Source organism: Vogesella sp. EB, from assembly GCF_001037925.1.
GTDB lineage: Bacteria > Pseudomonadota > Gammaproteobacteria > Burkholderiales > Chromobacteriaceae > Vogesella > Vogesella indigofera.
On the sequence record NZ_LFDT01000009.1, the window covers coordinates 1 to 54,700 of the forward strand.

Here is a 54,700-nt window from a genome sequence, read left to right on the forward strand (position 1 = left end):
TACCGGGCTGTCCTGATAGGTCTTCAGCCGCAGCTCGCGGTGCTGGCGCAAGTGTGCCGCCGTCACCGTGTCCTGCCGCGCCAGCGCATGGCCGGCCGCGACATACAGCGCGGTGTCGGCCGGGCGCGGCAGGCTGCAGCTGGCGATGTCCGCCGGGTAGCCGGCCAGCGCGGTGAGCAGGCCCAGCTGCGCGCGGCCGCTCTGCAGCAGCGCCAGCACGTCCTCCTGCTCGCCGACCAGGCACTCCAGCTCCAGCGTCGGAAAGCGCTCGGCAAACTCGGACAGCATCGCCTCGAAGTCGCCGGTGTGAAAGGTGTCCGACAGCACCAGCGTCAGCCGCGGTTCCAGCCCGCCGGCCAGCAGCTGCGCCTCCAGCTGCAAGCTGTCCTGCGCCGCCAGCGTCTGCCGCGCCGCCGGCAACAGCCGCTGCCCGGCGGCGGTGAGCTGCGGCTGGCGCCCGCCACGCTCGAACAGCGTGATGCCGAGGTCGATCTCCAGGTTGGCGATGGTCTCGCTGATGGTGGACTGGCGCTTGCCCAGCCGCCGCGCCGCCGCCGAGAACGAGCCCAGCTCCGCGGCCAGCACGAACGCGGCGATGGCGTCGGCAGAAATGAACATATCGGTTTCTCCGATGGATGCTAGCTGTTATCAGGCAGAAAAACCTATCACACTGGCCGTCAATCCGATAGCACAAGAAAGGTTGGCCGCAATGATGACCCCCGACAAGACACTGCGTGAACGGCTGTTGCATGCCGTGCTGTACGAGGTGTGCGCGATGGCGCTGCTGGTGCCGCTGGGCAGCTGGCTGCTCGATGCCGGACTCGGCCACGTCGGCGTGCTGGCGCTGCTGATGTCCAGCATCGCGATGAGCTGGAACATGCTGTTCAATGCGCTGTTCGAACGGCTGGAGCGGCGCGCCGGCTGGCAGCGCACGCCGCTGGTGCGCAGCGTGCACGCCATCGCCTTCGAGGGCGGGCTGGTGTTCCTGTGCGTGCCGGTGGCAGCGTGGTGGATGGCGATCAGCTACTGGCAGGCGTTCCTGCTCGATGTCGGCATCCTGCTGTTCTTCCTGCCCTACACCTATGTCTTCAACTGGTGCTACGACCATGCCCGCGCGCGGCTCTTGGCACGCCGGCTGAGTCCGCAGGGCTGAAAATGCACCCACTCTGTATCACGCGCTTTTCGCCACAATGCGGCCAACCTTGATCTCGTTTATCGTCGGAGATAAGCACTACGGGCCAACTTGTCATGTGGAATTCCGCTTGGCCCAAAGATCAGGTTCTAACAACGCGGACATCGTGTTGCCACCCTTTCAGCTCGCACCATTGATTTGCAAAAGCCACCACGTCTTCAAGACGGTCATCAATATGCGCCGTGGTGATACAGAAAGCCTCAGTATTTTCGCGCACCTCCAGCTTCACACACAGCCAATCCACCCCATCTTCCCAACTCCCCGCGTAAGGACCGACAACAGATAACAGGTCAGGCGCTTCCTCCAAAAGTGAACGCAAAAACGCTTCACTCTCGTCAGAGTAAGGTGCACTCGGAACTAAAACGATGCATTTAGACATAGGGACTCCTAACGTTTCATCGGCAACAACCCACAATGCCAGCCCACCCCGTGGTGGCGACGCTCAAGACCCGGCGTAGTTGAGTAAAGCGATAAGGTAAAGCTAACGCTCCGGCAGCAGGTGGATGCCGTCAAAGCCGAGATGGTGGCTCAGCTCGCGCAGGATCAACAGCCGGGCGGCAAACTCGCCGTCCGTCGGCAGCCCCTCCAGCGCCGCCGGACGCCCCTGCACCACCTCGGCAAAGCGGCCGAAGGTGAACTCCAGCTGCGCGGTGGACAGCCACAGCGTGCCGCTGCCGTGCACGCCGGCCTGGGCGGCCAGTGCACGCAGCGCGCCATCCTGGCTGTACAGCCGCGACGCCGCTGCCAGCTGCGCCCGTGCCGGCGCCAGCGCATCCTCCACCGTCATGATCGCCAGCTCGATTTCCGCCGCCGTCGGTGGCTGGTGGCGGAAGTGTTGCTGCGCGGTGCGACGGTAGCCCAGCGGCAGGCTCAGCAGCCGTGGCGGCGCGCTACCGCTGCCGCTGGCCAGCCGGGTTTCGTCGCCATCCAGCTGCAACAGGGTAAGGGCGCTGCCCGCCGGCAACTGCTGCTGCAGCCGGGCATAGAGCGGAAGAAGGGACATGTGGCACACCGGCAAACGCGTGACGATGCGGCGATGTTACGCCGCCGGCGCCGGCACTGGCTAGCCGCTGCCACCACGCCGAGTCACAGGCCGACAACGCCGCCGCCATGGGCTATGGTAAGGGAGGCTCTTGCCACACTTCCGGAAAGGAATCGACGATGAACTCCCCCCTACTCCTCGCCGCCATGGCGCTGTCGCTGCTGGCAGGCTGCGGCGGCTACGGTCATGGCGCCCGCCACGCACAGGGCGGCATGCCCATGCCGCAGGATGGCGCGATGATGCAACACGATGGCATGCACAGCGGCATGGCGATGATGCCGCCGGCGATGTTCCGCGGCGGCATACTGATGGCGCACGGCGGCAAGACGCTGTACAGCTTTGACAGGGATCAGGCCGGCAGCAGCGTGTGCTACGGCGACTGCGCGATGAAATGGCCGCCCTACCTCGCCCCGGCCGGCGCCAGCGCGAGCGGCGACTACGGCCTCAGCAACCGCAACGACGGCAGCCGGCAATGGACCTATCGCGGCAAGCCGCTGTACTTCTGGTCCGGCGACCAGAAGCCGGGCGACATGATGGGCGACAATATCGGCAATGTCTGGCACGTGGTGCGCCCGTGACGCGAGCGTGATGTGAACCGGTACGCAAGCCTGGCCGCAGCGCTGTCCGGCCGCGGCCGGCGCCAGCCGCTGGCTAGCTGTGCGCCGGGAACAGCGGAATCAGCTTGCGCTGCTCCAGGCAATCCGGCTCGCCTTCCTGATAGTCGGCGCAGATCCATGGCCGCACCGCGTAGATGGTGCACAGCATGGTCTGCCGGTCCAGCGCCGCACACCAGCCGTCGTCCAGCCGCAGCATCACGTGGCCGCCCCACTGGTCCTGGGTGACAAAGCGGTCCGGCACGTCGTCGTCGCCGGCAATCAGCATCACCTCCAGCCGGCAACAGCAGGCGCGGCAGCTGTCGCAACTGATCTGCTGCGCCATCAGTAGCCGCGCTCGCGCAGCACCTGCCCCTGCGCCGCGTCCCCCGCCGCCAGCCGCTCAAGGTTGGCCGCAATCTGGCGCACGGCTTCCTCGCGCAGGGTGATGGCGGCGATGTGCGGCGTCACCGTCACCGCCGGGTGTTGCCACAGCCGATGGCCGTGCGGCAGCGGCTCGCTGGCGAACACGTCCAGCTGCGCACAGCGCAGATGGCCGGCATCCAGCAGCGCCAGCAGCGCGTCCTCGTCCAGCAGGTCGCCACGGCCGGCGTTGATCAGCATCGCGCCTGGCGGCAGTGCGGCCAACCTTTGCGCGTTCAGCAGGCCCTGCGTCTGCGGCGTGGACGGCAACACACAGGCCAGCACCTCGCTGCCGGCCAGCAGCGCGGCCAGACCGTCATCGCCGTGCAGGCAGCAAATGCCGGCCACCTGCTTGGCGCTGCGGCTCCAGCCGCTGACCCGGTAACCGTCGGCGGCCAGCGCCTGCGCCACCGCGCTGCCGATCTCGCCCAGCCCCAGCACGCCGACGCGCACCTCGGCCGGCAGCTTCGGCGCCAGCATCTTCCACACCCCCGCCGCCTGCTGGCGGCGATAGACATCCATGTGCCGCTGGTAGGACAGCACGCCGAAGCGGATGTACTCGCTCATCTGCTGCGCCATGCCACCATCGAGCAGGCGGTAGATCGGCGTCTGCGGCGACAGATCGTCGCGCACCAGCAGCTTGTCGACGCCGGCGCCGAGCGCGAACACCGCCTCAAGCTTCGGCAGCCGGGCAAACAGCGCCGGTGGCGGCCCCCAGGTGATCACGTACTGCACCGCCTCCGGCTGCGTCATCTCATCCAGACTGATGAACTGATGCTGCGGCAGCGCGGCGCGGAACAGCTCGAGGTAGGCGGCAACTTCTTTGGCACTGGGGGTGTGGATCAGGATCATGGCGGGCCTGGCGATAACGGTGAGGCAGACATCTTACTGCGAATCGCCGCCAGCGGCGCGATGCGGCCAGGCGCGACAGCGGCGCTTGGCCACTGCCGCGGCGCCGGCAACACACGGCTCAGGCGACGGGTGGCACGGCAACCGCCGGCAGCGGCTTTTTCAGGTACAGCCGCTGGTGCCCCGGCGGGCAGTCTTCCAGCCCCCCCATCAGCTGGTAGCCCAGCTTGTGGTAGAAGTCCGGCGCCTGGAAGCTATAGGTGTACAGGAACACGCCGACGCAGCCACGACGGCGCGCCTCGACTTCCACTTGCGCCATCAGTTGCGCACCCAGGCCGGCGCCGCGCTGCGCGGCGTCCAGCCACAGGTAGTCGACGTACAGCCAGCCCATGCCGGAGTGGCCGAACAGGCCGCCGACCACCGCGCCGGCCTCGTCCCGCGCGTACAGTTCGACATCCTGATAAGCGTAATCGCCGATCTGCCCGACGTTGAAGGCCTTGAGGCCCAGCTGGACGACTTCGCGCGCCTGCGGATCGGCGCCAAGACTGAACTGGAAACTGTGCTGCGACATGGCCGGACTCCCAGAGTGATAAGGCAGCCAGTCTAGCGATAATCCGCCACCGGGCGCGAGGCAGCGTGCCCGCATCGATACGGCACTGTCCCAAACAGGCGGCCAACGTTGGCCAGACAGCAAGCGGCACACACCGGCATCCGGCAAAGCCATCCTGAACTTGCTGGTGGGTAAGGTGGCACAGGGCGCCGACACCCGGCTTGTGTTGTGGGTGCTGACCATGCAAGGCATCAACCAGGATCAAACGGCAAAGTGCCGCTTTGTTGCCGAAAAGCGGCGCTTTGCCATTCTGCTGCTGGCATAATCCAGCCTCATCGCATAACCGTTGCCGCGCATCCCATCATGGCCTCATTCCTTCGCCTGCTTGTCCTTAGCCTGCTGTTCAGTCTTGCCCTCCCCGCCGCTGCCAACGAAAAGTTCGGTCAGGTTGAGCTCGATGCGCAAAAGGAACTGCTGCAACTGAAGATCGACAGCAGCCGCGAGCTGACCCAGAAGGATGTCGACAGCCTGAAGAACCGTATCGAGGCGCTCGATGAACGGCTGGACGATCAGAACAACCGCGTCGGCGATATTGGGCAGGCGGTAGACCGGTTTGCGGTAATCACCGGGATTGCGGGGCTGGTAGTGACGCTGCTGCTCGCCCTTGTCGGCTTGATTGGCTATCTTTCCGTCACCCGACAAGCCAAAGAAGAGGCCAAGACGGCCAGCCGGCAATGGTTCGATAGCAACCATGAAGACTTGCTCGCACAAATTGATGAACTGAAGAAAAAAGCGGTGCAGGGTCATCAGGCTATTGAGCACTCGGTAAACGAGGTGGTGCAAAAGCGCGATGCTGCCATCACGCAAATGCAGGAAAGGATGAAGACGTCTGTTGAAGACGGCGCGCCCATCAACCGAGACGAGGAAGCCGCACTGCGTCAAAGCGCAGAAGACATCAGGGCCAAACCGGAAGCCAGTTATTCTTTTGATGACTGGAATACCCGGGCCTTCGACGCTTACCACGCCAAACAATACGAAGATGCCGCGCTGTACTGGAAACACGCGAGCAGCATCCCCAATGCAGGTGCGGCCAACTCGGCGCAGGCCCTTCTTAATCGCGCGCTCACTTTGCATCAGCTGAAACGCCATGCCGAAGCAGGCACGGCCTACCAGCAGCTGATCGACACCTATTCGTCCGACAACACACCTGCCATCCGCGAACAGGTCGCCAAGGCTATGGTCAATACGGGGGTTAGCTTAGGAGAAATGCAGAAGCCGACTGAGGCCATCGCCACCTACAAGCAGCTAATCGCCACTTACTCGTCCGACACCACCCCCGCTATCCGCACACAAGTGGCTGGGAGCATGCTCAATATGGGAATTGCCCTCGGAGAAATACAGCAGCCGGACGAAGCCATCGCCACCTACCAGCAGCTGATTGACTCTTATTCGTCCGACAATATTCCCCTCATCCGCGAGCAAGTCGCCAAGGCCATGCTCAGCATGGGGATCACCCACGGACAAATGCAGCAGCTGGGCGAAGCCATCGCTAGCTACCAGCAGCTGATTGACTCTTATTCGTCCGACAATACTCCCGCCATCCGCGAACAGGCCGCCAAGGCCATGCTCAATATGGGAATCACCTTCGGACAAGTGCAGAAGCCGAACGAAGCCATCGCCACCTACCAGCAGCTGATCGCCACTTACTCGTCCGACAATACCCCTGCCATCCGCGAGCTGGTCGCCAAGGCCATGCTCAATATGGGAATCGTTCTCGGACAAATGCAGCAGCCCGCCGAGAAAATAGCCATCTACCGGCAGCTGATCACCACTTACTCGTCCGACACTACCCCAGCCATCCGCGAGCAGGTCGCCATTGCCCTTAACAGCAAAGGCTTTGCTGCTCTAATGAAAGCCAAGAACGCGTGGCAGAACAGGGAGCAAGCCCTATCCCTGCTGAGCGAAGCGCACAACGATCTGCTTGCAAGCCTCGAACGACGTACGGATTGCGGCATGACCCGCGGCAATCTTGCCTATGTACAGTGGCTGCTCGGCGAAACACTGGCAGCCGAAAACAGTTTCCGTAGCGCATTGGCCGCCCCCCAGGATAGTGGCGAGGAGCTATACCACGGCACAGTGGCTGACATTGAGCAGCATACGATTGCGGAAGACGAAGGCTTCCGGGCCATGATCGAGCGGCTGTGGGCCGAGCATCAAGCCGCGAAGTCCAGCGGGGACTGACCACGCCGTAACACGCGGTTGGCAACTGACTGAAAATCCTGGCAACGGATCACCGGAATCAGCAGCGGACTCCGATCAGCACCACAAAAGCCCAAGCAAACCACCGCAGCACCCGCCCAATAACAAGGTTGGCCGCAAACCATGACGGTTTGCGGCCAACCTTCATTCATTGATCAGATCAATCAGTGTTATCCGGCCAAGGTCACGTCCCGCAGAAAGTACGATAGCCGGCCACCAGCTCCGCCGCCGCCGGCAGCGCGTAGCGTTCCAGTCCGTCACGCTCGGTGAACGGGTCGGCCAGCACGTCCAGCAGCCGCAGTGTCAGGCTCATGTCGCCGTGCTCGCTGGCGGCGGCCAGTGCTTCTTCCACCAGATGATTGCGCGCGATGTACAGCGGATTGAGCGCGCGCATCGCGCTAGCGCGTGTGGCGGCCGGCTGCGGCTCGGCGGCGAGGCGTTGCTGCCAGCGCGCGAGCCACGGCTGCAACGCGGCCGGATCGGCGAACTGTGCGGCCAACCTGGCGCCGTCGCCGTCCACCGCGTCGGCGAGGTAGCGCCAGCAAAGGGTGAAGTCCGCCTGCTGCGCCTTGAGCAGCACCAGCCAGTCGTCGGCCAGCTGCTGGTCGTCGTCCTCTGCCGTGTAGAGGCCGAGCTTGCGCCGCGCCTGCGCCAGCCACTGTTCGCGGTAATGATCGACAAAGCGGTGGATGACCTCGGTGGCCTGCGCCACGGCCTGTTGCTGCGATTCGGCCTCCAGCAGCGGCAGCAGCGTTTCCGCCAGCCGCGCCAGGTTCCACTGCGCGATGGCGGGCTGGTTGCCGTAGGCGTAGCGGCCGCGCTCGTCGATGGAGCTGAACACGGTGGCCGGGTCATAGGCGTCCATGAACGCGCACGGGCCGTAGTCGATGGTTTCGCCGCTGATGGTCATGTTGTCGGTGTTCATCACGCCGTGGATGAAACCGGCGTGCATCCACTGCGCGATCAGCCGCGCCTGGCGCCGGCACACCGCGTCGAGAAAGGCGAGGTAGGGGTTGGCCGCATCCAGCAGCGCCGGATCGTGGCGGCGGATGGCGTAGTCGGCCAGCTGCCGCAGCGCGTCCTCGTCCTCGCCGTTGGCGAAGTACTCGAAGGTGCCGACGCGCAGGTGGCTGGCGGCGACGCGGGTCAGCACCGCGCCGGGCAGCGGCCGTTCACGGGACACGGTCTCGCCGGTGGCCACCACCGCCAGCGCGCGGGTGGTGGGAATGGCCAGCGCCTGCATCGCCTCGCCGATGATCAGCTCGCGCAGCATCGGCCCCACCGCCGCCTTGCCGTCGCCGCGACGCGAGAACGGGGTGCGCCCGCTGCCCTTGAAGGCGAGGTCGCGACGTTGGCCGCAGCGGTCGATCACCTCGCCCAGCAGCAGCGCGCGGCCGTCGCCCAGCGTCGGCGAATAGCCGCCGAACTGGTGGCCGGCGTAGGCCTGCGCCACCGGCTGTGCGCCATCCGGCAGCACCGCGCCGGAGAACTGGGCAGCCAGCGTTTCCGTGGCGATATCCGCGCTGTCCAGCCCCAGTTCCTGTGCCAGCGCGGCGTTCCAGAACAGCAGCCGCGGCTGCGGCGGGATGGCCGGTTGCCACGGCACCGCGTGTTGCGGCAGGTCACGGGCGTAGCTGTTATCGAAGGCGATGAGAGGCATGATCTGGCTTTCTGGCGATAAAAACCTGTTTACGATCTCGCGAGCTCACGCGAGACAAGGCAAAACGGCGGAGGAAGCGGTGTTTATCCGGAGATAAACCAGCATGCCGAAGGCGTTTTTAACGCCGTATCGCCCCATTGATATCAGTGGCAGCAGATCGTAAACAGATTTCAAGACTGATGGGAGTTCGACCGCGCCGCGGCAGCAAGGTGCGCCGTGCGCGGCAGCAAAAAGCCGCCCCGGGGGGCGGCTGTGGTGATGCGGGTTAACGACTGCGGCCAACCTTGCTGCCCGGTTTGGCGCCGCCACCACCACGACCGGTGTTGGGCTTGGCCGCGGCGGGCTTGCCGGCCGGCACCTTGGCGGCGGCCGGTTTGGCGCTGGCGGTGAAGGTCTTGCCGCTGCCACGCGGACTGCCGGCCGGGGCGCGCTGGCCCTGCGGCTTGCCACGGCCCAGCGGCTGCTGGCCGAAACGATGGCGCGCGGCGGCGGCCTTGTCGCCCGGCGGCGTCGGCGGGATCAGGCACTGCTTGCTGTGGCCGATCAGGTCACCGCGCCCCATGTCGATCAGCGCGTCGTAAATGATCTGCCAGTTGTCCGGGTGGTGGTAGCGCAGCAGCGCCTTGTGCAGCTTGCGGCGGTAGCCGTCGCGCACCACGTCCACCTTTTCCGAGCTGCGGGAGAGGCGCTTCAGCGGGTTGCGACGGGTGTGCCACATGGTGGTGGCCATCGCCATCGGCGTCGGGGTGAAGGTCTGCACCTGGTCGAGGCGGAAGTTGTTCTTCTTCAGCCACAGCGCCAGGTTGACCATGTCTTCGTCGCTGGTGCCCGGGTGGGCGGCGATGAAGTACGGGATCAGGTACTGCTCCTTGCCGGCCTGGCGACTGAAGCGCTCGAACAGCTCCTTGAACTTGTCGTAGGCGCCCATGCCCGGCTTCATCATCTTGGACAGCGGGCCGTCCTCGGTGTGTTCCGGCGCGATCTTCAGGTAGCCGCCGACGTGGTGCTGCACCAGCTCCTTGATGTACTCAGGCGATTTCACCGCCAGGTCGTAGCGCAGGCCGGACTGGATGTTGATCTTCTTGATGCCCGGCAGCGCGCGCGCCTTGCGATACAGCTGGATCAGCGGGCCGTGGTCGGTGCCCAGGTTTTCGCACACGTCCGGATAGACACAGGACAGCTTGCGACAGGAACGCTCGATCTTCGGGTCCTTGCAGCTCAGGCGGTACATGTTGGCGGTCGGGCCGCCCAGATCGGAGATGTGGCCGGTGAAGCCCGGCGTCTTGTCGCGGATTTCCTCGATCTCTTTCAGGATCGATTCTTCCGAACGGCTCTGGATGATGCGGCCCTCGTGCTCGGTGATCGAGCAGAAGGTACAGCCGCCGAAACAGCCGCGCATGATGTTGACCGAGTACTTGATCATCTCCCACGCCGGGATGTGCGCGTCGCCGTAGCTCGGGTGCGGATTGCGGGCGTAGGGCTGACCAAATACGAAGTCCATTTCCTCGGTGGTCAGCGGGATCGGTGGCGGCGTCAGCCACACGTCGCGCGTGCCGTGGCCCTGCACCAGCGCGCGGGCGTTGCCGGGGTTGGATTCCAGATGCAGCGTACGGCTGGCGTGTGCGTACAGCACCGGGTCGTGCGCCACCGCCTCGTAGGACGGGATGCGGATCACGGTCTTGGCGCGTTCGGCGCGGCGCTTGGCCAGGCGCTCCTCGCGCGATTCGATGCGGATCACCTGTGGCTTGGCCGCATCGTTGCCGGCGGTAGCCTTGGCCGCCTGTTCCGGAATCTCTTCGTACGGGTTGAGGTGGACATCGACCTTGCCCGGCACGTCGACCACGCTGGAGTCCATCTCCTGCCATTCTTCGTCCGGGCGCCAGCCGTGCGGCACCACGAAGGCGGTACCGCGGATGTCGCGCATCTCGGACAGTTTCTCGCCGCGCGAGGCGCGGTGGGCGATTTCCACCAGCGCGCGCTCGGCGTTGCCGTACAGCAGGATGTCGGCCTTGGAGTTCACCAGCACCGACGGGCGCACCTTCTCGCTCCAGTAGTCGTAGTGGGCGATGCGGCGCAGCGATGCCTCGATGCTGCCGATCATCACGCCGACGCCGGGATAGGCCTCGCGGCAGCGCTGCGCGTACACCGTCACCGCGCGGTCCGGGCGCTTGTTGGCCTCGGCGTGCGGGGTGTAGGCGTCGTCGGAGCGCGGGCGGCGATCGGCGGTGTAGCGGTTGATCATCGAGTCCATGTTGCCGGCGGTGACGCCGAAGAACAGGTTGGGCTTGCCCAGCTCGCGGAAGGCGTCGGCGCTGTTCCAGTCCGGCTGCGCGATGATGCCGACGCGGAAACCCTGCGCCTCCAGCAGCCGTCCGATCAGCGCCATGCCGAAGCTCGGATGGTCGATGTAGCAGTCGCCGCTGACAATGATGATGTCGCATGAATCCCAGCCCAGCTCGTCCATCTCGGCGCGGCTCATCGGCAGGAACGGCGCGGTGCCGAAGCGCTGCGCCCAGTATTTGCGGTAACTGTTGATCGGTTGTGGTGCGGCAGGAAGCGTCATCGTGGCAGGTATTCCGTGTAAGACCGCGCATTGTGCCAGAAAGCGGCGCGGCTTTCACCTGAAAAAGGCTTTTTTTTCATTGACATAGCGTTGCAATACCCATAAAAAAGTTACGGCTTTTGCCACGCCCGGGTGGTGGCAGAACAGGCTGTTCTGCCGGCGGCGACCAGCGCCGACCATTCATCTGGCTGGCGGAAGGTGTAGCATGAAAGTGGCGGCGGCAATTGACGCGGCCAATCACTCAGGCAAATGTCATTACCTAGTCCAGGATGCACCCCATGAGCCGTCATTACCGTCTGCTGCCCGCCGTGCTGTTGAGCCTGTATCCAACGTTGGCCGCAGCGCAGGTGCTGAACGTCGCCTTCGGCGAATCGCTGGAGCCGTACGTGATGCCGCAGCAGGCATCCGGCATCGAGGTGGAGATCATCCGCGAGGCATTGCGCGCCGAGGGGCTGGGCATGCAGCCGGTGTTCATGGCGCAGAAGCGGCTGCCGCTGGCACTGAAAAACCCGCGCATCGACGCCATCGCCACCATCCGCCCGGATTCCGGGCTGAAGGCGGCCTATTCCGAGCCCTACGTCTACTACGAGGATGTCGCCGTCACCCTGCGCAGCCGCAACCTGCAGCTGCGCGAGGTGGCCGAGCTGGGCAAGTACAGCATCTCCGCCTTTCCGCTGGCGACGCAGTACCTGGGCGCCGAGTTCGCGCGCATGGCGGCGAACAATCCACGCTACGGCGAGACCGGCAACCAGGTCGACCAGAACCGGCTGCTGTACCGCCACCTGATCGACGTGGTGGTCGCCGACCAGCGCATCTTCAAGTACATGAACCAGCGCGTGGTCAGCGATTTCCGCGAGGTGGTGCAGCCGGTCAGCTACCACCTGCTGTTCGAGAAGCTGCCCTACCGCGTCGCCTTCCGCTCTACCGCGCTGCGCGACCGCTTCAACCGCGGGCTGGCCACGCTCAACGGCAACGGCCTGTACCAGCAGATCCTCAACCGCTTCCAGTACGCCGACAGCGTCGACTGAACGGCGGGCAGTTACGCTAGAATCTGCCCTTTGCCGATTAGCGGAACACCGTGCCATGAGATCGCTGTTTTTCCCTGTTGTCCTGCTGTCGCTGCTGGGCGGCTGCGCCAGCCACACCCCGACCCCGGTGGCCACGCCGTTCCCGCTGGCCAGCCAGCAGGACGGTCTGGCCGAGCCGGCCTCGGCGCCGGTCGCCACCACGCCGGTGATCACCCCGAGCATCCCGCCCAGCGTGGCGCCACCGAAAAAGGCGACCCTGCCGCCGGCGCAGCTGCTGGACAAGCTGCTGCCGATCTACGTCAAGCCGCGCAGCGGCTGGCGTGACGACATCGTCAACGCCATCGGCGCGCTGCAGCTGCCGCCGACGGCGGAGAACTTCTGCGCGGTGATCGCGGTGATCGAGCAGGAATCGACCTTCCAGGCCGACCCGGTGGTGCCGGGCCTGCCGGCCATCGTGTGGAACAAGATCGAGGAAAAGGTCGCCGGTTATCACATCCCGCTGCCACTGGTGAAGGCGGCGCTGCTGAAACCGTCGCCGACCGGCGAGAGCTACAAGTCGCGCATCGACAGCCTGCGCACCGAGCGGCAGATGAACGACCTGTTCGAGGACATGGCGGCCGAGGCCGGCAAGCTCGGCCTGCCGGTGGGCATGAAGAACCCGATCCGCACCGCCGGCACCATGCAGGTCAGCGTCGACTTCGCCCAGGGCCACATCCGCGCCTGGCCCTATCCCTACCGCTATCAGGGCAGCCTGCGTGACGAGGTGTTCAGCCGCCGCGGCGGCATCTACTTCGGCACCGCCAACCTGCTGCACTACCCGGCCGGCTACCGCGACATGGTGTACCGCTTCGCCGATTTCAACGCCGGCCGCTACTCCAGCCGCAATGCCGCCTTCCAGCTCGCGGTAGCGCAGCTGAGCGGGCGCCAGCTGGCACCGGACGGCGACCTGCTGCGCTACCGCGACGGCCTGCCCTCCGGCGAGGCCAGCAGCACCGAACGCGCGCTGTACCAGATGAGCCAGCGCCTGGGGCTGAGCGACAGCGCCATCCTGCGCGACCTGAAACAGGAAAAGAACAGCAGCTTCAGCCAGAGCGCGCTGTACCAGAAGGTGATGGCGCTGGCCGACCAGCAGCTGGGCCGCAAGGTGGCGCGCGAGGCGTTTCCGCAGATCCGGCTGAACAGCCCGAAGATCACGCGCAAGCTGACCACCGAGTGGTTTGCCAAACGCGTCGGCTGGCGCTACGACAACTGCCTGAAGCGCAGCCCGCTGTAAACGGCAAAAGCCCACCGCAACACGGTGGGCTTTTTTACCGACCAGCACACGCCGGCTGTGCAGACAAAACAAAAACACCACCCGAAGGTGGTGTTTTTGCTTGAATCCTGGCGTCCCCACGGGGAATCGAACCCCGGCCGCCGCCGTGAAAGGGCAGTGTTCTAACCGCTAAACTATAGGGACTGTGGTGCACCCGGAGCGATTCGAACGCCCGACCCTTTGGTTCGTAGCCAAATACTCTATCCAACTGAGCTACGGGTGCAGTGCTGGCGGAGAAAGAGGGATTCGAACCCTCGATACAGGTTTAAGCCCGTATGCTTCCTTAGCAGGGAAGTGCCTTCGACCTCTCGGCCATTTCTCCGTCAAGCGAGGCGCCATAATACTAACGAAGGCGCCTGCTGTCAAGCTCTAGTGCCAATTAATTGGCAATTGCCTGGTCCAGACCGAAGGCCTTGTGCAACACGCGCACCGCCAGCTCCAGATACTTCTCGTCGATCAGCACCGATACCTTGATCTCGGAAGTGGAGATCATCTGGATGTTGATGCCCTCTTCCGCCAGGGTGCGGAACATGGTGGAGGCGATGCCGCAGTGCGAGCGCATGCCGACACCGACGATGGACACCTTGGCCACCTTGTCGTCGGCGTCGATCTTGGCGGCGCCGATGTGGGTCTGCACGTCGCGCAGCACGCCCATGGTGCGCGGGAACTCGCCGCGCGGCACGGTGAAGGAGAAATCGGTGGTGCCGTTTTCGCCGACGTTCTGGATGATCATGTCGACTTCAACGTTGGCATCGGCGATCGGGCCCAGGATCTGGTAGGCAATGCCCGGCTTGTCCGGCACGCCCTTGACGTTGATGCGTGCTTCGTTACGGTCGAACGCGATACCGGCAACTACGGCCTTTTCCATATTCTCATCTTCCTCAAACGTAATCAGTGTGCCCTCGCCCTCGTCTTCAAAGCTGGAGAGCACGCGCAGGCGTACCTTGTACTTGCCGGCGAACTCCACCGAGCGGATCTGCAGGATCTTGGAGCCCAGCGACGCCATCTCGATCATCTCTTCGAAGGTGATGGTCTTCAGGCGGCGCGCTTCCGGCACCACGCGCGGGTCGGTGGTGTAGACCCCGTCCACGTCGGTGTAGATCTGGCATTCGTCGGCCTTCAGTGCCGCCGCCAGTGCCACCGCGGAGGTGTCGGAGCCGCCACGGCCCAGCGTGGTGAGGTTGCCCTGCTCGTCGATGCCCTGGAAGCCGGCCACAACGACCACGCGGCCTTCGCCCAGGTCGCCACGCATCGCGGCTTCGTCAATCGACTGGATGCGGGCCTTGTTGAAGGCGCTGTCGGTAACGACACGCACCTGCCAGCCGCAGTAACTCTTGGCCTCGACGCCGATTTCCTTCAGCGCCATGGACAAGAGGCCGATGGTGACCTGTTCGCCGGTAGAGATGATTACATCGAGTTCGCGCGGATCGGGCTGATCCTGGATTTCCTTGGCCAATGCGATCAGGCGGTTGGTTTCCCCGCTCATGGCGGATACGACAACCACCACATCATGTCCCTGGGCTTTCCATTTGGCGACACGGCGGGCCACGTTCTTGATGCGCTCCGGGGAGCCCATCGAGGTACCGCCGTACTTTTGTACGATAAGTGCCATGTTATGTTTTCTTGATAGGGTTTTGGATGTCGAACGATGATTCTTGCCTGATCTGCTACAGAAATGCAAGCCGCCGCGCCGCAAAAAACACGCCCTGTCCCGCAGTGCAGCAAGCCGTGCCGCAACCGTGCGCGACCACAGCCATTCCGGAGTCAAAAAAACCCGCCGGAGGGCGGGTTCAGAACGTGCTAACGATCTCGCGCGCTCCCGCAAGACAAGCTGAAAACAGCTGAGGAAGCGGCGCCTGGCTGGAGATAAACAAGCCTACCAAAGCCGTACTCACCGCGTAACGTTTCACGACGCGCAGCAGATCGTGAACAGGTTCTCAGACGCAGAGCGGCGCCTCGCGCATCGCCTCCAGCTGCTGTTGCAGTTCGACAATGCGCTCCTGCCAGTACTGCGCGGTATCGAACCACGGAAAGGCGACGACAAAGGCCGGATCCTCGCGCCGCCGCGTCAGCCACGCGCTGTAGTGCAGCAGGCGCAGCGTGCGCAGCGCCTCCAGCAGGTGCAGCTCGCGACGGTCGAAATCGCAGAAGTCCTCGTAGCCGACGATCAGCTCCAGCAGCTGCGCCTGCTGTTGCGCGCGGTTGCCGCTGAGCAGCATCCACAGGTCCTGCAGCGCCGGTGCCATGCAGCTGTCGTCGAGATCGACGAAGTGCGGCCCCTCCTGCGTCCACAGGATGTTGCCGACGTGACAGTCGCCGTGCACGCGGCGCCAGCTGATATCGCCGGCGCGATCGAAGGCGCGGCGCACCTCGTCCAACGCCTGCCGTGCCGCCTGTTCGTAGGGGGTGGCCAGGTCGTAGGGCAGCTGCGCCTGTTCCTGCACGCAGCGCAGCGAGGCCTCGCCATAGCTGTCGAGGTCCAGGGTTGGCCGCAAGTGGTAGGGCGCCACCGCGCCGTGCGCGTGCAGGCGGCCGAGGAAGCGCCCAAGCCAGGCGAGGGTGTTCGCGTCGTCCAGCTCCGGCGCGTGGCCGCCGCGGCGCGGGAACAGTGCGAGGCGGAAATCCTGGTAGTGGTGCAGCGTGCGGCCGCCGAAGGCCAGCGCCGTCACCACCGGGATGTCACGTTCGGCCAGCTCGGCGGCGAAATCGTGCTCTTCCTGGATCTGCGCGTCGCTCCAGCGCTCCGGGCGGTAGAACTTGGCCACCAGCGGCGTGCCGTCCTCGATGCCGATCTGGTAGACGCGATTTTCGTAGCTGTTCAGCGCCAGCAGGCGGCCGTCGCAGCGCAGGCCGAGGCTTTCCACCGCATCGAGCAGGAAATCCGGGGTCAGGCGCGAAAAGGGGTGCAGGGAGTTGGCTGTCATGACCGGCATTATAAGGCGCATGGCGTGATGCTTTGCGATTTGTCGGCCAGCCTTTACCATCCGCGGATGAGTTCAACTTCCTTTAGCTATTTCCAGTCCGAAGACCGCCTGCTGGTGGTGGTGCAGCCGGGCGACCACAAGCTGTGGCTGACCCGGCGCCTGACGCGCTCCATCGTCGACGACATCGCGCGCCTGTTCGCCAGCCAGGTGCCCGGCGACGGCATTCCCGGCGCCGGCAACGAGGACGAGCGCATCGCGCTGGAGCACCGCATGGCGATGAACGAGGAAGACCTCGACGGCCGCGACCAGCATCACCGCCCGCTGCAGTTCAGCGACAGCGCGCCGGCGCGGCCGGGCGACAGCGACATCCTGCTGTGCACCGGGCTGGATGCGCAGCTGGGCCGCGACTATGCCAGCCTCAGCTTTGTCTGCGGCGACAAGACGCTGAACCTGCGCCAGAGCCGTCCCGGTTTTCACCGTTTCCTGCGCACGCTGCTGCTGTGCGCCGACAAGGCCGAGTGGCAGCTGCCGGCCATCCCGGCGTGGCTGACGCAGAGCCTGCTCGGCGAGCTGCTGGCCAACCTGCCGCCGCTGGACGAAAACGACGAGCAGGATCTGCCATGAGCCACCGGCGCGCGTTAAGGCTTGCTTCAGCCGCCGCTGCCAGCATTCCCCCTTTTTTCCGGAGCCCGGTATGAACCCGCATCCGTCGCCCTCCCTGCAGCAGGCCGCGCAGCGCAGCCTGTGGCTCAGCGTCGCCGTCAACGTCGTGCTCACCGTGCTGCAGATCGTCACCGGGCTGTGGGCCGGCTCGCAGGCGCTGGTCGCCGACGCGCTGCACTCGCTGTCCGACCTGATCGCCGACTTCGTCGCGCTGCTGGCGCGCCGCCACAGCCACAAGGCGCCGGACGACGACCACCACTACGGCCACCAGCGCTACGAGACCGCCGCCTCGCTGGCGCTGGGCCTGTTGCTGCTGGGCGCCGGTGCCAGCATGCTGCTGGGTGCAGGCAACAAGATCACCAGCGCCACGCCGCTGGCGCCGGTGCACCAGGCGGCGCTGTGGGTCGCGCTGCTGACGCTGCTGGCCAAGGAGTTGCTGTTCCGCTACATGCTGAAGATCGCCAGCGAGGTCAAATCCAGCATGCTGGTGGCCAACGCCTGGCATGCGCGCGCCGACGCCGCCTCGTCGCTGGTGGTGGCGCTGGGCATCGCCGGCAACCTCGCCGGCTACACCTGGCTCGATCCGCTGGCGGCGGCGCTGGTCGGCTTCATGGTCGGCAAGACCGGCTGGGGCTTCGCCTGGGACGCGCTGCACGACCTGATGGACCGCGCCGCCGACGCGGACACCGTGGCCGCCATCCGCGCCACGCTGCTGGCAACGCCGGGGGTGCAGGGCGTGCACGACCTGCGCACGCGGCGCATGGCCGACCAGATCCAGGTCGACGTCCACCTCGAGATCGACGGCAACCTGACCGTGCACCAGGGCCACGACATCGCCGCCGCGGCGCGGCTGCGGGTGATGAGCAGCCAGCCGGTGCTGGACGTGATGACCCACATCGACCCGGTGTGAACGCCTGCGGCCAACCTTGGTACCTGTTCACGATCTAAACCGCACACAGGAAAACACCGTGACGCCGCCATGGCGTCACGGTGTCTTGGTACGGTGCCGTTCACCCCGCCGCCCCGGCCGCCGCCAGGCCGGCGCGACACCGTCACGCACACCGCCTCAGGCGGCGTCGTGTTCTGCCGCCAGCGGCGCCCCGCCCAGCGCCTGATACAGCGTGACCGTGGCCGCCAGCTGCTCCTGTCGCGCCGCCAGCCATGCCGACTCCGCCGCCAGCGTATTCGCCTGCGTTTCCAGCAGCGTGTCGCGCGCCAACGCCCCCAGCCGGTAACGCGCGCTGTCGATCTGTTCCGTGCGCCGCGCCGCGCCCAGCTTTGCCTGCTGCGCCTGCATCCCCTGCTCGCCGCTGGCCACTTCGTGCAGCGCGTCATCCGCCTGCTGCAGTGCGGCCAGCACCGTGCTACGCCAGTTCTGCAACTGTTCCTGATACTGCGCCTCGCTCAGCGCCACGCCGGCCTTCAGCTTGCCGCCGTCGAACAGCGGTGCCGCCAGGCTGGCCAGCGCGCTGCCCAGCCACTGTGCCGGGCCGCCGCCGGCGCTGCTGAGTACGCCCTGCAGCGACAGCGTCAGCGTCGGGTACAGCGCGGCGCGCGCCGCCGCCACGTCGCCCTGCAGCGCCTGCAGCGTGGCGTCGGCGGCGCGGATGTCCGGTCGCCGCTGCAGCAGCGCTGCCGGCTGGATGTCGGCCGGCAACGGCAGGGCCAGCGCCTGCAACTTGCTGCCCTGCGGCCGGAAATCCTGCGGCGCCTTGCCGCACAGCACCGCCAGCGCGTTGTAGGCCTGCTGCAATTCCAGGCGCTGCGCCGCCAGCGTCGCCTGCAGCGTGGCGATGCTCTGCACCAGCTCCGTCTCGTCGCGCGGCGCCGTCTGCCCCAACCGGATCTGCTGCTGCAACAGGCTCAGCCGCTGCGTCAGCAGCAACAGCCGCCGGCTGTCCAGCTGCTGCTGTTCGTCCAGTAGCAGCAACGAGAAATACTGGCGCGCCACCTCGCTCTCCAGCGTCAGCGCCGCCGCATCGCGGCTGGCGACACTGGCCACCAGCCGTGCGCTGTCGCCGGCCAGCAGCGCCTGCTGCTGCCCCCACCAGTCGAGCTGGTAGCTCAGCGTCGGCGTCAGGCTGACGCTGCTGCTGCCCTGCTGCCGCTGCGCGCTGCCGGACAGGTTCAGCTGCGGCAGGCTGCCGGCGGCGGTCTGCGTCCGCACCGCCTGCGCCTTGGCGATCGCCGCCTGCGCCGCCAGCAGCTCCGGGTTGGCGGCGCGGGCGTCGGCGATCAGCTGCACCAGCTCGGCGCTGCCGAAGGCCTGCCACCATGCGGCATTGCTGCGCGGCGCGTGCCACTGGCCGGCCGGCGCGCGCCAGCTGTCCTGCTGCAGCGGGATGTCGGCAGTACCAGGCGTTGCGGCCAACGTTGTCGTGCTGCAGGCCAGTGCCAGCGCCAGCACGCTCAGACGCCGACGCCAGGATGAATGTTGTTTCATGATTGTGTTCCTGATTATTCCGCGGCCAGTGCCAGCACCGGGTCCAGCTGCGCCGCCTTGCGCGCCGGCAGGTAGCCGAACACGCAGCCGGTGGCAAAGGCGCAGCCGAACGCCAGCAGCGGCGGCAGCAATGAAAACGCCACCGACACCCCGCCCAGGCGCAGGCCCCACACCAGCGCCAGTCCCAGCACGATGCCGATCACGCCGCCGAGGCCGCACACCAGCACCGCCTCGACATTGAACTGCAGCAGGATGGCCTGCATCCGCGCGCCGGTGGCCATGCGCAGCCCGATCTCGCGGGTGCGCTCGGTCACCGACACCAGCATGATGTTCATCACCCCGATGCCGCCGACCAGCAGCGACACCGCCGCCACCGAGCCCAGCAGCAGCGTCAGCGTGTTCTGCGTCGAGGTGATCATCTCCACCAGTGACGCGGTGTTGCGCAGCTGGAAGTCCTCGCTGCCGTGGCGCGCACGCAGCAGCTGCTGCAGCATGCTTTCGGTGGCGCCGCTGACGCCGATGTCGGCGATCTTCACCGTGATCGAACTGACGAACTGGCCGCCGAACAGCCGCGACTGCGCGGTGGACAGCGGCACGAAGGCGACGTCGTCCTGATCCTGGCCGAAGGTATTGGCGCCCTTGCTGCTCATCACCCCCACCACCTCGAACGGGATGTTGGACACCATCACGTACTGGCCGACCGGCTCCTGCCCGGCCGGGAACAGGCTGTCGACCACGGTCTGCCCCAGCACGATCACCGCCGCCTGCGCTCGTTCTTCCGCCGCGCCGAAGAAGGCGCCGCGGCTGACCGTCCAGTCCTTGACGCGGCCGTAGCTCGGCCACACGCCCTGCACCTGCTGCGTCTGGTAGTCGCGGTTGCCGACGCGCAGGGTGGCGCTGCCACTGCGCATCGGCACCACGCCGTCGATATTGGGCAGCCCCTGCATCGCGCTGGCGTCGGCGGCGGTGAGGGTGGCAATCTCGCCCGTCGAGCGGATGCCGGCGGCGCCGGGGCGCACCAGCAGCAGGTTGGTGCCCATCGCTTCAATGCGCTGCAGCACGTCGGCCTTGCTGCCGTCACCGATCGCCAGCATGGTCACCACCGCGGCGACGCCGATGATCACCCCCAGCAGCGTCAGCGCGGTGCGGAACAGCTTGGCGCGCAGGCTGCCCAGCGCCATGTGCAGCGTCTCCAGCCACGGCACCGCGGCGGGCTGCCGCACCGGCGCCGGCGTTGCCGTGACGGCTGCGGCCAACGTTGGCCGCGCCAGCGCGCCGCTGTCGGATTCGATGCGGCCGTCGCGCAAGCGCACGATGCGCTCGGCGTGGCGGGCAATATCAAGATCGTGGGTGATCAGCACGATGGTGCGTCCCTCGCGGTGCAGCTGCTGCAGCAGCGCCAGCACCTGCTCGCCGCTGTGGCTGTCCAGCGCACCGGTCGGCTCGTCGGCGAGAATCACCGGCGCGTCGTTGATCAGCGCACGCGCGATCGACACCCGCTGCTGCTGGCCGCCGGACAGCTGCCCCGGCTTGTGCGTCAGCCGCGTGCCCAGCCCCAGCCTGGTCAGCAGCTGCTGCGCCCGCTGGCGGCGCTGCTGGCGACCGACGCCGGCGTAGATCGCCGGCAGCGCCACGTTGTCCTCGGCGCTTGCCGTCGCCAGCAGGTTGTAGCGCTGGAACACGAAGCCGAAGCTGTCGCGGCGCAGCACCGCCAGCGCGTCGCCGTCCAGCGTCGCCACGTCCTGGCCGTTGACCAGATAGCGGCCGTGGCTGGGGCGGTCGAGGCAGCCGAGGATGTTCATCAGCGTCGACTTGCCGCAGCCGGACGGCCCCAGCAGCGCGACGAACTCGCCGGCGGCGATGTCCAGCGTGATGTCGGCCAGCACCGGCACCGTCTCGTCGCCGCTGGGGTAGTGCTTGCCCAGTTGTTGCAGGCTTAACAGTGCGCCCATGTCAGCCTCCCGGTGGCGGCGGCATGCTGCCGGCCTTGCTACTGTCGGCGCTCTGCTGCGCCAGCACCAGCTGTTCGCCGGCACGCAGGCCGCTGCGGATCGCCGCCTGGCTGCGGGTGACCAGCGCCACCTCCACCTCACGCGTTTCCGGCTGGCCGTCACGGTTCAGCACCTGTGCACGGTAGCGCTTGCCGCCCGATGCCAGCGGCTGCAGCGCGGAAAGCGGCACCACCGGCAGGCCGCTGACGCGGGCGAGGCGGAAAAACACCTGCGCCGTCATGTCGATCATCAGCTTGTGGCCGGGGTTGGCGACGTCCAGCAGCACGGTGTACAGCACCACGTCGTTGCTGGTGGTCGGGGTCGGCTTGATCTGGCGGATGCTGGCGGCGTGGCGGGTCTGGCTGTCGCCCAGCGTGGTGAAATAGGCGGCCATGCCGGGGCGCAGCAGCGGGATGTCGGCCTCGGCCACCTCAGCCTCTACCGTCATGGTGTCCAGCCGTGCCACGCGCAGCAGCGTCGGCGCCGACTGGCTGGCGTTGATGGTCTGCCCCTGCAGCACCGTCTGCGACACCACGGTGCCGTCGAGCGGCGCATAGATGCGGGTGTAGCCAAGGTTGGCCGCATCGCCCTTCAGCGTCGCCTGCGCCTTGGCCAGCTGCGCCTGCAGCGAGCGCTCGCCGGCACGCGCCTGGTCGAAGCCGGCCTGCGCCTGCTCCAGCGTCTCGGCGGTGGTGGCGTCCACCTTGGCCAGCGCGGTTTGCCGTGTCAGCAGCTGGCGCGCACGCACGGTGGCGACCTGCTGCTGCTCCAGCTGCGCCTGCAGATCGGCGACCGCGGCCTGGTCGGCGGCGACCTTGGTCTGGTACACCTCGGGATCGATCTGCGCCAGCAGCTGGCCTTTTTTCACCTGGTCGCCGATGGCGACATAGACACGGCTGAGCTGGCCGGACACCTGCGCGCCGACATCGACATAGTCGCGCGGCGCCAGCGCGCCCTGCGCGGTCACGGTTTGTTCCAGCTCGCCGATGCTGACGCGCTGCGTCAGCCATTGGGTGCTCGCCGCCGGCTTTGGCCACAGCGTGCAGGCGGCCAGCACCACCGCCGCGAGCAGCAGCAGGCCGAGGCCGTAGCGGCGCCAGTGGCGTGCCGGATTTGCTGCCGGATTTGCTGATTGTTGCGTCATGACATCCTCCAATACGGATGCCCATTTCAGCGCAGCAAGTTGTCGCCATCATCACCGCAATGTATCAGGCTGCTGACAATCGTCGCCGCAAGGGTAATTCCGCATTGGCAGGCGCGCCGGCACGGGCTTTAATCCAGAACAAGCCTGCCCGGGCATTGCGCTGGAGACCCCGCTTACGCCATGAACGTCGCCCTTTTCATTCCCTGTTTCGTCAACGAACTGTATCCGCACGTGGCGATGGCCACCGCCGAGCTGCTGGAAGGCTACGGTATCGATGTCGTCTACCCGCTGGAACAGTCCTGTTGCGGCCAACCATTGAGCAACAACGGCGACAGCCAGGGCGCCTGCGACGCCGCGCGCCGCTTTACCGGCGTGTTCAAGGACTACGACTACATCGTGTCGCCGTCCGGCAGCTGCGTGTCCCACGTCAAGCACCACTACCCGTGGTACATCGCCGACGACGCCGACTACCAGGCGCTGCAGCCGCGCGTGTACGAGATCGTGGAATTCCTGCAGGACGTGCTGAAGGTGGACAGGCTGCCCAAGCCGGTGTACTTCCCGCACCCGGTGTCCATCCACCAGAGCTGCCACGGCCTGCGCGAGCTGGGCCACGCTGCACCGTCGGAGCTGATGATTCCCTACCACTCGCGGCTGGAACGCATCCTGCAGCTGGTGGACGGCATCGACGTGCGACTACCGGAGCGCCGCGACGAATGCTGCGGCTTTGGCGGCACCTTCAGCGTCGACGAGCCGGAAGTGTCGGTCACGATGGGCGAGGACCGCGTCGCGCAGCACGAAGCCACCGGCGCCGAATTCATCGTCGGCGCCGACCCGTCCTGTCTGATGCACATGGGCGGCATCATCCGCCACAAGTGCCGCCCGATCCGCCCGCTGCACATCGTCGAGATCCTCACCGGACGCGGAGGCGCGGCATGAAGAACGACAACATCAACCACGCCGAAGCAGCGGCGGCCTTTTTGCAGGACCGCGAACAGGCACGCTGGCACGACAGCGCCATCTGGTGGGTGCGGCAGAAGCGCGACGCGCAGGCCAGGCAGTTGCCGGAGTGGGAACAGCTGCGCGCACTGGCGCAGCAGATCAAGGCGCACACGCTGTCGCGACTGGACGAGTATCTGACCGAATTCCAGGCCAACGCCGAGCAGAACGGCGTCACCGTGCACTGGGCGGCCGACGCCGATGAGCACAACCGCATCGTGCACGGCATCCTGGCTGCGGGGGGCGTCAAGAAGCTGGTGAAGTCCAAGTCGATGCTGACCGAGGAATGCGGGCTGAACCCGTATCTGGAGCAGCGCGGCATCGAGGTGATCGACACCGATCTGGGCGAGCGCATCGTGCAGCTGCGCCACGAGCCGCCGAGCCACATCGTGATGCCGGCGATTCACCTGAAGAAGGAACAGATCTCCGAGCTGTTCCATAAGGAACTCGGCACCGAGGCCGGCAATAACGATCCGACCTACCTCACCCACGCCGCACGCGCCAACCTGCGTGAGCATTTCCTCAGTGCCGGTGCCGGCCTGACCGGCGTCAACTTCGCCATCGCCGAAACCGGTGGCGTGGTGGTGTGCACCAACGAGGGCAACGCCGACCTCGGCACCGCGCTGCCGCCCATCCACATCGCCAGCATGGGGCTGGAAAAGATCATCCCCAAGCAGGCGCATCTGGGCGTATTCACCCGGCTGCTGGCACGCTCCGCCATCGGCTCGCCGATTACGACTTACACGTCGCACTTCCAGCAGGCGCGGCCGGGCGGCGAGATGCACATCGTCATCGTCGACAACGGCCGCAGCGACATCCTCGGCAGCGACGACTTCTCGCAGAGCCTGCGCTGCATCCGCTGCGGCGCCTGCATGAACACCTGCCCGGTGTATCGCCGCTCCACCGGCCACAGCTACAGCTACATCATTCCGGGGCCGATCGGCTCCACGCTGGGCCCCAGCCGCGACATCAGGAAGCACGGCAGCATGGCCTTTGCCTGCACCACCTGCGGCTCATGCAGCAATGTCTGCCCGGTGAAGATCAACCTGCACGAACAGCTGATCCTGCAACGCAAGCGCGCCTTCGACGCCGGCACGCTGAAGCCGGTGAAGAAAATGGGCCTGCTGGCGATGCGCTTCCTGACCCAGCACCCGTCGCTGATGGACACCGGCGGCAAGCTGATGCGCAAGGTGGTACCGATCCTGCCGCAGGCGCTGACGCAGCACAGCGCGTGGAGCCGGCCGGGGCGCGATCTGCCGCAGATGCCGGCGCAGAGCTTCAAGGAAATGTGGCAGGCACGGCAGAAGGACAAGCCATGAGCGACTGGCACACCGCGCCGGTAGCGGCCGACGATTTCGAGGCGCTGCTGGCACTGCGCATCGCCGCGATGCAGCCCAGCCTGAGCGCCATCGGCCGCTTCGACGCCCAGCGCGCCCGCGACCGGCTGGCCGCCAGCTTTGCACCACAGCACAGCCGCTGGATCATGCAGCATGGCGAGCGCATCGGCTGGTACGCGCTGCACACCGCCGCCGACCACCTGTATCTGCATCACCTCTACCTGGCACCGGCACACAGCGGCCGCGGCATCGGCAGCGTGCTGCTGCGGCAGTTACAGCAGCAGGCCGCCGCACAAGACTTGCCGCTCCGGCTTGGCGCGCTGAAACACAGTGCGGCCAACCTTTTTTACCAGCGTCACGGCTTTGTGCTGTTGCAGGCCGACGACTGGGACAACCATTACCAATGGAGCGCGCCATGAGCAGCCGCGAACAGATACTGGCCAAACTGCGGCACAAGCGCCCGCACGGCCCGGCCTTGCCGGACATCGACGCCGTACCGTTCATCACCTTTGCCGACAAGTTCGACGCCTTTGCCACACTGGTGCGCAATCTCGGCGGCGACGCGGTGCAACTGCAGCCTGGCGAAACCGTCGCCGGCATCGTGGCACAACGTTGGCCGCAAGCCGGCCGCGTGGTCGATGTCACCGCCGCCAACCCGGAACAGGTCAGCACGCCGCACGACTGGCACGACGTCGATATCGCCATCGTGCCCGGCGAGCTGGCGGTGGCGGAAAGCGCGGCGGTGTGGGTCAGCCACGCCGGCAACAGCCAGCGCGCGCTGTACTTCCTCACCCAGAAACTGGTGCTGGTGGTGCCGCGCGATGCCATCGTCGACACCATGCGCGACGCCTACCAGCGCGTCAGCATCCGCGAGCACGGCTTTGGCGGCTTCATCAGCGGCAGCTCGCGCACCGCCGACATCGAACAGAGCCTGGTAATGGGCGCACACGGCGCGATGGCGGCGCTGGTGATCTTCGTGTGAACCGAATCTGCGTTGTAGCTTCTCTTGACACGGCCTGCGGGCCGTTTTTTTTTGGACGCAAAAAGGGCCGCAGCGCGCTGCGGCCCCAGACCGATCTAGCCGCCGCCTCAGGCGCCGGCGGTATCCTGCTCGGCGGCGAACAGCCAGCCGCCCAGCCCGCCGCCGATGGCCGCCCCCGCCAGCTGCGCCAGTACAAAGCCGCCGACATCGGCCGGCGCGATGCCGGCAAAGGTATCGCTCAGGCTGCGCGCCAGCGTCACCGCCGGATTGGCGAACGAGGTCGAGGCGGTAAACCAGTACGCCGCCACGATGTACAGCGCCACCAGCAGCGGCACCTTGTCGCGGGCGTGACGCACGCCGCCCAGAATGGTCAGCAGCAGGCCGGCGGTGGCGGTGACCTCGGCCAGCCACTGCGGCCAACCGCTGCGCAGGTGCTGCGATTCCTGCAGCAAGGGCAGGCCGAACATCGCGTGCGCCAGCAGCACGCCGGCGACGGCGCCGGCCACTTGCGCCGCCAGATACGGCAGCACGCGCGGCCACGGCAGCTCGCCGCGCGCCGCCATCACCAGGCTGACCGCCGGATTGAAGTGCGCGCCCGACAGCGGCCCGAACAGCGTGATCAGCACCAGCAGGCCGGCGCCGGTGGCCAGCGCATTGGCCAGCAAGGCGACCGCGTCATTTCCTGCGGCCAACGTTTGGCCCATGATGCCGGAGCCAACCACCACCGCCAGCAGCAAGGCACTGCCGATGGCTTCTGCAACCAATGCCCGCATCGTTTATGCCTTCCCGATGGCGGCCAGTTCGGCCTTCAGTTCGTCCTCGCCCATCGCGGCGATGTCCAGCGCCACGAAGCGGCTGACGCGGCGATGGATGATCTGGTACGCCGTCGCGAACGCCGCCATCGCCTCTTCATCATTGCTGCCGACGCCGGCCGGATCTTCCAGCCCCCAGTGCGCACGCAGCGGCGTGCCCGGCCACAGCGGGCAGGTTTCGCCGGCGGCGCTGCCGCAGACGGTGAACACGAAGTCCATCTGCGGCGCGCCCGCCACGCCGAACTCGTCCCAGCTCTTGCTGCGGTAGCCGCTGCTGTCGATGCCGTGCTGTTCCAGGGTCTTCAGCGCGTAGGGGTTGACCTTGCCGGCAGGCCGGCTGCCGGCGCTGTAGCCCTTGAAGCGGCCCTGGCCCAGATGGTTGATCAGTGCTTCGCCGAGAACGCTGCGCGCCGAGTTGCCGGTGCACAGGATCAGCACGTTGTAGACCTTGTCAGTCACGGGACTTCCTTTCCTTGGAAACGATGGCTTCGATGTTCTTGCGCGCGATCAGCTGGACTTTTTGCGGCGCCGGCGCGCAGCAGGCGCTGGCCGTGGCGCTGCTATCGGCCGGGGCGCAACAGGCGTCGGCGGCCTCCAGCGCGGCGGGGGCCGGGGCACAGCAGCTGTCGGGGTTGGCCGCAGCGGCTGCCGGCGCGTCGTTATAGGTCGGCGCGCTGTCCAGCGTGTGGTAGGTTTCCCAGGCGATGCCGGACGGGTCCTGCACCCAGTGCTTGTCCGATTTGGCGTAGCAGCAGGTGGTACCCTCTTCCGTCAGCGCCGCCATGCCGGCGGCGTCGATGCGCTGCTTCAGCTCGGCCAGCTCGTCGCCGTTTTCGGCTTGGATGCCGAGGTGATCCAGCCCGGCCGGAGCGCCACGCTGGCTGATGGCGAAGTTGACGCGCGGGTCATCCAGCAGCCACTTGGCGTAGTCGGGTTTCAGTACCGTCGGTTCGGCGCCGAACAGCGCGTTGTAGAAGCGCACGCTGGTGGCCAGCTCGTCCACCGACACGTGAATATGCAGTCGTTTCATCACAGTTCTCCGGTTCAGCAGGCACAGCCGTCGGCGCTGGAAGCGCGACAGCAGTTTTCGGTCATAAACGCCAGCAGCGCGTTCATGCTGGCGAAGTTGGCGGCGTAGATCACGAAGCGGCCATCCTGGCGACCCTCGATCAGCGCCGCGTTGGACAGCTCTTTCAGATGGAAGGACAGCGTGGCCGGCGCGCAGCCCAGCGCCTCGGCCAGCTCGCCGGCGGCGCGACCGGCGGGGCCGGCCTCCACCAGCTGGCGGAACACCGCGAGGCGGGTTTCCTGCGCCAGCGCGGCCAGCATCTTGACGGCGGATTTCGTTTCCATATTTTGACAATCATTGAAATATTGAAGCGATTATCGCCAAGGCCGTGGCAAAACACAAGTCGCGAAGGTGGCAACACGGAAAAGTGGGTGGCTGCACCGCCGGCGCCGCGTGGCGGGCTGGCAGTAGCGATGGGAGCGTTAGCGATGGCGGTTGCGCTCAACACAAGGTTGGCCGCAAGGCCTGCGGCCAACCTTGCGCTACGCCGCCTGCGGTAGCGGCGGTGCCGCCGGCTTCGGCTTGGCGACGATGTGCCCGGACAGCAGGCTGGCGCTGGCGATCAGCGCGCCGCCGATCCACTCCTGCAGCTGCATGCGCTCGCCGGCGAGCAGATAGGCGGAGATGGCGGCGAACAGCAGCTCCATCAGCATCAGCGTCATCACCTGCGTCGCCGGCAGGATGGACAGCCCGTGCATCGAGATGATGCTGGTCGCCAGCAGCGTGACGCCCAGCACCAGCACGATCAGCAGCACCTCGCCGTGCAGCAGCGCCAGCTCCGCGCCCAGCTGGCCGCGCCACAGCAGCGACGCCAGGCCGCAGGCGGCCACGCCCAGCCACACCATCGACGATTTCAGCGCCACCGGCAGCGCGTGCGCTCTCTTGGACAGCACATTGCCCAGCGCGAAGCTGATGCCGCCGGACAGCGCCAGCCAGTCGGCGCGGCTGGAGAAGAAGTCGCCGCTGAACAGCCCCGGGCGGTACAGGATCACCAGCATGCCGCCCAGCGACATCGCGATCACCAGCCAGCCGATGCGGCTCAGCCGCTCGTGCAGCAGCAGCCAGGAGAACAGCGCGCTCCACAGCGGCGACAGGTAGAACAGCAGCAGCACGCGCATCACCTGCCCTTCCGACACCGCCCAGGTGTAGCTGAAGTTGCACCAGCCATAGAGCAGCGCCAGCGGCACCAGGATGAACTCGAAACGCGCCTCGCGGCGGAATACCTCGCGGAACAGCACCACGCCCAGCGCGGCGGAGACCAGGTACACCGTCAGCGAGGTGGCGGCGGTGGAAAAGCCGGCCTCGTGCAGCGTGCGAAACGGGAACCACATCAGCCCCCACACCAGTGCCGTGGTCAGTGCGCACGTCACCGCCAGCAGCTTTTGTTTTGCCAGATTCATAGTCTTTTCTTACACTTGTCGTTTTGTTGCATTGCAAGGAAGCGGCGTTGAATCCCCACCTCGAACTGTTGCAGCCCTACCCGTTCCAGCGTTTGCGCGGCCTGCTGGCCGGCGTGACGCCTCCCGCCGACCTGCCGCACATCAACCTGTCGATCGGCGAGCCGAAGCACCCGACCCCGGCGGTGGTGAAACAGGCGCTGATCGATGCGCTGGACGGCCTGGCCGCCTACCCGGCCACCCTCGGCAGCGACGCGCTGCGCAGCGCCTGCGCCGGCTGGCTGCAGCACCGCTACGGCGTCAGCGTGGACGCCGCCCGCGAAGTGCTGCCGGTGTGCGGCAGTCGCGAGGCGCTGTTTTCCTTCGTGCAGGCGGTGATCGATCCGCGCGGCGAACAGAAGCCGGTGCTGATCTCGCCCAACCCGTTCTACCAGATCTACGAAGGCGCCGCGCTGCTGGCCGGCGCCGAACCCTACTATGTCAATTGCCTGGCCGCCAACCGCTACCAGCCGGACTGGGCGGCGGTGCCGGAGGCGATCTGGCAGCGCACGCAGGTGGTCGTAGTATGCAGTCCGGGCAACCCGACCGGGGCGGTGATGTCGCTTGCCGACTGGAACACACTGTTCTCGCTGTCCGACCGCTACGGTTTCATCATCGCCAGCGACGAGTGCTACTCCGAGATCCACTTCGGCACCCCGCCGCTGGGCGGGCTGCAGGCGGCGCAACAGCTCGGCCGCGGCTTCGAGCGGCTGGTGATGTTCACCAGCCTGTCCAAGCGTTCCAATGCCCCCGGCCTGCGCTCCGGCTTCGTCGCCGGCGATGCCAAAGTGCTGGAAAAATTCCTGCTGTATCGTACCTATCATGGCAGCGCGATGAGCGTCACCATCCAGCAGGCCAGCATCGCCGCGTGGAACGACGAAGAGCATGTTGCGGCCAACCGTGACGCGTATACTGCCAAATTCGATGCCGTCACCGCGCGCCTGGCGCAGGTGCTGGACGTCACGCGGCCGGACGCCGGCTTCTACCTGTGGGCGGCGGTGCCCGGCGGTGACGATGCCCGCTTCGCCCGCGAGCTGTTCGCGCAGCAGCACATCACCGTGCTGCCCGGCAGCTTCCTCGCCCGCGACGCGCACGGCGTCAACCCCGGCGCCGGCCGTGTGCGCCTGGCGCTGGTGGCGCCGCTGGCGGAATGCGTCGCCGCCGCCGCGCGCATCGAACAGTTTTTGCAGCAGTACCACTAAAACCAATAACACAACCGAACAACCAAACCAGCAGAAAACCCATCATGTCTGTAGAAATCCACCTTGCCAAAGGACTGAGCCACATGCACCCGATTCAAGCCCTCATCGAAGAAGCTTTTGAAAAACGCGCCGAGATCACCCCGGCCACCGTCTCCGCCGAGCTGAAGTCGGCGATCGAACAAGTGATCAACGAGCTGGATGAAGGTCGCCTGCGCGTCGCCGAGAAGAACGGCAGCGACTGGGTGGTCAACCAGTGGGTGAAGAAGGCGGTACTGCTGTCGTTCCGCATCCGCGACAACGAAGTGCTGGACGACGGCGTGTCGCGCTACTTCGACAAGGTCGACACCAAGTTCAACGACTGGAACCAGCAGCGCTTCCAGGACGCCGGCTTCCGCGTGGTACCGGGCGCCGTGGCACGCAAGGGCAGCTTCATCGCCAAGAACACCGTGCTGATGCCGTCCTACGTGAACATCGGCGCCTACGTTGACGAAGGCACCATGGTCGACACCTGGGCCACCGTCGGCAGCTGCGCGCAGATCGGCAAGAACGTGCACCTGTCCGGCGGCGTCGGCATCGGCGGCGTACTGGAGCCACTGCAGGCCAACCCGACCATCATCGAGGACAACTGCTTCATCGGCGCGCGTTCGGAAGTGGTGGAAGGCGTGATCGTCGGCGAAGGCTCGGTGATCTCGATGGGCGTGTACATCGGCCAGTCGACCAAGATCTACGACCGCGAAACCGGCGAAGTCACTTACGGCCGCATTCCGCCAGGCTCGGTGGTGGTGTCCGGCAACCTGCCATCGAAAGACGGCAGCCACAGCCTGTACTGCGCGGTGATCGTGAAGAAGGTCGACGCGCAGACGCGCAGCAAGACCAGCATCAACGAACTGCTGCGCGGCGTGTAAGCCGGCGCCGGTGCCACACCATGCACCGGCCTGCCACACTTGCACCCGTCATGGCGCCGCCTTTTTGCGCCATGCAGCATAGGCAGGTACAATAGCGGGGCAAAGCGGAGGGGATCGTGAATACGATCCCCTTACCTGTTCCCCCCAAGGACTCGCCACCACATCGTGCAAAACGACAGTTTCATCGAATTCAACCGCGTCAGCTTCGGCTATGGCGACCGGCTCATCCTGCAGGACATCTCGCTGAAAATCGGCCGTGGCCAGCTGGTCGCCATCATGGGCGGCAGCGGCAGCGGCAAGACCACGCTGCTGCGGCTGATCGCCGGCCAGATCCGCGCCCAGCAGGGCCAGGTGCTGGTCGACGGCCGCGACGTTGGCCGCATGAACCAGCGCGAGCTGTACCAGCACCGCCGTCGCATGGGCATGCTGTTCCAGTTCGGCGCGCTGTTTACCGACCTGCCGGTGTTCGACAACGTCGCGTTCCCGATCCGCGAGCACACCTCGCTCAGCCCGGAGATGGTGCGCGACCTGGTGCTGATGAAACTGCACGCGGTCGGCCTGCGCGGCACCGAGGCACTGATGCCGGCCGAGCTGTCCGGCGGCATGTCGCGCCGCGTCGCGCTGGCACGCGCCATCGCGCTCGACCCGCAGATCATGCTCTACGACGAACCGTTCACCGGGCTGGACCCGATCTCGCTGGCCACCATCGCGCTGCTGATCAAGAAGCTGAGCGACGCGCTGGGCACCTCGGCGGTGATGGTCACCCACGACGTGCACAAGTCGCTGGAAATCGTCGACTACGTCTACTTCATCGCTGGCGGCAAGATCGCCGCCGCCGGGACACCGGACGAGGTCCGCGCCTCCGATTCGCCGTGGGTACACCAGTTCGTGCACGGCGAGGCCGACGGCCCGGTGCATTTCGCCTACCCGGCACAGCAAAGTCTGGCCGGCAGCTTCGGCCTGGAGGGCGCATGATGCTGGACAATCTGCTCGCACCGCTGCGCAAACTCGGTCACAGCACCATCAATGCCGTCTGGAAGCTGGGCGTGATGAGCCGCTTCCTGCTGGCCATCATCGCCCACTCCGGGCAAAGCCTGCTGCGCTTCCAGCTCACCATCCGCGAGGTGTACTTCGCCGGCGTGCTGTCGCTGATCATCATCGTGGTGTCCGGCCTGTTCGTCGGCATGGTGCTGGGGCTGCAAGGCTACAACACGCTGTCGCGCTTCGGCTCCGCCGACGCGCTGGGCGCACTGGTGGCGCTGTCGCTGCTGCGCGAACTGGGCCCGGTGCTGGCCGCGCTGCTGTTCGCCAGCCGCTCCGGCAGCGCGATGACCGCCGAGATCGGCCTGATGAAGGCCACCGAACAGCTGGAGGCGATGAGCGTGATGGCGGTCGATCCGATCGCCCGCGTGGTGGCGCCGCGCTTCTGGGCCGGCGTGATCTCGATGCCGATTCTTGCCGCGCTGTTCAACGTGATGGGCATCTTCGGCGGCTATCTGGTCGGCGTGGTGATGATAGGCCTGGACGAAGGCACCTTCTGGTCGCAGATGCAGAACAACGTCGACCTGCACTTCGACGTGATCAACGGCCTGATCAAGAGCCTGTTCTTCGGCATCGCGGTGACGCTGATCGCGGTGTTCGAAGGCTTTGACGCCACGCCCACTGCCGCGGGCGTCTCTTCTGCCACCACCCGTACCGTGGTGACCTCGGCTCTGGTTATCCTGGCGCTGGACTTTGTCCTGACCGCCTTCATGTTTTAGGAATTCGCCATCATGAAACGTTCCATCATTGATTTGTGGGTCGGCATCTTCGTCGCCATCGGTCTCGCCTCGGTGACCTTCCTGGCTCTGAAAGTGGCCAACCTGACGCCGCAAAGCAACAACAACAGCTACACCCTGATCGCCGAATTCGACAATATCGGCGGCCTGAAGGTGAAGGCGCCGGTGAAATCGTCCGGCGTGGTGGTCGGCCGCGTCAGCAATATCGAGCTGGACACCCAGCGCTACGTCGCCCGCGCCACGCTGACGCTGGACGGCCAGTACCATTTCAGCCGTGACACCAGCGCCGAAATCCTCACCGCCGGCCTGCTCGGCGAACAGTACGTCGGCCTGGTACAGGGCGGCGAGGAAGAAAACCTGAAGCCCGGCGACCGCCTGCAGCTGACCTCGTCGGCACTGGTGCTGGAACAGCTGATCGGCAAGTTCATGACCAGTTTTGCCGAAGGCAACAACAAAGCCGCAGCGGCCGATGCCGCCGCTGCGGAAACTGCACCCTGAAAAAACCATCCAAGCCCTTGTTACCCGAGATACGGAAAACCATCATGAAAAAGCTGTTTGCCTGTTTTGCCCTGCTGTTCGGTCTGAGCAGCGTGGCCCACGCCGCCGACACCCCGGTGGATCTGGTACGTGACACCTCGCGCCAGGCGCTGGAAATGCTGAGCAAGGACAATGGCAAGAACAGCGCCAAGGTTCGCGAGCAGCTGATCAGCATGGTGACGCCGAAGTTCGACTTCCAGCGCATGACCGCACTGGCGGTCGGCAAGGACTGGCGCGCCGCCACCCCGGCACAGAAGCAGCAACTGGCCAAGGAATTCGAGACCCTGCTGGTCGGCACCTACTCCGCCACCATGACCCGCTTCAAGAACGCGCAGATCGAGATCAAGCCGAACGTGCTGCTCAACAACGAAGGCCGCGAGGCGGTGGTGAAGTCGGAAGTGACCCTGCCGGGCTCGGCCGAGAAGAAGCCGATCAACGTCGACTACACCCTGTACAAGACGCCACAGGGCTGGAAGGTGTTCAACGTCACCGTTGAAGGCGGCAGCCTGGTCACCATCTACCGCAACCAGTTCGGCGAACAGGTGCGCAAGAGCGGCATCGACGGCCTGATCAAGTCGCTGCAGGACAAGAACAGCGGCGCCAAGGCGGCATGAAACTGACCGAAACCCAGACCGGCGTGGTGCGCCTTGACGGCGCGCTGACCATGGACAGCGTCGCCGACACCCAGCTGCAGCTGGACAAGATGCTGGTCAACGGTGCCATGACGCTGGATTTCGGCGGCGTCAGCCACTGCGACTCCGCGGCGCTGGCGCTGCTCTTGGCGTTGCGCCGGCGCAAGGATGCGCGCAACATCAAGCTGAGCCACATCCCGGCCAGCCTGTATGGCCTCGCCCGGCTCTACGAACTGACCCCGCTGCTGGAACTGCCCCCGGAAACCCGATCATGAAACGTCTGCTTGTTGTCGGCGGCTGCCTGTTGCTGACCGCCTGTGCCAGTACCCCCAGCCATCCGCAGGACCCGCTGGAGCCGCTGAACCGCGCCGTTTACCGCTTCAACGACGCCGCGGACAAGGCGGTACTGAAACCGGTGGCGCAGGCCTACCAGCAGGTGACACCGCAACCGCTGCGCACCGGGGTCGGCAACTTCTTCGACAACCTGCGCGACGTGTACAGCGCCGCCAACAACACCCTGCAGGGCAAGGCGGAACTGGCGCTCACCGACGTGCTGCGCGTGTCGTTCAACAGTACCTTCGGCCTGTTCGGCCTGATCGACATCGCCACGCCGATGGGGCTGAAAAGCAGCAAGGCGACGCTGGGCGACACCTTCGCCCACTACGGCTGGCAGGACAGCAGCTACCTGGTGCTGCCACTGCTGGGGCCGTCCACCGTGCGTGACGGCAGCGGCATGCTGATCAGCAACTCGCTGGAGCCGGCCACCAGCGTGTTCCACACCCACACCCAGGCCTCCGTGGCGCGGGTGCTGAACGCGGTCAACACCCGCGAAAAGCTGCTGGGGCTGGAAGAAATGGTCGACGGCGCCGCGCTGGACAACTACAGCTACGTGCGTGACGGTTTTCTGCAGATGCGCGCCCACCAGCTGGGCCTGCCGCAGGGCAAGCGGCAGCAGGAAGAAGAGCTGAACATCGACGACCTGGTCGACGAGCCGGACGCCAGCGCCCCGGCGGTGAATGACACGAACGACGCCAGCGCCCCGGAGGCAAAGGACGCCAGCGCGCCCTGAGCCGGCTCCGGCCACGAACAAAGCCACCTCTGCGGTGGCTTTTTCTTTGCCGCCGACCTGACGTGGTGCGGTTGGCAGCCACGGCCAGGGTTGGCCGCAACTCTCAGAACATGCCGATCGACAGCCCCGCCGCCAGCGTGGCGCCCAGCTCCTCCGCCGCCGCCAGATCCGCCGCCGTCGCCTCGCCGCGCACGATCAGCGGCGGCAGCACCTGCTGCAGCGGATAGCCGCGCGCGATGCGCTCCACCGCCTGCACCGCGCCGCGACCGTCATTGCCGGCCGACACCAGCAGCGCGTAGGGCAGCCCGTCCACCCGCCCCTGCGCCGGATAGTAGGTGCGGTCGAAAAAATCCTTCAGCGCGCCGGCCATATAGCCGAAGTTTTCCGGCGTCGCCAGCAGCAAGGCGTCGGCCTGCAACAGGTCGTCAATGTCCGCCTGCAGCGCCGGCAGCTGTCGCAGGCTGACCTCCTCCGCCAGCGTGGCGATGCCGCGCGCGGCGGCATCGGCCAGCTGCAGGGTGTGGCCGCTCTGGCTGGCGTACACCAGCAGCAGCGTCTTCATGCCGCCCCCAGTCGCGCCAGCAAGGGCGCCAGCAGCACCGGCTGCGGCCACGCCGACGGCGTGACAAAGCCGCGCGCCACTTCCTGCCAGCGGCCGTCGCCGCGCACTTGCAGCTCCGCCACCAGCTGCGGCGAAACAAACTGCCGGCTGGCCAGTTGCAGCTCGGCCAGCGACAGCGTGTCCTCACGATCGAGCAAGGCCGGCGCCAGCCAGCGCAGGCGCGGCAGCTGGCACCAGCGGCTGTCCGCCGCCTGCTGCGGCCAGTCGTCGTCACACGTGATCCACCAGCCGCGATTGGCCGCTGCATTCAGTGGTGCGGCCAACCTTGTCGCCGCTGCCTGCGGCGGCGAGAACAGCCAGCCGCTGGTGCGCGCCGCCACCTCGCAGCCGGCAAAACCGTGCGGCAGACAGGCCGCCGGATGGCGCGACAATTGCAGCTGTTGCCGCGTCTTGCCGGCCTTCAGCAGCAGCGCGTCGCGCAGGCTGGCACCGACCCAGGCGCCGCCTTCCAGCTGCAGGTAGAACTTGCTGGCCGCCTCCAGATGCAGCGGCACACCGTCGACGCGCAGCAGGAAGTCGAACTCCCCGACCGTCTTGCCGCCGTCGCGCACCGGCAGGTTGGCCGCCACCAGCTCGATGTGCGGCGCGATGCCGAACCAGAATGCCAGCAGCCGCTCGGCGTAAAAACCCAGTCGCCGCACCGGGTGTGCGGCGAGATAGGCCAGCAAGGGCTGCGGCGCCACATCCAGTGCCAGCAGCTGCGGCCAACCTTGCGCGCCCAGCAGTCGCGCCGGGTCGATGTCGGCGCTGTCCTGCCACGGCGACGCGGACGTCAGCAACCAGGCCAGGTCGCGCACCGCCGGCGTGTGCAGCGCCGCAAGCGTGGTCGCCGTCATCTCAGTCGCCGCTTTTCTTGCGCGGCGGCAGCGTGCCGTCGGCAAAGCGCTGCGCCTGCTTGAAGAAGCCGCGCAGGATGTCGATCTCCTCGCGCTGCAGTGCGGCGCGGTGGAACAGCGTGCGCATGCGGCGCAGCAGGCGCTCGCTGTTGCGGTGCTCCAGATAGCCGACGTCATCCATCGCCGCTTCCAGGTGGCCGCAGAAGCTGTCGACCTCGCCCAGCGTCGCGGTGCGGTCTTCCGGCTTCAGGTAGTCGACGCTGACGCCGCTGTGGCTGAACAGCTCGTAGGTCATCACCTGCACCGCCATTGCCAGATTCAGCGAGAAGTAGTCCGGATTGCCCGGCACCGTCACCAGCCGGTTGCACTGCTCCACCTCGTCGATGGACAGGCCGAAGGTCTCGTTGCCGAACACCAGCGCCACCTGCTCGCCGTCACGCGCCCGCGCCATCAGCTCCGGCGCGGTCTCGCGCGGCGTCGACAGCGGGGTGGACAGTTCACGGCGGCGACTGGTCAGCGCGCAGGCGACGCTGACATCGGCCAGCGCCTCGGCCAGGGTGGACACCACGATGGCGTTTTCCACCACGTCCACCGCGCCGGAGGCCAGCACATTGGCCTCCTCGTGCGGGAACGCCTTCGGCTCGACCAGATACAGCCGGGTCAGGCCCATGGTTTTCATCGCCCGCGCCGCCGAGCCGATATTGCCCGGATGGCTGGGACGCGCCAGCACGACGCGAATGTTCTTCAAAAAATCAGGTACTTGGGGTTTATTCATTGGCTACTTTTGCGTAGAATCGCGGTTTATTCAAAAACTCCGCACCACGCGGGGTTTTTTTGTTCCTTAACATCGACCAGTAATATGGCAGCCGCGCCGTGGCGACCTCGCCCGCGCGCCTGCCCAGATGATTCATTCAGAGGCTATCAATGCATCCAATTCTCACCATCGCCATCAAAGCAGCACGCCGTGCGGGCAACATCATCCAGCGAGCATCGCTGAACATGGAATCCGTTCGTGTCGAAAACAAGAAGCACAACGACTTTGTTTCCGACGTAGACCGTGCCGCCGAACAGGCGATCATTGATGTGATCATGGAAGCCTATCCGAAGCACGCGATTCTAGCAGAAGAGTCCGGCGCCAAAGGCATCGGCGAGTCCGAATACGAATGGATCATCGACCCACTGGACGGTACCACCAACTTCCTGCACGGCCATCCTCAGTACTGCATTTCCATCGCGATGGCGCATCGCGGCCAGATCCAGCAAGCCGTGGTCTACGACCCGAACCGCAACGAACTGTACTCCGCCTCGCGCGGCGTCGGCTCGTTCATGAACGACCGCCGCATCCGCGTCTCCAAGCGCATCAACATGAACGAATGCCTGATCTCCACCGGCTTCCCGGTCGTGGACCAGAGCATGCTCGACACCCATCTGGCCATCCTGAAGGACGTGCTGGGCAAGACCGCCGGCGCCCGCCGCGAAGGCTCCGCCGCACTGGACCTGTGCAACGTGGCCATCGGCCGCGTTGACGGTTTCTTCGAATTCAACCTGAAGCCGTGGGACATCGCCGCCGGCAGCCTGATCGTGCAAGAGGCAGGCGGCATCGTCACCGACATGCACGGCGAGCAGACCTGGCTGGAAAGCGGCGACATCGTGGCTGCGCCGCCAAAGGTGCTGGGCCAGCTGCTGCCTATCATCGGCAAGCACGTCAAGTAATCCCCGTTGCGGCCAACGTTGGCCGCAACAGACAAACACCCCCGCGCCTCACGGCCGGGGGTGTTTTGTTTGTGGCGCGGGAACCGCTGCCGCGGCCGCGGCTCACAGCCCTAGCCCGTTCACCAGCCAGGCCCAGCACCATGACCGCCCTCAGCCCGAAAAAACTGCTGCACAGCAAGTGGAGCGCGCTCGCGCCACGCGATCGCGAAAAGCATTTCCTGGTCGTCGCCGTCGAGCATGATCCGCTGGACGCGCAGCGCGTCACCACCATCACGCTGGAAGCGGTGCTCAGCCGCCGCCACTACACCCTGCCGTGGCGGGCACTGGCCGACCCCACCCAGTGGCAGCGCGGCTGGCGCTAGCGCAGCAGAAAGCCGCGCCCGATCTCGTCGTCCTCCTCCAGCGTCCAGCTGGCTTTGCCGCTGTAGTGGGCGCGGCCGGACACGCGCACGCCGACCGCATCGTGGCCGGGCAGCTTGGCCGCACCGTTCACGCTGGCGGTGAAACGCGCGCCGGTGAGGCTCTCGAACTGGCAGGCCTCCCCTACCGCCACCAGGCCACGCGCGTGGCGTAGCGCCATGCGGGTGGTGACGCCGGAGCCGGTGGGGCTGCGATCCACTTCGGCGTCGGCGAACACGCACACATTGCGGCTGGGGCCGTCGCCGGCGCGCTCCACGCCGTCGGTAAGGATGCTGCCGTACAGAAAGCCCAGGTCCTCGGCCTCCGGGTGGCGCACGCGGATGCTGCGGCGAACCGCCTCACTCAGTGCGCTGGCGGCATCCACCACGTCGCGCAGGCGGCCGTCCAGCGACACGCCCAGGTTGGCCGCAGACGTCACCGCGTAGAAGGCGCCGCCGTAGCCGATATCGACGTTGATCTTGCCGACGCCCGGCACATGCACCGGGTGGTCGAGTGCGAAGGCGAAGGCCGGCACGCTGTCGAAGCTGATGCTGCCGTCTTCCGCCAGCCAGGCGGTCACCAGACCGCACGGGCATTCGATGCCGACCCGGGTCAGCGGCGCGCTGCGCGGCACCAGGCCGTGCTCCACCGCGTAGCGCGCCAGCGCGATCACCGCGTGGCCGCACATGGTGCTGTAGCCCTCGTTGTGGATGAACAGCACCGCGAGGTCGGCGCCGGGCAGGCTGGGGCGCACCAGCACCGCGCCATACATGTCGTAGTGGCCGCGCGGCTCGAACATCAGCAATTTGCGCACGCCGTCCAGCCGCTCGCGCATGTCGCGGCGCTTGGCCAGGATGTCGGCGCCATGGATGTCGCCCTGCAGACCGGGGATGATGCGCACCGGCTCGCCGCCGGTGTGCATTTCGATGGTGTCGAAAGTTCGGCTCTGCCAGTTCATGCGCGGTGCTCCTGTTGGCTGGCGGCCAGCGCGCAACGAGCGGCGGCCAAGTCCCAGGCGGCGCTGCCCACGCTCTTGAACAGCTTGGGCGCGGCCGGGTCGAAGCGGCCGGCCAGCGCGTCGGCCAGGCTGTGTACTTGCGCCCAGTCGACGCCGGCCTGGATCAGATCGCCGGCTTCGTGGCGGGCGCCGGGCACGTCGTCGCAGAACAACTGGCTGCCGGCGATGCTGGTCGGCCCCAGCTCGGCCATGTCCGGGCGGAAGGCGCCGGTGCCGATCAGCAAGCGGCCGGCGCGCGCCGGCTCGTTGTACAGCGGGCTGCGGCTGGTGGTAAGCAGGATCACCACCTCGGCGCCGTCGTCGATGCGGCCAACCTTGGGCGTCAGTTGCAGCGGCAAGTGCGCCAGTTGCTGGCACACCGTGGCGGCGCTGTCCGCGCTGCGGCTGTGGATGTCGACGCGCAGGCCGGGCCAGGTTTCGGCCAGCGCCGCGGCATGGGCGCGCGCCTGTTTGCCGGTGCCCACCAGCGCCACGTGGCGTGGCGGCTGCGGCAGCAGGGTCTGGATCGCCAGCAGCGATACCGCGGCGGTGCGGCGCGCGGTGACGGTGGGGCCGTCCAGCAGCAGCTGCGGCACACCGCTTGCCGCGTCGTAGACGCTGACCACGCCGTGGATAGTGGCGAGACCCTGGCCGCCGTTACGCGGGCAGACGTTGACCAGCTTGTGGATGGCGATGTCGGCGGCGCTGGCCGGCATCGACAGCAGGGTGCCGCCCTCGGGCAGCGGCAGTGCCTGCCGCTCCGGGCTGTGGATGTGGCCGGCGGCCAGCTCGGCGGCGGCCAGGGCGACCTCGCGGCACAATTCGGCCATCGGCAGGCGCGTCTGGGTAGTGGCGGCGTCGAGCACCGGCAAGGGGGAAACAATGGACATCGGGCAATCTCCGCTAAAAAAAGTGGCCGGCTTGCGCCGGCCCCAAATGCAACTGCAACTGCCTGCGCCGGCACGGCCGGCCGCCAGCGGCACCACCACAACGGCGCGCCGCCGCACCGGCGCATGATGCGCGACCGGCGGCGACGCGCCACCGTGCTTACTGCACCACGGTCTTCACCTTCCAGTCGTTGCCTTCCACCGCCGAGATGGTCACCGGCGCGTTCTTCAGGTTGCCCATGCCGTCAAAGCTGAAATCGGCGGTGACGCCCTTGTAGCCGGTCCTGGCGATCAGCGGCAGGAACTTGCCTGGCTCGGTGGAGTTGGCGCGCTTCATCGCGTCGGCCACGATCATCACACCGTCGTAGAACTGCGGCCCGAGCAGTACCACTTCCTGCTTGAAGCGTGCCTTGTAGCGGCTTTCAAAGTCGCGGCCGGCCGGACGCGAGCCCAGTTCGCCACCCGGTACCGCCGAGAAATGGCCGGCCGAGTCGGCGCCGGCCAGCTTGATGAAGGTCGGCGTGCTGAGCATGTCGCCGCCCATCAGCTTGGCGTTGATGCCGAGGCGTTTCATCTGACGCGCCATCGGTGCCGCCTGCGCGTCGGCGCCGCCGTAGAACACCACGTCCGGGTTCTGCGCCTTCAGCGCGGTGAGGATGGCGGTGAAGTCGGTGGCCTTGTCGCTGGTGTATTCACGCTTCACCGGCTTCTTGCCCATGGTCTGCAGCGACTTGATGAATTCGTCGGCGATGCCCTGGCCGTAGGCGGAGCGGTCGTCGATCACCGCGATGCGCTGCGCTTTCAGCTGCATCACCGCGTAGCGGCCGAGCGAGCCGCCGACCTGGCTGTCGCTGCCGACCAGGCGGAAGGCGGTCTTGTAGCCGGCGGTGGTGTAGGCCGGGTTGGTGGACACCGACAGCTGCGGGATGCCGGCATCGGAATAGATGCGCGACGCCGGGATCGACACCCCGGAGTTGAAGTGGCCGATCACCGCCTTGACGCCGGCATCGACCAGCCGCTGTGCCACCTGGGTGCCGACGCGCGGGTCAGCCTGGTCGTCCTCGGACACCAGCTCGAACTTCACCTTCTGGCCGGCTATGGTGATCGGCTTGGCGTTGAGGTCGTCGATCGCCATGCGGGTGGCGTTCTCGTTGTCCTTGCCGTAGTGCGCCTGCGGGCCGGACAGCGGCGAGGAAAAGCCGATCTTGACCACGGTGTCGGCCTGCGCCGCGCTGATGGCGAACGGGGCCATCATGCCGCCCAGTGCCAGGACCAGATGCAGTGCGCGTGGTGCGATGGAATGCTTCATGCTGTTTCTCCTTTGTGTTCACGACTGAAGGTTGGCCGCAAAGGCGGCTGTTTGTTGCCCAAGGTCTGTCTTGCGGTCTTGTTGCCGCGCCTGGCGTCGCTAACCACATCCCTGATCCTGCGTTGCGCCCCCTTGCCGTACGACTTGTACTGTCTGCGTCGGCGCGCCTTGTCTCAGGTGCCGTTGTTAGCGACTCCTCATCCACTACAAACCAGCCGCCGTGCCGGGGCACGGCGGCGAAAACGGTGCGGCTCAAAAACGGTCTGGGCGATAGGCACTGGCGTCCAGGCTGCAGGCCTGACCGCAGATCTGCTCTGCCAGCAGCGCGCCGGTGGTGGCCGCCAGCGTCAGGCCGAGGTGGCCGTGGCCGGTGGCGAAATACAGGCCGCCGCAGTCCGGCGCCGGACCGATCACCGGGAGGGTGTCCGGCAGCGACGGGCGGTTGCCCATCCACACGCTCATGCCCTCGGTGCTGAAGTCGCCGACGATGCGGCGGGCGCGCTCGATCAGGATGTGCGCGCGCTGCCAGTTCGGCGGCGCATCGCGGTGCGCCAGCTCCACGGTGCCGGCCAGGCGCAGGCCGCCGTTCGCCATCGGCAGGATCACGAAGCTCTCGCTGGCGCACTGGATGAAGTGGTGCAGCGCCACGCCGGCATGCGGCAGGGTGACGTGGTAGCCGCGTTCGCTCTCCAGCGGCAGGCGGCAGCGCTGCTGGCGGGCAAAACGGTCGCTCCACACGCCGCAGGCGATCACCACCGTGTCGGCCTGCAGCCGGCCGTTACTGGCGGTGTCCACGCCGACGATGCGGCCAACGTTGGCCGCGGTGGCCAGCACCTCGTCCTGGATGAAACGCCCTCCCTCACGGATGAAGGCATCGAACAGGCCGCGGCTGAACAGGTACGGGTCGTCGACGTGCGACCACTGCGGCACCTGCACCGCCACCTGCCACTCGTCGGCGATCTGCGGCGCGATGGCGGCCAGGTCGGTGCGCGCCAGCTTGCGCCACTCGACACCGTGCTGGCGCTTGCTGTGCCAGGCGCCGGCGGCGGCGCGGAATTCCGCCTCGCTGCGGTACAGGGTGAGGTTGCCGTGGCGGCGCCACATGGACGCCAGCCCGGCGCGCTCGATCAGCGGCGCGTAGTCGGCATTGACCCGCGACAGCAGCGCATTCAGCTGGCGGGTCAGCTCGGCCACCCTGCTAGGGCGGCTGGCGGCCAGAAAGCGCAGCAGCCACGGCGTGAGGCTGGGTAGGTAGCGCCAGCGCAGCGCCAGCGGCCCCAGCGGGTCGAACATCCAGCCCGGCACCTTGCGCAGCACGCCCGGCTCGGCCAGCGGGATGATGTCGCTGACCGCGAAGGCGCCGGCATTGCCGTAGCTGGTTTCCATCGCCGGTTCGCCACGGTCGAGCAGCGTCACCTCGCAACCGGCGAGGCGCAGCTGCAGCGCGGTGGCGATGCCGACGATACCGGCACCGACCACGATCACGTGGCGGCCGCCGGCCGCAATCGCCGGCTGCAACAGGGTGTTATCTCGCGGTGCGCTCATCATCAGGCCACCACGAAGCCGTGCACGTACGGGTCGGCATCGTCCAGCAGGATGCGGTTGTAGCCGGTGGTGATCGCCCAGCCTTCAATGCCGGGGATGATGGCGGCGATGCCGGCCACTTCGCATTCCGCCTCGATGCTGCCGGTGAACTGGCTGCCGATGAGGCTCTCGTGCACCAGCACGTCGCCGGCCTTCATCAGGCCGCGGCCGTAGCGCTGCGCAAGCCGTGCCGAGGTGCCGGTGCCGCACGGCGAGCGGTCCAGTGCCGCCGCGCCGTACAGCACCGCGTTGGCCGCATGCGAACCGGGCGTCTTCGGCGCGCCAGTCCACTGCACGTGGCGCACGCCGCGGATGTTGGCATCCAGCGGATGCACGATGTCGTAGTGCGCGTTGAGGTAGTCGCGCAGCTCGTTGCCCATCGCCACCAGCTGCGCCGGCGTGTAGTCGGCCATGTCGCGGTAGTTGTCCTGCGCTTCGACGATGGGATAGAAGTTGCCGCCGTAGGCAATGTCCACCTTCAGCTTGCCCAGCGCGGCGATCTCCACTTCCACATCTTTCAGCAGCAGGAAGGACGGCACATTGGTGAGCTTCACCGATTTCACCTTGCGGCCAACTTGCGTGTATTCGGCCACCACCTTGCCGGCCGGGGTGTCCAGGTTCAGCACGCCCGGGGTTTTCGGGGTAACGATGCCGTGCTCGATGGCCATGGTGACCACGCCGATGGTGCCGTGGCCGCACATCGGCAGGCAGCCGCTGGTCTCGATATACAGCACCGCCACGTCGCAGTCGTCGCGGGTCGGCGGGTACAGAAAGGCGCCGGACATCTGCGCATGGCCGCGCGGCTCGTCCATCAGGCCGGTGCGCATCCAGTCGTAGCGTGCCAGGAAATCCAGCCGCCGCTCGGCCTGGGTGTTGCCGTTCAGCGCCGGCGCACCCTTGGTCACCAGCCGCACCGGGTTACCGCAGGTGTGGCCGTCTATGCATTCAAATTCTGTCACTGCCATCACGTTTGCTCCTTGCTTGCGTTGAACCCACTGTAGGATTTTGACGTTTTGAATGCAATAACTGAATGCATTGTGCCGAAATGATACAGTCACCGCCCACCACCCGCACCACGACAAAATCGGCAAACAACCAATAAAATCAACACTTACAGCCGTTGTCGCAAAAAAACACAGCCGCAGCGCAGCATTTTTACATCGCAGCGAAATGCAAACATTGCATACAAAAAAGCTTGAGGATTGGATACAAAAAGTCCTAGCATGGGAACCGAACGCAGCACCCGGCTGCAGCACACCCGCAAGGAGCACACTTCATGGCACATCTCTGGACTGGCGTTTTCCCCGCTGTCACCACCAAATTCCACGCCGACGAATCGCTGGATCTCGCCGGCACCGTGAACCACATCAAGTGGCAGCTGGAATGCGGCGCCGACGGCATCATCGTCTGCGGCTCGCTGGGCGAAGCCTCCACCCTCACCGCCGATGAAAAGATCACCATCCTGAAGGCGGCCAAGGAAGTCGCCGGCGACAAGCCGGTGCTGCTGACCGTGGCCGAAGACAGCACCCGCGCCGCCGCCGCGCTGGCCCAGGCGGCCCACGCCGCCGGCGCCGACGGCATCATGCTGCTGCCGGCGATGCGCTACGTGTCCGACGCGCGCGAAACCCTCAACCACTACCAGCGCGTGGCCGATGCCAGCCCGCTGCCGATCATGATCTACAACAACCCGATCGCTTACGGCGTCAACATCACCCCGGAGATGTACGTCGAGATGGCGGCGGAGCCGAAGTACGTGGCGATCAAGGAATCCAGCGGCGACATCCGCACCCTGACCAACGTGATCAACGCGGTGGGCAGCCGCTTCGCCATCTTCAGCGGCGTGGACGATCTGGCACTGGAAAGCATCGTGATGGGCGCCGACGGCTGGGTGGCCGGCCTGGTGGTGGCGTTCCCGAAAGAAACCGTGGCCATCTACAAGCTGGCCAAGGCTGGCCGCGTGGAAGAAGCGCGCGCCATCTACCGCTGGTTCGCGCCGCTGCTGCATCTGGACGTCTCGATGAAGCTGGTACAGAACCTGAAGCTGTGTGAAGCCATGGTGGGCGTGGGCACCGAGCACGTACGTGCGCCGCGTCTGCCACTGGTCGGCGCCGAGCGCGAACGCGTAGCGGCGGTGATCGAGGCTGGCCTCGCCAGCCGTCCGGCGCTGCCGACGCTGTAAGCCGTTGCGGCCAACCCTGGCCGCAGCCGCCGGCCATGCCCGTCATGGCCGGCGGCCTTCCTGTCCATAGGCCCGCCCCTGCGGCGGATGCGCGCTGCCGCCTGCCGGCAGCCACCGGGAGTTTCCATGCATTGCAACCTGATCAACGGCGAGTGGCGCGGCGGACAGCCGGCCATCGTCAACCGTAATCCGTCCGACCTCGACGACGTGGTCGGCGACTACGCCAGCGCCAGTGCCGCCGACATGCGCGACGCCGTCGCCGCCGCGCGCGCCGCCTTTCCGGCGTGGTCGCGCAGCACGCCACAACAGCGCGCCGACATTCTCGATGCCGCCGGCAACGAGATCCTGGCGCGCAAGATCGAGCTGGGCACGCTGCTGGCGCGCGAGGAAGGCAAGACGCTGCCGGAAGCCATCGGCGAGGTGGCGCGCGCCGGCCAGATCTTCAAGTTTTTTGCCGGCGAGGCGCTGCGCCAACAGGGCGAGCTGCTGGATTCGGTGCGCCCCGGCGTCGAGGTGCTGATCAGCCGCGAGCCGGTGGGTGTGGTCGGGCTGATCACGCCGTGGAACTTCCCGATCGCGATTCCGGCATGGAAATCGGCGCCGGCGCTGGCCTTCGGCAACTGCGTGGTAATGAAACCGGCGGAGCTGGTGCCGGGCTCGGCGTGGGCACTGGCCGACATCCTGCAACGCGCCGGCCTGCCGGCCGGGGTGTTCAACCTGGTGATGGGTAGCGGCCGCGTGCTGGGGCCGGCGCTGCTGGATGCCGGCATCGACGCGCTGAGCTTTACCGGCTCGCAGGCGACCGGCGAAAGGTTGGCCGCAGACTGCGCCGCGCGCGGTATCAAGGTGCAGCTGGAGATGGGTGGCAAGAACCCGCTGCTCATCGCCGACGACGCGCAACTGGAACAGGCGGTGGAATGCGCGATCAACGGCGCGTTCTATTCCACCGGCCAGCGCTGCACCGCCAGCAGCCGCATCATCGTCTGCCATGGCATCCACGACGCCTTCGTCGCGCGGCTGGCCGAGCGCACCGCGGCGCTGCGCGTCGGCCACGCGCTGGACAGTGCCAGCCAGATCGGCCCGGTGGCCAGCGAAGCGCAGCTGGCCGGCAACCTGTCCTACGTGGACAAGGGCCTGGCCGACGGCGCCAGCCTGCTGTGCGGCGGCGAACGGCTGACGCTGGCCACCCGCGGCTACTACCAGTCACCGGCGCTGTTTGCCGGCTGCACGCCGCAGATGGCGATCAGCCGCGAGGAGATCTTCGGCCCGGTGGCGGCGGTGCTGCGCGCCGACGACTACGAGCACGCGCTGGCGCTGGCCAACGACACGCCGTTCGGCCTCGCCGCCGGCATCTGCACCCAGTCGCTGGCGCTGGCCACCCACTTCCGCCGCCATGCCGAGGCCGGCATGGTGATGGTCAACCTGCCCACCGCCGGGGTGGACTACCACGTGCCGTTCGGCGGCCGCAAAGGCTCCAGCCACGGCCCGCGCGAACAGGGCCGCTACGCCGCGGAGTTCTACACCACGGTGAAGACCAGCTATCTCGGGCTGTAATGCTTGCTCTGCGTGCAGGCGCCCCTGACTGCACCTTGCGCCCTGCGGGGCGCTTTTTTGTCGCCGCCAGCAATGACAAGCGCGTGGCCGGCCGGCCAGCTATGGTAAGGTAGCGCCTGCATGAAAGAGGTCACCATGAGTCAGGAAAGCAAGGACAGCGCACCGCTGTCACTCACCACCGTCGCCACCGACGCCATCCGCCAGCGCATTCTGGCCGGCGAATGGGCGGACGGCAGCCAGCTGCGCCAGGAAGCGCTGTCGCGCGAGCTGGGCATGAGTCGGGTTCCGGTGCGCGAGGCACTGCGCCAGCTGGAAGCGGAAGGGCTGGTCAATATCGAGGACAACAAGGGCGCGGTGGTGTCACAGCTGTCGCTGCCGGAAATCGTCGAGCTGCTGCGCGTGCGCGTGCTGCTGGAGTGCGACGTGCTGCTGGAGGCGATTCCGCGCCAGACCAGCGCCGACATCGCCGAGGCCGAGGCGCTGCTCGCCCGCTTCGAGACCGCGCTGCGCGACAAGGACATCAGTGCCTGGGGCATTCTCAACGCGCAGTTCCACCTCGCGCTGTACCGCGCCGCCAGCCGGCCACAGACGCTGGCCATCATCGAGCAGCTGCACAACCGTACCGACCGCTACACGCGGATGCAGATCCTGCTCACCGGCTTCAACGACCGCGCCCACCGCGAACACACGCAGCTGCTGGAGCTGTGCAAGCAGAAGGACGCCATCAGCGCGGCGGCCTTTTTGCGCCAGCACGTGATGAACGCGGAGGAAGCGCTGGAGGCGTGGTATCGCGCGCAGGAAAGCCAGCAGAAAACCCCGCGCGGACGCAAGAAAAAAGCCGCGCCCTGAGCCTGCCCACGCGGTGACGGCTAAGGCCTTGTTTTGCCGGAAAAATCGCTGCCGGTAGCGCCGGCACTGGCGCACAGCCTGAAGCCACACCGCGGCAGGGGGCTTTTCTTTGGCCGGCAAGCTGGCTAAAATACGCAGCATTCGGGGTGTAGCTTAGCCTGGTAGAGCGCTACGTTCGGGACGTAGAGGCCGGAGGTTCGAATCCTCTCACCCCGACCAGGATCAGAAAGCCGGAAGTGCTGCCCAGCGCTTCCGGCTTTTGCCGTTTGTGGCGCACCGTTGACGGCGATCACCCCCGCCGCACCGCGAATCTGCCATGCTGTAGTGCCCCCTCCCCCACGCTGCCTGCCCGCCGCTGGCGTCGCCGGCCGCACTGCCGAAAGGTTGCCCATGCACTTTCTCGACCAGGCCCCACCCTTCCTGTTTTTCACCGGCAAAGGCGGTGTCGGCAAGACCTCGCTGGCCTGCGCCTGCGCCATCCACCTCGCGGCACAAGGCAAGCGCGTGCTGCTGGTCAGCACCGATCCGGCCTCCAATGTCGGCCAGGTGTTCGGCACCGAGATCGGCAACCGCATCACCGCCATCGACAGCGTCGCCGGGCTGTCGGCACTGGAGATCGACCCGCAGGCGGCGGCGCAGCAGTACCGCGACCGCATCATCACCCCGCTGCGCGGTGTGCTGCCGGACGCCGAGGTCAACAGCCTGACCGAACAGCTGTCCGGCGCCTGCACCACCGAGATCGCCGCCTTTGACGAATTCACCGCCCTGCTCACCGATGCCGCGCTGCAGCGGCAATACCAGCACATCGTGTTCGACACCGCGCCCACAGGCCACACCATCCGCCTGCTGCAGCTGCCCGGCGCCTGGAGCGGCTTCCTGCAGGCCGGCAAGGGCGACGCCTCCTGCCTCGGGCCGCTGGCCGGCCTCGACAAGCAGCGCAGCCAGTACCAGGCGGCGGTGGCGGCGCTGGCCGACGGCAGCAGGACGCGGCTGATCCTGGTGGCACGGCCGCAGCCGGCGACGCTGCGCGAGGTGGCACGCACACAGGGCGAGCTGGCCGCCCTCGGCCTGCAGCAGCAGTACCTGGTGCTCAATGGCGTACTGCCGCAGCAGGCAGTCGGCGACGACCCGCTGGCGCGCGCGCTCTGGCAACGCGAACAGGCGGCCTTGGCGGCGATGCCGGCGCCACTGCAGACGCTGCCGCGCGACCTGCTGCCCTTGCTGCCGTTCAATCTGGTGGGGGTGTCAGCGCTGCAGGCGCTACTGCAACCGGGCGCCAGCGTGCCGGCCGGCGCGACGACGGCAGCCCCCACCCCGCCGCCGGCGCCGGATCTGGCCAGCCTGGTCGACGAGCTGGCGCGGGACGGCCACGGTCTGATCATGCTGATGGGCAAGGGCGGTGTCGGCAAGACCACGCTGGCCGCCGCGGTGGCGGTGGAGCTGGCCAGCCGCGGCCACGCCGTGCACCTGACCACCTCTGATCCGGCCGCCCACCTCGCCGAAACCGTGGCCGGCGCACTGCCCACGCTGCAGCTCAGCCGCATCGACCCGCAAGCGGAAACCGCGCGCTACCGCGAACTGGTGCTGGCCAGCAAGGGCAAGCATCTGGACGCCGCCGGCCGTGCGATGCTGGAAGAAGACCTGCGCTCGCCGTGCACCGAGGAAATCGCCGTGTTCCAGGCCTTTTCCCGCATCATCCGCAGCGCCGGCAGGCAGTTCGTGGTGATGGACACCGCGCCCACCGGCCACACCCTGCTGCTGCTGGACGCCACCGGCGCCTATCACCGCGAGGTGGCGCGACAGATGGGCAGCAAGGGCCTGCACTTCACCACTCCGATGATGCAGTTGCAGAACCCGGTGCAGACCAAGGTGCTGCTGGTGACGCTGGCGGAAACCACGCCGGTACTGGAGGCGGCCAACCTGCAGGCGGACCTGCGCCGCGCCGGCATCGAGCCTTGGGCCTGGCTGATCAACAACAGCCTGGCGCTGGCGCGGCCGCAGTCGCCGCTGTTGCAGCAGCGTGCCGGCAACGAGCTGGCGCAGATCGAGCTGGTGGCACGACAGCACGCGCGGCGCTGGGCGATCGTGCCGCTGCAGGCGGAAGAGCCGGTCGGCGTGGCGCGGCTGCAGCGGCTGGCCCGCCACTAGGCGCCGCAAGCAAAACCGCTGACCGGTCTTGCGCCGCCGTGGCGTGCTGCTGCAACGATCGGCGGCGGCGCACCCGGGCTTAACTGGTTTGCGGGGTGTTGCCAGCCACGCCACAAGCAGCGGCACAGCCATGAAAAAGGGTACGACCGTGGTCGTACCCTTTTTGCGGAAATCGGCGTCGCGCTTACTTGCGGTCGCTGTTTTTCACCTTCTTGATGAACATCACGATGATGGTGGTGACGATCACGGAAGTGACGCCGATGGTGATGACACTCAGCAAGCCGACATCGTCAGAGAGCAGTTGTTTCCACAGTTCCATTTCAAGCTCCTCCCGGTGTTTCCGGTATCTAATCAGGATAAATTCGATCTTACCCCTACCCTTGACAGGGACTTTGACACAGGTCAATCCGCCGCGAGGCACCCGCGGGAAAGCAACAGCCCGCTGCCGCGCTTACCCTCAGGAATAGCTCAGTTCGCGCGCCTTGCCCCAGAACACGCGGTAGGCGAACACGGTGTAGCCGATGATGGTGGGCAGCACCACCGCGGCGCCGGCCAGAATCACCCACAGCGCCTCCGCGTCGCTGGCCGCCTGCCAGATGGTCAGCCGGCCGATGACGATCTCCGGAAACACGCTGTAGGCCAGCCCCCAGAACGACAGCAGCACGATGCCGACGGTGGCGGCAAACGGCAGCCAGCAGAAGCTGTCGTTGCCCGCCGCCTGCCTTGCGGCCAACCTTGGCAGGCTGACGGCCAGCAGCACGAACAGCGCCAGCGTGACCAGCGGCAGCGGCAACAGCAGCAGCACATCCGGCAGCGTGAACCACTTGGCGGCGATGCGGCTGCTTGCCAGCGGCGTGGCGATCGATACCGCGGCGACCGCGACGCCGGTGCCCAGCAACGCGCGCTGCGCCCAGCGCGTGGCGCGCTGCTGCAGTTCGCCCTCGGTCTTCATAATCAGCCAGCCGGCACCGAGCAGCACGTAGGCGGCGGTCAGCCCGGCGCCGGCCAGTAGCGCGAAGCCCCAGGCGGCGGCACCGGGCGCGAAGCCGGTGAGGTAACGCCCCAGCATCACGCCCTGGCTGGCTGCCGCCAGCAGGGAGCCGGCGGCGAAGGCGGCATTCCACGCCGGCTGGTGGTGCGCCTGCGCCTTGACGCGGAAGTCGAACGCCACGCCGCGCAGGATCAACCCCAGCAGCATCAGCGCCACCGGCAGGTACAGCTCGCCGAGGATGATGCCGTGCGCCATCGGAAACGCCACCAGCAGCAGGCCGACGCCCAACACCAGCCAGGTTTCGTTGGCGTCCCAGAACGGGCCGATGCTGGCGATCATGGTGTCGCGCTGGCTGTCGCTGCCCAGCGGCAGCAGCACGCCGACGCCCAGGTCGTAGCCGTCGAGGATCACGTAGGCCAGCAAGGAGATGGCCATCAGGCCGGCGAAGATCACCGGCAACCACAGTTCCGCATTCATGCCGAGACTCCTTCAAGGTTGGCCGCAGCCGGCTGGCCGGCCTTTTTCGCCAGATAGAACACCACCGACACGTAGCTGGCCAGCAGCACCGCGTACAGCGCCAGATACATCAGCAAGGTGGACAGGATCATGCCGCCGCCCACCGCCGAGGCGGCATCGGCGGTGCGCAGGATGCCGGTCACCAGCCACGGCTGGCGGCCGATTTCGGTCACGTACCAGCCGGCCAGCGTCGCCAGCCAGCCGGAAAAGGTCATCGCCACCAGCGCACGTGCCAGCCATGGCGCCGGCTCGCCGCGGCGGCGCAGCTGCCACGCCGCCAGCCAGCTGGCCAGCAGCATCGCCACGCCCACCGCCACCATCACGCGGAAGCTCCAGAACACCTTGGCCACCGGCGGATGCGCGCCGGCAAACTCGTTGAGGCCGCGAATCTCGCCGTCCGGCTGGTGGGTGATGATCAGGCTGGCCAGCTTGGGAATGCCCAGCGCGTAGCGGTTGGACTGTGTCGCCTCGTCCGGCAGTGCGAACAGTAGCAGCGGCGCGCCGCGCTCGGTGTGCCACACGCCCTCGATCGCCGCCAGCTTGGCTGGCTGGTGATGGAAGGTGTTCAGCCCGTGCGCGTCGCCGACCAGGATCTGCAGCGGGATCAGCACGGCGGCGAGGGTGACGCCGGTCTTCAGCGCGTGGCGCACACCGGCGCCACGGTCGCCGCGCAGCCAGCGGTAGGCCGACACCCCGGCCACCAGGAAGGCCACGGTCAGGCCGGAGGCCAGCAGCATGTGCGTCAGCCGGTACGGCATCGACGGGTTGAAGATCACCGCCAGCCAGCTCTCTACGTGCACCTTGCCGTCCACCACGCTGACACCGGCCGGGGTCTGCATCCACGAGTTCAGCGCGATGATCCAGAACGCCGACACCGTGGTGCCGAACGCCACCAGGAAGGTGGCCAGCGTGTGCACGCGGTTGCTCACCCGCGAGCGGCCGAACAGCATGATGCCGAGGAAGGTCGCCTCCAGGAAAAATGCGGTCAGCACCTCGTAAGCCAGCAGCGGCCCGGCGACGTTGCCGACCTTCTGCATATAGCCCAGCCAGTTGGTGCCGAACTGGAAGCTCATGGTGATGCCGGACACCACCCCCAGCGCGAAGGTGAGCGCGAAGATCTTCACCCAGAAGCCGTAGGCATCCAGCCACGCTTGGTCGCCGCTGCGGTCGAAGCGGGTCTTGAAGTACAGCAGTACCCAGCCCATGGCGATGCTGATGGTGGGAAACAGGATGTGGAAACTGATGTTGGCCGCAAACTGGATGCGCGCCAGCGTCAGCGGATCGAAGCTGTCCATGTTCAGGCCTCCGCGTCGGCGTTACGGTTGCTGTCGCGGCCGGTGAGGCGGCCGATGCTCTGCGTGAACTGCAGCACCTTCTGCACCTGGCTGCCCAGCTTCATCAGCTTCTGCAGCGTGTCCACGTCCATGTCGCGGATGTCGGCGAACCACTTGGTCACCAGCTCGATCAGCTGGTACATCTCGTTCATGCGCGCCTGCGCGTGGCGCTCGGCGTCGCCGGACGGCGTTTCCATGATCGCGCCGCGCAGCATGGTCAGCGTCGGCTCCACCTCGCGCTTCTGCCGCTCCTCGGCCAGGGTCTTGAAGATCGCCCACACGTCGTCCGGGGTGGAGAAGTATTCGCGGCGGTCGCCGGGCAGGTGCTGCAGCTTGACCAGCCGCCACGCCTGCAGCTCCTTCAGCGCCATGCTGGTATTGGAGCGCGAACAGCCGATGGCCTCGACGATGTCGTCGGCGTTGAGCGGTTTGTCGGAGACGTACAGCAAGGCGTAGATCTGGCCCACGGTGCGATTGATGCCCCAGTGGCTGCCCATTTCGCCGAAATGCAGTACGAAGGATTGAATCAGGGGTGGCAGGTTCATGTTGTTTTCCAATTTTCAGTAATTTCTGAAAGTTTGATATGGATCATAGACGCTGGAAATAATACTTGTCAAACCACACACCAGCCCCTTGCCGTGGCGGCCACCATTCATTGCTTCCGCAAGCCGGAACTAAGTTGCATACTGAAACGGATACGCACCGAGCGCGCCAGCCATGCCCGATCCCCAACGCATCCGCGATGCCCTGTTGCTGCACAGCGCCAGCTGCATCGGCAAAAAGTACCTGCAACAACTGGTCAGCCAGCTCGCCTGCCTGACCGGGGCCGAGCGCGTGCTGCTGTCGCAGCGCAGCAGCGGCCCGCACCGCCAGCTGCAGGTACTGTTTGCCAACGATGCCGCCGGTGGCGCACCGCGCCAGCTGCCCTGCAACTGCCTGTTCGACACCCGGCAACCGCTGCTGCTCGGTCGCGGCCTGCGGCAGTGCCTGCCCGAGGCCGGCCAGCAGGCATGGCAGAGCTGTCTTGCCTGGCCGCTGCTGGACGGCGATGCGCATTGCCTGGGCCACCTGGCGCTGCTGGATGCGCGCCCCGATTTCTTCGCGCCGGAACTGCCGGCGCTGCTGCAGCCCTTCATCGAACGCGCCGGCGCCGAGCTGGAACAGCTGCAGCAACGCGAGAAGCAGGCCAGGCGCCAGCACTGGCAGCTGCTGCACAGCGACATCCTGCGCCAGAACGCACAGGGCACGCCGCTGGACGCCCTGCTGCGCACCGTGGTGCAGCAGATCGAGCTGGCGCTGCCGGAATGGCGCTGCTCCATCCTGCTGCTGGATTCGCGCGGCCGCCTGCAGCCGGTGGCCGGGCCGTCGCTGCCCAGCGCCTACCAGCAACG

The 54,700-nt window shown here is 66.7% G+C and carries 57 protein-coding genes and 4 tRNA genes (1 of these 61 cut by a window edge); 28 read left to right on the forward strand and 33 right to left on the reverse strand.

Translation table 11 applies throughout. The annotated features are described in order from the left end of the window. A partial coding sequence (locus tag ACG97_RS07170) for a LysR family transcriptional regulator (RefSeq protein ID WP_047966674.1) occupies positions 1–618 on the reverse strand: 618 nt, incomplete at its 3' end. Positions 619–709: 91 nt separating this feature from the next. Here ACG97_RS07170 and ACG97_RS07175 point away from each other — a divergent pair. Next, positions 710–1,153: a multidrug/biocide efflux PACE transporter gene (locus ACG97_RS07175; protein ID WP_047966675.1), complete on the forward strand. Its 444-nt coding sequence runs from the start codon at positions 710–712 to the stop codon at positions 1,151–1,153. Between the two features lie 121 nt (positions 1,154–1,274). On the opposite strand, the gene ACG97_RS17565 is transcribed toward ACG97_RS07175, so the two are convergent. Together ACG97_RS17565 and ACG97_RS07180 are read right to left on the reverse strand one after the other, a co-directional pair. Next, a complete protein-coding gene (locus tag ACG97_RS17565; RefSeq protein ID WP_156167992.1) occupies positions 1,275–1,571 on the reverse strand; it encodes a hypothetical protein in 297 nt (98 codons plus the stop codon). A 102-nt stretch (positions 1,572–1,673) separates the two neighbouring features. After that, positions 1,674–2,195 (reverse strand): hypothetical protein, encoded by a 522-nt coding sequence (locus tag ACG97_RS07180; protein WP_047966676.1) that lies wholly within the window; start codon positions 2,193–2,195, stop codon positions 1,674–1,676. 158 nt (positions 2,196–2,353) lie between these two features. Here ACG97_RS07180 and ACG97_RS07185 point away from each other — a divergent pair, with 158 nt between their 5' ends. Continuing rightward, entirely contained in the window at positions 2,354–2,812 is a 459-nt protein-coding gene (locus ACG97_RS07185; protein ID WP_238377286.1) for a hypothetical protein, read from the forward strand. A 73-nt stretch (positions 2,813–2,885) separates the two neighbouring features. Here the strand turns inward: ACG97_RS07185 and ACG97_RS07190 are convergent, their stop codons facing one another. From ACG97_RS07190 to ACG97_RS07200, 3 genes are all read right to left on the reverse strand, one after another. Continuing rightward, a complete protein-coding gene (locus ACG97_RS07190) occupies positions 2,886–3,173 on the reverse strand; it encodes a YkgJ family cysteine cluster protein (protein WP_047966677.1) in 288 nt (95 codons plus the stop codon). Further along, positions 3,173–4,102: a glyoxylate/hydroxypyruvate reductase A gene (locus ACG97_RS07195; protein WP_053068102.1), complete on the reverse strand. Its 930-nt coding sequence runs from the start codon at positions 4,100–4,102 to the stop codon at positions 3,173–3,175. Before ACG97_RS07195 ends, ACG97_RS07190 begins: the two co-directional genes overlap by 1 nt. Before the next feature lie 118 nt (positions 4,103–4,220). Next, on the reverse strand, positions 4,221–4,670 hold the full coding sequence (locus ACG97_RS07200) for a GNAT family N-acetyltransferase (RefSeq protein WP_047966678.1): 450 nt from the start codon (positions 4,668–4,670) through the stop codon (positions 4,221–4,223). A 175-nt stretch (positions 4,671–4,845) separates the two neighbouring features. Between ACG97_RS07200 and ACG97_RS18150 the strand changes: the two genes are divergently transcribed. Together ACG97_RS18150 and ACG97_RS07205 are read left to right on the forward strand one after the other, a co-directional pair. After that, positions 4,846–4,974, forward strand: coding sequence for a hypothetical protein (locus tag ACG97_RS18150; RefSeq protein WP_255348027.1), 129 nt, complete (start codon positions 4,846–4,848; stop codon positions 4,972–4,974). A 38-nt stretch (positions 4,975–5,012) separates the two neighbouring features. Further along, the gene (locus ACG97_RS07205; RefSeq protein ID WP_047966679.1) at positions 5,013–6,890 is read left to right on the forward strand and encodes a tetratricopeptide repeat protein; all 1,878 of its coding nucleotides are present in this window, start codon (positions 5,013–5,015) and stop codon (positions 6,888–6,890) included. Positions 6,891–7,092: 202 nt separating this feature from the next. Here ACG97_RS07205 and ACG97_RS07210 read toward each other — a convergent pair whose 3' ends face one another. Further along, entirely contained in the window at positions 7,093–8,568 is a 1,476-nt protein-coding gene (locus ACG97_RS07210) for a YdiU family protein (protein WP_047966680.1), read from the reverse strand. Positions 8,569–8,833: 265 nt separating this feature from the next. Beyond that, positions 8,834–11,131, reverse strand: coding sequence for a YgiQ family radical SAM protein (locus ACG97_RS07215; RefSeq protein WP_047966681.1), 2,298 nt, complete (start codon positions 11,129–11,131; stop codon positions 8,834–8,836). A gap of 278 nt (positions 11,132–11,409) precedes the next feature. On the opposite strand from ACG97_RS07215, the gene ACG97_RS07220 reads away from it, so the two are divergent. Further along, entirely contained in the window at positions 11,410–12,159 is a 750-nt protein-coding gene (locus ACG97_RS07220) for an ABC transporter substrate-binding protein (RefSeq protein ID WP_053068103.1), read from the forward strand. A 55-nt stretch (positions 12,160–12,214) separates the two neighbouring features. Next, entirely contained in the window at positions 12,215–13,432 is a 1,218-nt protein-coding gene (locus ACG97_RS07225; protein ID WP_047966682.1) for a DUF1615 domain-containing protein, read from the forward strand. Positions 13,433–13,540: 108 nt separating this feature from the next. On the opposite strand, the gene ACG97_RS07230 is transcribed toward ACG97_RS07225, so the two are convergent. From ACG97_RS07230 to ACG97_RS07250, 5 genes are all read right to left on the reverse strand, one after another. Continuing rightward, a tRNA-Glu gene (locus ACG97_RS07230) sits at positions 13,541–13,615 on the reverse strand. 2 nt (positions 13,616–13,617) lie between these two features. After that, positions 13,618–13,694, reverse strand: a tRNA-Arg gene (locus ACG97_RS07235). A 5-nt stretch (positions 13,695–13,699) separates the two neighbouring features. After that, positions 13,700–13,793: transfer RNA gene (locus ACG97_RS07240), tRNA-Ser, on the reverse strand. A gap of 57 nt (positions 13,794–13,850) precedes the next feature. Further along, positions 13,851–15,083: an aspartate kinase gene (locus tag ACG97_RS07245; protein WP_047966683.1), complete on the reverse strand. Its 1,233-nt coding sequence runs from the start codon at positions 15,081–15,083 to the stop codon at positions 13,851–13,853. A gap of 325 nt (positions 15,084–15,408) precedes the next feature. After that, complete coding sequence (locus ACG97_RS07250) at positions 15,409–16,395, reverse strand: serine/threonine protein kinase (protein ID WP_047966780.1); 987 nt, start codon at positions 16,393–16,395, stop codon at positions 15,409–15,411. Between the two features lie 66 nt (positions 16,396–16,461). Between ACG97_RS07250 and ACG97_RS07255 the strand changes: the two genes are divergently transcribed. Together ACG97_RS07255 and ACG97_RS07260 are read left to right on the forward strand one after the other, a co-directional pair. After that, on the forward strand, positions 16,462–17,019 hold the full coding sequence (locus ACG97_RS07255) for a hypothetical protein (protein ID WP_047966684.1): 558 nt from the start codon (positions 16,462–16,464) through the stop codon (positions 17,017–17,019). Between the two features lie 70 nt (positions 17,020–17,089). Then, positions 17,090–17,968: a cation diffusion facilitator family transporter gene (locus ACG97_RS07260; protein WP_047966685.1), complete on the forward strand. Its 879-nt coding sequence runs from the start codon at positions 17,090–17,092 to the stop codon at positions 17,966–17,968. Positions 17,969–18,124: 156 nt separating this feature from the next. On the opposite strand, the gene ACG97_RS07265 is transcribed toward ACG97_RS07260, so the two are convergent. From ACG97_RS07265 to ACG97_RS07275, 3 genes are read right to left on the reverse strand one after another with little or no spacing between them, the layout of a single operon-like run. Next, positions 18,125–19,501 carry an efflux transporter outer membrane subunit gene (locus ACG97_RS07265; protein ID WP_082133683.1) on the reverse strand — a complete coding sequence of 459 codons (1,377 nt, stop codon included), beginning with the start codon at positions 19,499–19,501 and terminating at the stop codon, positions 18,125–18,127. 14 nt (positions 19,502–19,515) lie between these two features. After that, positions 19,516–21,453 carry a MacB family efflux pump subunit gene (locus tag ACG97_RS07270; protein WP_047966687.1) on the reverse strand — a complete coding sequence of 646 codons (1,938 nt, stop codon included), beginning with the start codon at positions 21,451–21,453 and terminating at the stop codon, positions 19,516–19,518. Between the two features lies 1 nt (position 21,454). Beyond that, positions 21,455–22,636, reverse strand: coding sequence for an efflux RND transporter periplasmic adaptor subunit (locus ACG97_RS07275; protein ID WP_047966688.1), 1,182 nt, complete (start codon positions 22,634–22,636; stop codon positions 21,455–21,457). A 180-nt stretch (positions 22,637–22,816) separates the two neighbouring features. Between ACG97_RS07275 and ACG97_RS07280 the strand changes: the two genes are divergently transcribed. Genes ACG97_RS07280 through ACG97_RS07295 form a run of 4 tightly spaced genes read left to right on the forward strand, consistent with a single transcriptional unit; the run spans position 22,817 to position 25,951 of the window. After that, a complete protein-coding gene (locus ACG97_RS07280; protein ID WP_047966689.1) occupies positions 22,817–23,572 on the forward strand; it encodes a (Fe-S)-binding protein in 756 nt (251 codons plus the stop codon). Continuing rightward, positions 23,569–24,951, forward strand: a complete 1,383-nt coding sequence (locus ACG97_RS07285) for a lactate utilization protein B (protein ID WP_047966690.1) — start codon at positions 23,569–23,571, stop codon at positions 24,949–24,951. The genes ACG97_RS07280 and ACG97_RS07285 overlap by 4 nt, the downstream gene beginning before the upstream one ends. After that, the gene (locus ACG97_RS07290) at positions 24,948–25,388 is read left to right on the forward strand and encodes a GNAT family N-acetyltransferase (protein ID WP_047966691.1); all 441 of its coding nucleotides are present in this window, start codon (positions 24,948–24,950) and stop codon (positions 25,386–25,388) included. The genes ACG97_RS07285 and ACG97_RS07290 overlap by 4 nt, the downstream gene beginning before the upstream one ends. Beyond that, positions 25,385–25,951 carry an LUD domain-containing protein gene (locus ACG97_RS07295; RefSeq protein ID WP_047966781.1) on the forward strand — a complete coding sequence of 189 codons (567 nt, stop codon included), beginning with the start codon at positions 25,385–25,387 and terminating at the stop codon, positions 25,949–25,951. The genes ACG97_RS07290 and ACG97_RS07295 overlap by 4 nt, the downstream gene beginning before the upstream one ends. Before the next feature lie 107 nt (positions 25,952–26,058). Here ACG97_RS07295 and ACG97_RS07300 read toward each other — a convergent pair whose 3' ends face one another. From ACG97_RS07300 to ACG97_RS07320, 5 genes are all read right to left on the reverse strand, one after another. Continuing rightward, positions 26,059–26,724, reverse strand: coding sequence for an MIP/aquaporin family protein (locus tag ACG97_RS07300; protein WP_047966692.1), 666 nt, complete (start codon positions 26,722–26,724; stop codon positions 26,059–26,061). Between the two features lie 3 nt (positions 26,725–26,727). Beyond that, positions 26,728–27,222, reverse strand: coding sequence for an arsenate reductase ArsC (locus ACG97_RS07305; RefSeq protein ID WP_047966693.1), 495 nt, complete (start codon positions 27,220–27,222; stop codon positions 26,728–26,730). Continuing rightward, positions 27,215–27,793 carry an ArsI/CadI family heavy metal resistance metalloenzyme gene (locus ACG97_RS07310; RefSeq protein WP_047966694.1) on the reverse strand — a complete coding sequence of 193 codons (579 nt, stop codon included), beginning with the start codon at positions 27,791–27,793 and terminating at the stop codon, positions 27,215–27,217. The genes ACG97_RS07305 and ACG97_RS07310 overlap by 8 nt, the downstream gene beginning before the upstream one ends. A 14-nt stretch (positions 27,794–27,807) precedes the next feature. After that, a complete protein-coding gene (locus ACG97_RS07315) occupies positions 27,808–28,116 on the reverse strand; it encodes a helix-turn-helix transcriptional regulator (RefSeq protein WP_047966695.1) in 309 nt (102 codons plus the stop codon). Positions 28,117–28,314: 198 nt separating this feature from the next. Continuing rightward, positions 28,315–29,232, reverse strand: a complete 918-nt coding sequence (locus ACG97_RS07320) for a DMT family transporter (RefSeq protein WP_047966696.1) — start codon at positions 29,230–29,232, stop codon at positions 28,315–28,317. A 47-nt stretch (positions 29,233–29,279) separates the two neighbouring features. Between ACG97_RS07320 and dapC the strand changes: the two genes are divergently transcribed. The 8 genes from dapC (at position 29,280) to ACG97_RS07360 (ending at position 35,391) form a co-directional block, all read left to right on the forward strand. Next, positions 29,280–30,470: a succinyldiaminopimelate transaminase gene (gene dapC, locus ACG97_RS07325; protein WP_047966697.1), complete on the forward strand. Its 1,191-nt coding sequence runs from the start codon at positions 29,280–29,282 to the stop codon at positions 30,468–30,470. 83 nt (positions 30,471–30,553) lie between these two features. After that, on the forward strand, positions 30,554–31,375 hold the full coding sequence (gene dapD, locus ACG97_RS07330; protein WP_047966698.1) for a 2,3,4,5-tetrahydropyridine-2,6-dicarboxylate N-succinyltransferase: 822 nt from the start codon (positions 30,554–30,556) through the stop codon (positions 31,373–31,375). Positions 31,376–31,537: 162 nt separating this feature from the next. After that, a complete protein-coding gene (locus ACG97_RS07335) occupies positions 31,538–32,350 on the forward strand; it encodes an ABC transporter ATP-binding protein (RefSeq protein ID WP_047966699.1) in 813 nt (270 codons plus the stop codon). After that, on the forward strand, positions 32,350–33,135 hold the full coding sequence (gene mlaE / locus ACG97_RS07340; protein WP_047966782.1) for a lipid asymmetry maintenance ABC transporter permease subunit MlaE: 786 nt from the start codon (positions 32,350–32,352) through the stop codon (positions 33,133–33,135). Before ACG97_RS07335 ends, mlaE begins: the two co-directional genes overlap by 1 nt. A 12-nt stretch (positions 33,136–33,147) precedes the next feature. Further along, on the forward strand, positions 33,148–33,651 hold the full coding sequence (gene mlaD, locus ACG97_RS07345) for an outer membrane lipid asymmetry maintenance protein MlaD (protein WP_047966700.1): 504 nt from the start codon (positions 33,148–33,150) through the stop codon (positions 33,649–33,651). A gap of 44 nt (positions 33,652–33,695) precedes the next feature. Next, positions 33,696–34,304 carry a phospholipid-binding protein MlaC gene (locus tag ACG97_RS07350; protein WP_047966701.1) on the forward strand — a complete coding sequence of 203 codons (609 nt, stop codon included), beginning with the start codon at positions 33,696–33,698 and terminating at the stop codon, positions 34,302–34,304. Beyond that, positions 34,301–34,597: a lipid asymmetry maintenance protein MlaB gene (locus ACG97_RS07355; RefSeq protein ID WP_047966702.1), complete on the forward strand. Its 297-nt coding sequence runs from the start codon at positions 34,301–34,303 to the stop codon at positions 34,595–34,597. The genes ACG97_RS07350 and ACG97_RS07355 overlap by 4 nt, the downstream gene beginning before the upstream one ends. After that, a complete protein-coding gene (locus tag ACG97_RS07360) occupies positions 34,594–35,391 on the forward strand; it encodes a VacJ family lipoprotein (RefSeq protein WP_047966703.1) in 798 nt (265 codons plus the stop codon). Before ACG97_RS07355 ends, ACG97_RS07360 begins: the two co-directional genes overlap by 4 nt. A 103-nt stretch (positions 35,392–35,494) precedes the next feature. On the opposite strand, the gene ACG97_RS07365 is transcribed toward ACG97_RS07360, so the two are convergent. Genes ACG97_RS07365 through ACG97_RS07375 form a run of 3 tightly spaced genes read right to left on the reverse strand, consistent with a single transcriptional unit; the run spans position 35,495 to position 37,624 of the window. Continuing rightward, a complete protein-coding gene (locus tag ACG97_RS07365) occupies positions 35,495–35,953 on the reverse strand; it encodes a flavodoxin family protein (protein ID WP_047966704.1) in 459 nt (152 codons plus the stop codon). Beyond that, a complete protein-coding gene (locus tag ACG97_RS07370; RefSeq protein ID WP_047966705.1) occupies positions 35,950–36,849 on the reverse strand; it encodes a DUF1853 family protein in 900 nt (299 codons plus the stop codon). The genes ACG97_RS07365 and ACG97_RS07370 overlap by 4 nt, the downstream gene beginning before the upstream one ends. Before the next feature lies 1 nt (position 36,850). Further along, positions 36,851–37,624, reverse strand: a complete 774-nt coding sequence (locus ACG97_RS07375) for an RNA methyltransferase (protein ID WP_047966706.1) — start codon at positions 37,622–37,624, stop codon at positions 36,851–36,853. A gap of 149 nt (positions 37,625–37,773) precedes the next feature. Between ACG97_RS07375 and ACG97_RS07380 the strand changes: the two genes are divergently transcribed. Next, positions 37,774–38,562, forward strand: coding sequence for an inositol monophosphatase family protein (locus ACG97_RS07380; RefSeq protein ID WP_047966707.1), 789 nt, complete (start codon positions 37,774–37,776; stop codon positions 38,560–38,562). 140 nt (positions 38,563–38,702) lie between these two features. Further along, positions 38,703–38,924: a TIGR02450 family Trp-rich protein gene (locus ACG97_RS07385; RefSeq protein WP_047966708.1), complete on the forward strand. Its 222-nt coding sequence runs from the start codon at positions 38,703–38,705 to the stop codon at positions 38,922–38,924. Here ACG97_RS07385 and ACG97_RS07390 read toward each other — a convergent pair. From ACG97_RS07390 to ACG97_RS07410, 5 genes are all read right to left on the reverse strand, one after another. Beyond that, positions 38,921–39,919: a proline racemase family protein gene (locus ACG97_RS07390; RefSeq protein WP_047966709.1), complete on the reverse strand. Its 999-nt coding sequence runs from the start codon at positions 39,917–39,919 to the stop codon at positions 38,921–38,923. The two genes, ACG97_RS07385 and ACG97_RS07390, sit on opposite strands and share 4 nt — an antisense overlap. Next, positions 39,916–40,848 (reverse strand): bifunctional Delta(1)-pyrroline-2-carboxylate/Delta(1)-piperideine-2-carboxylate reductase, encoded by a 933-nt coding sequence (lhpI, locus tag ACG97_RS07395; protein WP_047966710.1) that lies wholly within the window; start codon positions 40,846–40,848, stop codon positions 39,916–39,918. Before lhpI ends, ACG97_RS07390 begins: the two co-directional genes overlap by 4 nt. A gap of 157 nt (positions 40,849–41,005) precedes the next feature. Next, entirely contained in the window at positions 41,006–42,154 is a 1,149-nt protein-coding gene (locus tag ACG97_RS07400) for a branched-chain amino acid ABC transporter substrate-binding protein (RefSeq protein ID WP_047966711.1), read from the reverse strand. Between the two features lie 252 nt (positions 42,155–42,406). Beyond that, on the reverse strand, positions 42,407–43,702 hold the full coding sequence (locus ACG97_RS07405; protein ID WP_238377287.1) for an FAD-binding oxidoreductase: 1,296 nt from the start codon (positions 43,700–43,702) through the stop codon (positions 42,407–42,409). Beyond that, complete coding sequence (locus tag ACG97_RS07410) at positions 43,702–44,703, reverse strand: 4-hydroxyproline epimerase (protein WP_047966712.1); 1,002 nt, start codon at positions 44,701–44,703, stop codon at positions 43,702–43,704. The genes ACG97_RS07405 and ACG97_RS07410 overlap by 1 nt, the downstream gene beginning before the upstream one ends. 311 nt (positions 44,704–45,014) lie before the next feature. Here ACG97_RS07410 and ACG97_RS07415 point away from each other — a divergent pair, with 311 nt between their 5' ends. The 5 genes from ACG97_RS07415 to arsA all read left to right on the forward strand — a co-directional run bounded on the left by ACG97_RS07415 (position 45,015) and on the right by arsA (position 50,468). Then, positions 45,015–45,917 (forward strand): dihydrodipicolinate synthase family protein, encoded by a 903-nt coding sequence (locus ACG97_RS07415; protein WP_047966713.1) that lies wholly within the window; start codon positions 45,015–45,017, stop codon positions 45,915–45,917. 126 nt (positions 45,918–46,043) lie between these two features. After that, positions 46,044–47,471, forward strand: a complete 1,428-nt coding sequence (locus ACG97_RS07420; RefSeq protein ID WP_047966714.1) for an aldehyde dehydrogenase family protein — start codon at positions 46,044–46,046, stop codon at positions 47,469–47,471. 135 nt (positions 47,472–47,606) lie between these two features. After that, complete coding sequence (locus tag ACG97_RS07425) at positions 47,607–48,320, forward strand: GntR family transcriptional regulator (RefSeq protein ID WP_047966784.1); 714 nt, start codon at positions 47,607–47,609, stop codon at positions 48,318–48,320. Positions 48,321–48,462: 142 nt separating this feature from the next. Continuing rightward, positions 48,463–48,539, forward strand: a tRNA-Pro gene (locus tag ACG97_RS07430). 171 nt (positions 48,540–48,710) lie between these two features. Then, positions 48,711–50,468, forward strand: a complete 1,758-nt coding sequence (gene arsA, locus ACG97_RS07435; protein ID WP_047966715.1) for an arsenical pump-driving ATPase — start codon at positions 48,711–48,713, stop codon at positions 50,466–50,468. Positions 50,469–50,652: 184 nt separating this feature from the next. On the opposite strand, the gene ACG97_RS17205 is transcribed toward arsA, so the two are convergent. The 4 genes from ACG97_RS17205 to ACG97_RS07450 form a co-directional block, all read right to left on the reverse strand. Further along, on the reverse strand, positions 50,653–50,787 hold the full coding sequence (locus ACG97_RS17205; protein WP_082133684.1) for a DUF3149 domain-containing protein: 135 nt from the start codon (positions 50,785–50,787) through the stop codon (positions 50,653–50,655). Positions 50,788–50,925: 138 nt separating this feature from the next. Beyond that, complete coding sequence (locus tag ACG97_RS07440) at positions 50,926–51,936, reverse strand: cytochrome d ubiquinol oxidase subunit II (protein ID WP_047966716.1); 1,011 nt, start codon at positions 51,934–51,936, stop codon at positions 50,926–50,928. After that, entirely contained in the window at positions 51,933–53,270 is a 1,338-nt protein-coding gene (locus ACG97_RS07445; RefSeq protein ID WP_047966717.1) for a cytochrome ubiquinol oxidase subunit I, read from the reverse strand. The genes ACG97_RS07440 and ACG97_RS07445 overlap by 4 nt, the downstream gene beginning before the upstream one ends. 2 nt (positions 53,271–53,272) lie before the next feature. Further along, positions 53,273–53,854: a GbsR/MarR family transcriptional regulator gene (locus ACG97_RS07450; protein WP_047966785.1), complete on the reverse strand. Its 582-nt coding sequence runs from the start codon at positions 53,852–53,854 to the stop codon at positions 53,273–53,275. Positions 53,855–54,026: 172 nt separating this feature from the next. Between ACG97_RS07450 and ACG97_RS07455 the strand changes: the two genes are divergently transcribed. Beyond that, positions 54,027–54,700: the start of a diguanylate cyclase gene (locus ACG97_RS07455; RefSeq protein ID WP_047966718.1), read on the forward strand. It continues 1,186 nt past the right edge of the window; the window shows 674 of its 1,860 coding nt (coding positions 1–674); it begins with the start codon at positions 54,027–54,029; its stop codon lies off the right edge, out of view.

Coding starts and splice junctions, on each gene's coding strand:
- ACG97_RS07365 (WP_047966704.1), bottom strand. CDS start 35,953: ATGAAGACGCTGCTGCTGGTGTACGCCAGCCAGAGCGGCCACACCCTG.
- ACG97_RS07385 (WP_047966708.1), top strand. CDS start 38,703: ATGACCGCCCTCAGCCCGAAAAAACTGCTGCACAGCAAGTGGAGCGCG.
- ACG97_RS07220 (WP_053068103.1), top strand. CDS start 11,410: ATGAGCCGTCATTACCGTCTGCTGCCCGCCGTGCTGTTGAGCCTGTAT.
- ACG97_RS07195 (WP_053068102.1), bottom strand. CDS start 4,102: ATGATCCTGATCCACACCCCCAGTGCCAAAGAAGTTGCCGCCTACCTC.
- ACG97_RS07190 (WP_047966677.1), bottom strand. CDS start 3,173: ATGGCGCAGCAGATCAGTTGCGACAGCTGCCGCGCCTGCTGTTGCCGG.
- ACG97_RS07420 (WP_047966714.1), top strand. CDS start 46,044: ATGCATTGCAACCTGATCAACGGCGAGTGGCGCGGCGGACAGCCGGCC.
- mlaD (WP_047966700.1), top strand. CDS start 33,148: ATGAAACGTTCCATCATTGATTTGTGGGTCGGCATCTTCGTCGCCATC.
- ACG97_RS07290 (WP_047966691.1), top strand. CDS start 24,948: ATGAGCGACTGGCACACCGCGCCGGTAGCGGCCGACGATTTCGAGGCG.
- ACG97_RS07450 (WP_047966785.1), bottom strand. CDS start 53,854: ATGAACCTGCCACCCCTGATTCAATCCTTCGTACTGCATTTCGGCGAA.
- ACG97_RS07260 (WP_047966685.1), top strand. CDS start 17,090: ATGAACCCGCATCCGTCGCCCTCCCTGCAGCAGGCCGCGCAGCGCAGC.
- lhpI (WP_047966710.1), bottom strand. CDS start 40,848: ATGTCCATTGTTTCCCCCTTGCCGGTGCTCGACGCCGCCACTACCCAG.
- ACG97_RS07245 (WP_047966683.1), bottom strand. CDS start 15,083: ATGGCACTTATCGTACAAAAGTACGGCGGTACCTCGATGGGCTCCCCG.
- ACG97_RS07315 (WP_047966695.1), bottom strand. CDS start 28,116: ATGGAAACGAAATCCGCCGTCAAGATGCTGGCCGCGCTGGCGCAGGAA.
- ACG97_RS07410 (WP_047966712.1), bottom strand. CDS start 44,703: ATGGCAGTGACAGAATTTGAATGCATAGACGGCCACACCTGCGGTAAC.
- ACG97_RS07355 (WP_047966702.1), top strand. CDS start 34,301: ATGAAACTGACCGAAACCCAGACCGGCGTGGTGCGCCTTGACGGCGCG.
- ACG97_RS07295 (WP_047966781.1), top strand. CDS start 25,385: ATGAGCAGCCGCGAACAGATACTGGCCAAACTGCGGCACAAGCGCCCG.
- ACG97_RS07405 (WP_238377287.1), bottom strand. CDS start 43,702: ATGATGAGCGCACCGCGAGATAACACCCTGTTGCAGCCGGCGATTGCG.
- ACG97_RS07270 (WP_047966687.1), bottom strand. CDS start 21,453: ATGGGCGCACTGTTAAGCCTGCAACAACTGGGCAAGCACTACCCCAGC.
- ACG97_RS07180 (WP_047966676.1), bottom strand. CDS start 2,195: ATGTCCCTTCTTCCGCTCTATGCCCGGCTGCAGCAGCAGTTGCCGGCG.
- ACG97_RS07210 (WP_047966680.1), bottom strand. CDS start 8,568: ATGCCTCTCATCGCCTTCGATAACAGCTACGCCCGTGACCTGCCGCAA.
- ACG97_RS07375 (WP_047966706.1), bottom strand. CDS start 37,624: ATGAATAAACCCCAAGTACCTGATTTTTTGAAGAACATTCGCGTCGTG.
- dapD (WP_047966698.1), top strand. CDS start 30,554: ATGCACCCGATTCAAGCCCTCATCGAAGAAGCTTTTGAAAAACGCGCC.
- ACG97_RS07215 (WP_047966681.1), bottom strand. CDS start 11,131: ATGACGCTTCCTGCCGCACCACAACCGATCAACAGTTACCGCAAATAC.
- ACG97_RS07320 (WP_047966696.1), bottom strand. CDS start 29,232: ATGAATCTGGCAAAACAAAAGCTGCTGGCGGTGACGTGCGCACTGACC.
- ACG97_RS07225 (WP_047966682.1), top strand. CDS start 12,215: ATGAGATCGCTGTTTTTCCCTGTTGTCCTGCTGTCGCTGCTGGGCGGC.
- ACG97_RS07250 (WP_047966780.1), bottom strand. CDS start 16,395: ATGACAGCCAACTCCCTGCACCCCTTTTCGCGCCTGACCCCGGATTTC.
- ACG97_RS07255 (WP_047966684.1), top strand. CDS start 16,462: ATGAGTTCAACTTCCTTTAGCTATTTCCAGTCCGAAGACCGCCTGCTG.
- ACG97_RS07175 (WP_047966675.1), top strand. CDS start 710: ATGATGACCCCCGACAAGACACTGCGTGAACGGCTGTTGCATGCCGTG.
- ACG97_RS07400 (WP_047966711.1), bottom strand. CDS start 42,154: ATGAAGCATTCCATCGCACCACGCGCACTGCATCTGGTCCTGGCACTG.
- ACG97_RS07350 (WP_047966701.1), top strand. CDS start 33,696: ATGAAAAAGCTGTTTGCCTGTTTTGCCCTGCTGTTCGGTCTGAGCAGC.
- ACG97_RS07415 (WP_047966713.1), top strand. CDS start 45,015: ATGGCACATCTCTGGACTGGCGTTTTCCCCGCTGTCACCACCAAATTC.
- ACG97_RS07390 (WP_047966709.1), bottom strand. CDS start 39,919: ATGAACTGGCAGAGCCGAACTTTCGACACCATCGAAATGCACACCGGC.
- ACG97_RS07200 (WP_047966678.1), bottom strand. CDS start 4,670: ATGTCGCAGCACAGTTTCCAGTTCAGTCTTGGCGCCGATCCGCAGGCG.
- ACG97_RS07310 (WP_047966694.1), bottom strand. CDS start 27,793: ATGAAACGACTGCATATTCACGTGTCGGTGGACGAGCTGGCCACCAGC.
- ACG97_RS07275 (WP_047966688.1), bottom strand. CDS start 22,636: ATGACGCAACAATCAGCAAATCCGGCAGCAAATCCGGCACGCCACTGG.
- ACG97_RS07370 (WP_047966705.1), bottom strand. CDS start 36,849: ATGACGGCGACCACGCTTGCGGCGCTGCACACGCCGGCGGTGCGCGAC.
- ACG97_RS07300 (WP_047966692.1), bottom strand. CDS start 26,724: ATGCGGGCATTGGTTGCAGAAGCCATCGGCAGTGCCTTGCTGCTGGCG.
- ACG97_RS07265 (WP_082133683.1), bottom strand. CDS start 19,501: ATGAAACAACATTCATCCTGGCGTCGGCGTCTGAGCGTGCTGGCGCTG.
- ACG97_RS07205 (WP_047966679.1), top strand. CDS start 5,013: ATGGCCTCATTCCTTCGCCTGCTTGTCCTTAGCCTGCTGTTCAGTCTT.
- ACG97_RS17205 (WP_082133684.1), bottom strand. CDS start 50,787: ATGGAACTGTGGAAACAACTGCTCTCTGACGATGTCGGCTTGCTGAGT.
- ACG97_RS07360 (WP_047966703.1), top strand. CDS start 34,594: ATGAAACGTCTGCTTGTTGTCGGCGGCTGCCTGTTGCTGACCGCCTGT.
- ACG97_RS07185 (WP_238377286.1), top strand. CDS start 2,354: ATGAACTCCCCCCTACTCCTCGCCGCCATGGCGCTGTCGCTGCTGGCA.
- ACG97_RS07425 (WP_047966784.1), top strand. CDS start 47,607: ATGAGTCAGGAAAGCAAGGACAGCGCACCGCTGTCACTCACCACCGTC.
- ACG97_RS07440 (WP_047966716.1), bottom strand. CDS start 51,936: ATGAATGCGGAACTGTGGTTGCCGGTGATCTTCGCCGGCCTGATGGCC.
- ACG97_RS07280 (WP_047966689.1), top strand. CDS start 22,817: ATGAACGTCGCCCTTTTCATTCCCTGTTTCGTCAACGAACTGTATCCG.
- arsA (WP_047966715.1), top strand. CDS start 48,711: ATGCACTTTCTCGACCAGGCCCCACCCTTCCTGTTTTTCACCGGCAAA.
- ACG97_RS07380 (WP_047966707.1), top strand. CDS start 37,774: ATGCATCCAATTCTCACCATCGCCATCAAAGCAGCACGCCGTGCGGGC.
- ACG97_RS17565 (WP_156167992.1), bottom strand. CDS start 1,571: ATGTCTAAATGCATCGTTTTAGTTCCGAGTGCACCTTACTCTGACGAG.
- ACG97_RS07285 (WP_047966690.1), top strand. CDS start 23,569: ATGAAGAACGACAACATCAACCACGCCGAAGCAGCGGCGGCCTTTTTG.
- mlaE (WP_047966782.1), top strand. CDS start 32,350: ATGCTGGACAATCTGCTCGCACCGCTGCGCAAACTCGGTCACAGCACC.
- ACG97_RS07445 (WP_047966717.1), bottom strand. CDS start 53,270: ATGGACAGCTTCGATCCGCTGACGCTGGCGCGCATCCAGTTTGCGGCC.